Raw genomic sequence first — 57,671 nt, forward strand, 5'->3', positions numbered from 1 at the left:
TTATCTGCGCATTACGGTTTTTTGTTTAATGACTAACCTTCGATCGCGATCGCTTTTTTATTTCTTTATTTAGCGCGTTTTTTTGGGAGCCAGCGCACGTTTGGGTATTCTCTTAATGGCGGTGTGAAATAACGTAATTGAGCAATAAATCAGGAAATTCCAGTATAGCCATATCGCAGTTTACTTGCCGTATTACCTGATTATGGAGCTTATTATGCCGGCTTATTTTGACCAACTCGATCGTGTTCGTTTCGAAGGCACTCAATCCACCAACCCGCTCGCATTTCGCCATTACAACCCTGACGAAATCGTATTGGGCAAGCGCATGGAAGATCATCTGCGTTTTGCGGCCTGCTACTGGCATACCTTCTGCTGGAACGGGGCGGATATGTTCGGTATGGGCGCTTTCGATCGTCCGTGGCAGCAGCCTGGTGAAGCTCTGGCACTGGCGAAACGCAAAGCGGATGTGGCATTTGAGTTTTTCCACAAGCTGAACGTGCCTTACTACTGCTTCCATGACGTGGATGTTTCGCCGGAAGGCGCGTCTTTGAAAGAGTACAAAAACAACTTTGCGCAGATGGTTGATGTGCTGGCGGCAAAACAGGAACAGAGCGGCGTGAAGCTGCTGTGGGGTACAGCAAACTGCTTCACTAACCCACGCTACGGTGCGGGTGCGGCCACAAACCCAGATCCAGAAGTGTTCAGCTGGGCCGCCACGCAGGTGGTTACGGCCATGGATGCCACGCACAAGTTAGGTGGTGAAAACTACGTTCTGTGGGGCGGCCGTGAAGGTTATGAAACACTGCTGAATACCGATCTGCGTCAGGAACGTGAGCAGATTGGTCGTTTCATGCAATTAGTCGTGGAACACAAACACAAAACCGGTTTCCAGGGCACTTTGCTTATCGAGCCGAAACCGCAGGAACCGACCAAGCACCAGTACGACTACGATGCGGCAACCGTGTACGGATTCCTCAAGCAGTTCGGTCTGGAAAAAGAGATCAAACTGAATATCGAAGCCAACCACGCTACGCTTGCAGGCCATTCGTTCCATCACGAAATCGCCACCGCTATCGCGCTGGGTCTGTTTGGCTCTGTCGATGCCAACCGCGGCGACGCACAGCTGGGCTGGGATACCGACCAGTTCCCGAACAGCGTAGAAGAGAATGCCTTGGTGATGTACGAAATCCTGAAAGCGGGCGGCTTCACTACCGGCGGCCTGAACTTTGATGCCAAAGTACGTCGCCAGAGTACCGATAAATACGATCTGTTCTATGGTCATATTGGCGCGATGGATACCATGGCGCTGTCGCTGAAAATTGCGGCCCGTATGATTGAAGACGGTGGCCTGGATCAGCGTGTGGCTAAACGTTATGCCGGTTGGAATGGTGAGCTGGGCCAGCAAATTCTGAAAGGCCAGATGACGCTGACAGAAATTGCGCAGTACGCTGAACAACACAATCTGGCGCCAGTGCACCAGAGCGGTCATCAGGAATTGCTGGAAAATCTGGTAAACCATTATTTGTTCGACAAATAACGGGTCTCTGAGAACGTCCGTAAGCCCGGTCAGCTAGCGCTACCGGGCCTTTCTTTAAGGAACGATGCCTTATGTATATCGGGATAGATCTTGGCACATCAGGCGTAAAGGCCATTCTGCTCAATGAGCAGGGCGATGTGGTGGCTTCAAAAACGGAGAAACTCACCGTCTCGCGCCCGCACCCGTTATGGTCAGAACAAGACCCAGAGCAGTGGTGGCTGGCAACGGATCGCGCGGTAAAAGCACTGGGTCAGCAGCATTCACTCCGCGAGGTGAAAGCGTTGGGGATTGCCGGGCAGATGCACGGCGCGACGCTACTGGATGAACAACAGAAGGTATTGCGTCCGGCTATCTTATGGAACGACGGTCGCTGTGCTGAAGAGTGCGTGATGCTGGAGAGTCAGGTTCCGCAGTCTCGAGCCATCACTGGCAACCTGATGATGCCTGGCTTTACCGCGCCAAAACTGCTGTGGGTGCAACGCCACGAGCCGGAGATTTTCAACCAGATTGATAAAGTCCTGCTGCCGAAAGATTACCTGCGTTTGCGCATGACCGGTGATTTTGCCAGCGATATGTCTGATGCGGCAGGGACAATGTGGCTGGATGTCGCGAAGCGTGACTGGAGCGATGTCATGCTGGCTGCCTGTAAACTGGCTCGCGCACATATGCCTGCGCTCTATGAAGGCAGCGAGATTACCGGAACCTTATTGCCAGACGTCGCTAAAGCCTGGGGAATGCAGGAGGTTGCGGTTGTTGCCGGAGGTGGTGATAACGCGGCGGGCGCGGTTGGCGTAGGCATGATGAATGCCGGTCAGGCGATGCTTTCGCTGGGGACATCCGGCGTCTATTTTGCGGTGAGTGATGGTTTCCTTAGCAAACCGGAAAGTGCGGTTCACAGTTTTTGCCATGCTTTGCCTGAACGATGGCATCTGATGTCTGTAATGTTAAGTGCGGCATCGTGTCTGGACTGGGCGGCAAAATTAACCGGACTGGCGAGCGTTCCTGCGTTGATTGACGCTGCGCAACAGGCGGATGAACACGCGGAGCCAGTCTGGTTTTTACCTTATTTGTCCGGCGAGCGTACGCCGCATAACAATCCGCAGGCCAAGGGCGTATTTTTCGGTCTGACGCATCAGCATGGTCCGGCAGAACTGGCACAGGCGGTGCTGGAAGGTGTGGGGTTTGCGCTGGCTGACGGTATGGACGTGGTACATGCCTGTGGCGTTCAGCCCGCCAGCATTACGCTGATCGGCGGTGGGGCGCGTAGTGAATACTGGCGTCAGATGCTATCTGACATCAGCGGATTGCAGCTGGATTACCGTACCGGCGGTGACGTTGGTCCTGCACTCGGCGCGGCGCGCCTGGCGCAAGTTGCCATGAATCTGCAAACGTCGTTATCAGAGTTACTGCCTCAGCTTACGCTGGAGCAGGCGCATTATCCTGACGCGGAGCGTCATGCTCGTTATCAACAGCGTCGAGAAACTTTCCGTCGTATCTATCAGCAATTACAACCGCTGATGTCCTGACCACTTTCCCCTCTGGCTAGCAGGGGGGAATTTGCCGAATATATATATCCACGAAAATAATAAGTTACACGTATGGATGTATTCTGAAAGTCCTGTGTAGTCGCTTTTTTCTGTGTTGTCTTTAGCGGGTTATTCATATTGTATCCATGATGGATAAGGAGATCCCAATGAAGACAACCAGGCTGTTGCCATGGATATTATTCCTCTCAGGCATACTGACTTACAGTATCGGTTTATGGCGCGCATGCCCGTTATTGAGCGGCAAGGGGTATTTTTTGGGGGCGCTGATGACGGGGATGTTCGTAACGTATGCCTATCAGCGCGCAGTAAATCTCAATCAAAACGATGAACGCTTCGCTTCCGTATGTCAGATGGTGGCGCTCATCACGGCAGGGCTGTTGCTGGTGGGGGTGTGGAATGCCCCGTTGGCACCCTTCGAAATAGGGTTATACCCGGCAGCATTCTTCGTGTGTTTGGCCGGACAAGTTTTACTCCTGCGTCCAGGGCCGAATGAACAAAAGGGTGAGTCTTAACTCACCAACCTGCGCGTATCGATACGCTGCAAGAGTATGGACAACAGCAGGCTACCCGCCAGCGTGGCGCTGAAAATCCATAGTATATCCAGCGGTGGCCAGTTTTTGAGTTCAATTCCGTTGGTACGTAGTGCGTGAATGATCAGCGCATGAAAGCCATAAATGCCCAATGAATGGCGAGAAATAAGGCCCAGTAGCGGCAGAGTACGTGCGCTGAGCGTATTTTTGACCAGCGTCAGGAGCGAGGCGGCGCAAATAAATACCGCTGGGCCGCAGTAGAGGTACCAGGTGTCGGCAAAATTGCCTCGCCAGCGCAGTTCATGCAATGTGCCACGAGAAATAATAAATACTGCGGTAATGAATAACGCCGCACAGAGCCAGCTGAGCGCACGCTTTTGCGTATCCATCATGCCAATCGCCCGGCCCAGCATGCCGTACAGGATGTAATAGAAAGTATCGCCACTGATGTACAGGTTGACTGGGAGCCACTCAAAACCGCCGATTTTTTGCGAGACGGTGTTGGGATTGGCAATCACCCCAATCACAACCATGAGCGCCAGTAGCATCTTGCCGCTGATATTTTTCACCTGTATCAGCGGAGAAACCAGGTAGATGACGGCGATCGCGAAGAAAAACCACAGGTGATAGAACACCGGCTTTTGCAGCAGGTTCTTCAGCGACAGCTCTGCGTTGATCGAGGTAAACAGCAGGATATAGACCAGCGCCACGCTGCTGTAAAACAGAATGCAGAGCGCGATGCGCAGGAAATGGCGCGGTTTGGCGCTACGCTCACCAAAGAACAGATAGCCCGAAATCATAAAGAACAGCGGAACGCTGACGCGAGAGGCTGAATTGAGCACGTTAGCCAGATCCCAATTCAACGGGCTGACGCTTTGCGCATTGGTGATGTACCAGGTTGTGGTGTGGATCATCACGACCATTAAACAGGCTATCCCGCGCAGGTTATCAATCCAGAAAATTTTGGGCTGCATCAGTTCCTCTGTGTCCATTAAAAAAAGTCTGACCGATATTTTGCGAACGTAGCTCACTGGAATAATCCGAGTTCTTACGCTAAAGCTTGAGATGGTCTGATGAGATTCTCAAAATAGGATCTGTTTCCAGACACTAATAATAAGACTGACCAGCAAACCAGGCGGTAATAAAATGATGATGAAGTATTTCTTTCCCGCGATCGCTGCCCTTTTGCTGGTAGCGTGCGCTGACACACAATCGTCTGCACCTGCGCAGAAAGCGCAAAAGGTTAAGGTCAGTGCCACACGTTCGCTGGATATGGAGTCATTGTGCAAAAATGAGGCGGCGCAACGCTACAACACTGGCGCGCAGAAAATTGATATCTCCGGCCTGGAGCAATTCCAGGGCAGCTATGAGATGCGTGGTTCTACCTTCCGTAAAGAGAGTTTTGTCTGCTCTTTTGATGCAGACGGGCAGTTTTTGCACCTTTCCATGCGCTAAGTTCCCCCTTTTTCCCGTTTCGTACTGTATATCTTGCAGCCAGCGGGTATACTGACCGCTTCCTTTAAATCCACACGTATCCAGCACGAAATAATATGCAAAAGTTTGATACCAGGACCTTCCAGGGCTTGATCCTGACCTTACAGGATTACTGGGCTCGCCAGGGCTGCACCATCGTTCAACCATTGGACATGGAAGTCGGCGCGGGAACATCTCACCCAATGACCTGCCTGCGTGCGCTGGGGCCGGAGCCGATGGCGACTGCTTATGTGCAGCCTTCTCGTCGTCCGACCGATGGCCGCTATGGCGAAAACCCGAACCGCTTACAGCACTACTATCAGTTCCAGGTAGTGATTAAGCCGTCTCCGGACAACATTCAGGAGCTGTACCTGGGTTCTCTGAAAGAACTGGGTATGGACCCGACCATTCACGATATCCGTTTCGTGGAAGATAACTGGGAAAACCCGACGCTGGGTGCCTGGGGTCTGGGTTGGGAAGTGTGGCTGAACGGCATGGAAGTGACGCAGTTCACCTACTTCCAGCAGGTTGGTGGCCTGGAATGTAAACCAGTAACCGGGGAAATTACTTACGGTCTGGAACGTCTGGCCATGTACATTCAGGGCGTAGACAGCGTTTACGACCTGGTCTGGAGCGACGGCCCGCTGGGTAAAACCACTTACGGCGACGTGTTCCATCAGAACGAAGTGGAGCAATCCACCTACAACTTTGAATACGCCGACGTGGACTTCCTGTTCACCTGCTTCGAGCAGTACGAGAAAGAGGCGCAGCAGCTGCTGGCGCTGGAAAATCCGCTGCCGCTGCCTGCGTATGAACGCATTCTGAAAGCCGCCCATAGCTTCAACCTGCTGGATGCGCGTAAAGCCATCTCCGTCACTGAGCGTCAGCGCTATATCCTGCGTATTCGCACCCTGACCAAAGCAGTGGCAGAAGCTTACTACGCTTCCCGTGAAGCCCTTGGCTTCCCGATGTGCAACAAAGACAAATAAGAGGCGGCCATGTCTGAGAAAACTTTTCTGGTGGAAATCGGCACTGAAGAGCTGCCACCAAAAGCCCTGCGCAGCCTGGCTGAGTCCTTTGCTGCAAACTTTACCGCGGAGCTGGATAACGCTGGCATCGCGCACGGCAACGTTGAGTGGTTCGCCGCGCCGCGTCGTCTGGCGCTGAAAGTTGCGAATCTGGCGGAATCTCAACCCGATCGCGAAGTTGAAAAACGCGGTCCGGCCATTGCCCAGGCGTTTGACGCTGAAGGTAAACCGAGCAAAGCGGCAGAAGGTTGGGCACGTGGCTGCGGCATCACGGTTGATCAGGCTGAGCGTCTGACTACCGACAAAGGCGAATGGCTGTTGTACCGTGCGCATGTGAAAGGCGAAAGCGCTGAAACGCTGCTGCCGAACATGATCGCCACGTCACTGGCGAAGCTGCCGATCCCGAAACTGATGCGCTGGGGCGCGTCTGACGTCCACTTCGTGCGTCCGGTTCACACCGTGACTCTGTTGCTGGGAGACAAAGTGATTCCGGCAACGATTCTGGGCATTCAGTCCGATCGCGTGATCCGCGGACACCGCTTTATGGGCGAGCCGGAATTCACCATCGATTCTGCCGATCAGTACCCGGAAATCCTGCGTGAGCGCGGCAAAGTAATTGCGGATTACGCTGAGCGTAAAGCGAAAATCAAAGCCGATGCTGAAGAAGCGGCGCGTAAGATTGGCGGTAACGCTGACCTGAGCGAAAGCCTGCTGGAAGAAGTTACCTCGCTGGTGGAATGGCCGGTAGTGCTGACCGCGAAATTCGAAGAGAAATTCCTCGCTGTTCCGTCTGAAGCGCTGGTACACACCATGAAAGGTGACCAGAAGTACTTCCCGGTATACGCGAACGACGGCAAACTGCTGCCGAACTTTATCTTCGTTGCCAACATCGAATCGAAAGATCCGATCCAGATTATCTCCGGTAACGAGAAAGTCGTTCGTCCGCGCCTGGCGGATGCCGAGTTCTTCTTCAATACCGACCGTAAAAAACGTCTGGAAGACCATCTGCCGCGTCTGCAAACCGTGCTGTTCCAACAGCAACTGGGTACGCTGCGCGACAAGACTGATCGTATCCAGGCGCTGGCGGGCTGGATTGCTGGTCAGATTGGCGCTGATGTTAACCACGCAACGCGTGCTGGCCTGCTGTCCAAGTGCGATCTGATGACCAACATGGTCTTCGAATTCACCGACACCCAGGGTGTGATGGGCATGCACTACGCGCGTCACGATGGTGAAGCGGAAGATGTAGCTGTTGCGCTGAACGAGCAGTATCAGCCGCGTTTTGCTGGTGATGACCTGCCGTCGAACCCGGTAGCTTGTGCCGTGGCGATTGCTGACAAGATGGACACCCTGGCGGGTATCTTCGGTATCGGTCAGCATCCGAAAGGCGACAAAGACCCGTTTGCGCTGCGTCGTGCTGCGCTGGGTGTGCTGCGTATTATCGTTGAGAAGAACCTGAATCTGGATCTGCAAACGCTGACCGAAGAAGCGGTTCGTCTGTATGGTGACAAGCTGGCCAACGCCAACGTGGTGGATGACGTTATCGACTTTATGCTCGGTCGCTTCCGCGCCTGGTATCAGGACGAAGGTTATACCGTCGACACCATTCAGGCCGTACTGGCACGTCGTCCGACTCGTCCGGCTGATTTTGACGCACGTATGAAGGCGGTTTCGCACTTCCGTACGCTGGAAGCCGCGTCCGCGCTGGCTGCCGCGAACAAGCGTGTATCGAACATCCTGGCGAAGTCTGAAGAGACGCTGAATGACCGCGTGAATGCGGCAACGCTGAAAGAGCCGGAAGAAATTGCGCTGGCGATGCAGGTGGTTGTGCTGCGCGATAAGCTGGAGCCTGTCTTCGCTGCCGGTCGTTACCAGGAAGCGCTGGTTGAGTTGGCGGAACTGCGTGAACCGGTTGATGCGTTCTTCGAGAAAGTGATGGTCAACGTAGAAGATAAAGATCTGCGTATTAACCGTCTGTCTATGCTCGAAAAACTGCGCGAGCTGTTCCTGCGCGTGGCTGATATTTCTCTGCTGCAGTAACGGCCCTGCGCTGACTTAGAAAATGCCGGATGGTGGCTTCGCCTTATCCGGCATTTTTTTATGTTGTTAGCGCAACTGCAATTTTGTCAGACAGGTCTGGCTGTCTTCCATCGTCTTAATAGGATACTCCGCCGTTTTACCGTTGTAGCTCACTGCGATGGTGCCTTCCATATTGCGCGGTAGCCATACCCCGACAAAGCCATTTCGGCCGCTCTTCATCGCTTTTTGTACCACCACATCACCCTTGTTATCCGTCACTTTGACATTGAATGTCTTCTCCGGCATTTCGCCCTGGCAGCCAGAAAGGCTGTGGTTGAAACAAGGATGTGTTTGCCATTCATACGGGGCAAACGACAGATAGAACTTGTCACCGAGCGGCAGGGTATAAACCTGATCGCCCGAAGAGAGCTTCAACGCGGTGCTGGTGATGGACGCTGAGTACGGCAGCGGGCGGCTCTGCGGTGATTGATCAATCGTCTCTACGATTTGTTCGACGGATTTCCCGCTAAGCCCGTGTTCGGCCAGAAAAGTAGCTTCCGGCGTTGCCGCGAACGCAGTACCAGTGGTGAGCAAACCTAAAATCAGCAGCAGTGAGGATTTCGACATAGCTTCAATTCCTTGTGAAAATTGTGGAATATAGACTGGCTCACTATAAAGCTTGCCCTTAGGGAAAGGTCAAAGGGACGACGGGTAAAGTAATGCAAAGAAGCGTTGGGGAGGGGAGACTTACAAAATACAGATAAAAAAATCCCCGCCGTTTGGCAGGGATTCAGAATTTTGAGCTTTTTAAGCTTACAGGCTGGTTACGTTGCCAGCTGCCGGGCCTTTAGCGCCGCTTTCGATGGTGAAGGAAACTTTCTGACCTTCGTCCAGAGATTTGTAGCCATCGTTCTGGATAGCAGAGAAGTGTACGAACACGTCTTTAGAGCCATCGTCAGGAGTGATGAAGCCGAAACCTTTGTCAGCGTTGAACCATTTTACGATACCAGTCATTTTACCGGACATAGTGTATTACCTTTTAAAAAATAAGTGTGCCTTTCGGCGATATGGCGTGCTTTACAGATTTTTTAACAGTAAAGGAAATGCTCACTACGAAGGGTATCAACGATAACTCTTGAAGGGACTTGCCTTACTAACTGCTGTAATGGTCTGTACGTCAAACCGTTGAGGGCATTAACTCATTTTACGCATGTGGATGCAACTACTATTTTCTTTTTTGTGGATAACCTTCGTAAGAGAACGGCCCTGTTACAGGACCGTTCTTGAGCAAAATTGAAAAATAGTTCAATCCATCAGTTGCTTACTTAACCTAGGGTCTGCCTGAATCAGGCGCATTAACTTCAATTCGGTAGTGGAAGGCTTTACGCGTTTAGACTCCCATTCATGAACCATCGCGACCGTCACGCCCATCACTCGGGCGAAATCATCTGTTTTTAAACCTGTCCCTCGTCGTAGCTGTTCAAATTCGGTGAAAGGGTTGGTTTTTTGCGGCAGAGTGACCGTCTGCGATACATCTTTAAAAACAATCTGCTCCAGACTGCTTAGCAGTTCAAACATAGGATCTTTGTATTCCATTGAGAACTCCTACAAATCACACAGCGGGATCGTGAATTTCTTCGAAGCTCATTAAGAGTAGTCGGAAAAAATGAAGCCGGATTTAAGGTTTGCGTGATGGATTCGTTTCAGCGGATCGCAGGTGACAATCTATTGCTGGCTAACGAACTGATAAAGGTCAGGATCTCCGAACGATCGATTCCGATTGTAAAGATGACTAAAATATGACGCCGAGTGGTAAATGCAGCATTGTTTAGCAAAACGAACGGTGGCGGGAACGGTTATTTTCCCCCACAAGATTACGCGGAAAGGGTATCTTGCGGGGCTGACCTGGACTATCCTTGTCAACGTCAGGCACGCGGGTGTCGTTGTGCGCATTTTTGGGTGAAAGGAGTATTAAAATGGCGACAGGTAAGTCCTGCTCTCGCTGGTTTGCGCCTGTTTTGGCGCTCTTAATGGTAGTTGGCCTGAGTGGGTGTTTTGATAAAGAAGGCGATCAACGCAAAGCGTTTATCGATTTTCTGCAGAATACTGCAATGCGTAGCGGAGAGCGTTTACCAACGCTGACCGCCGATCAGAAAAAACAGTTTGGCCCGTTTGTGTCCGATTACGCGATTCTGTATGGCTATTCGCAGCAGGTTAATCAGGCGATGGACTCCGGTCTGCGCCCGGTGGTTGATAGCGTAAATGCGATTCGTGTTCCTCAGGATTATGTGACTCAGCGTGAGCCGCTGCGTCAGGCAAATGGTGCGCTAGGTGTATTAGGGCAACAGTTGCAGAATGCGAAACTACAGGCAGATGCTGCGCATGGCGCGCTGAAGCAGGGCGAAGATCTGAAGCCGGTCTTTGATCAGGTGTACAACAAAGTTGTTACTGCACCAGCAGAGGCCTTACAGCCGCTGATCCCTGCCGCGCAAATTTTCACGCAGCAGTTGGTGCAGGTTGGTGATTTTGTGGCGCAGCAGGATACACAGGTGAGCTTTGTCGCCAACGGTATCCAGTTCCCAACGTCACAGCAGGCAAGTCAGTACAATACGCTGATTGGCCCGTTGGCTGCTCAGCATCAGGCATTTAATCAGGCCTGGACTGCTGCGGTGAATGCCGCTCAGTAATTAAGATACGGTAATACATGAAAGGCCGGGTGAGCGTAAGCGCTACCCGGCCTTTTGTTTATGATGCGACCTGCGGGTTTACGCAGTTCTTCTCAACGCGTCCTTGCAGCGCATCGATTAAGTTATCCACCGCACAGGCCGCCATGTTGTAGCGCGTTTCGTGCGTGGCTGAACCAATGTGCGGTACGGCCACCACGTTGGGCAGTGACAGTAGCGGTGAGTCTACCGATAATGGCTCTTGCTCAAATACATCCAGGCCAGCGGCATGAATTTCGCCTTTTTGCAGGGCGGCAATCAACGCTTTTTCATCGACCACCGGGCCACGTCCGGCGTTAATAAAAATGGCGGAAGACTTCATTTTTGCAAACTGCTCGGTGCTGAACAGATGATGCGTTTCGTCGGTTAACGGCAGGATCAGGCAGACAAAATCAGACTCCTGCAACAGCGTATCGAGGTCGCAGTAACGTGCATTGAAGCGTTCTTCTGCTTCCTGATGGTGACGGCGCGCATTATAGAGAATCGGCATGCTAAAGCCGAAATGCGCACGTTGTGCCAGCGCCAGCCCAATGCGGCCCATACCGACAATCCCCAGCGTTTTGTGGTGTACATCGGTACCAAACCAGTCCGGTCCGATACTTTTGGTCCATTCGCCAACCTTTACCCGTTCGGCAACTTCCACTACGCGGCGTGCGGTGCTTAACACCAGCGCCATTACCGTATCGGCGACGGTTTCCGTCAGCACGGTTGGCGTGTGCATCAACAGCACCTTACGCGCGTTGAGGGCATCGACGTCGAAGTTGTCATAGCCTACGGAAATCGTGGATGTCGCACGCAGCCTGGGCATTTTCTCCAGCAGAGCGGTATTGACGGCTTCACTGGAGCCCAGCAGACCTTCTGCATTGGCAAAAGCGTCGGCGTGCTGTGCGACCGTTTCCGGGCGCAGGTTAGGCACCTGAGTCACAGTAAAATGTTCTTCCAGGCGATGCAGTAAATCGTCAGGTAACGCTTTATAGAGAATAATGGACGGCTTCATGCGAATCTCCGTAAGTTAAAATTTAAGCGTGGCGTGCGCCAATAGGTAGCTGTTGATTATTAGCAGGCTTAACAATGAGAGTTAGCCACACTGAGACAAAAAGCGCTACCCCCATAAAAATGTACGAGGCAGACGGGCTGCCGGTAGCGCCATTGAGGTAGCCGACAAACCATGAACCAAAGAATGAGCCTAGCGCGCCCATGCTGTTGATCAACGCCATTGCCCCACCGGCGACGTTGCGCGGCAGCATTTCCGGGATGATGGCGAAGAAGGGACCATAGGGGGCATACATTGCCGCGCCTGCAATAACCAACAGCGTGTAAGAAATCCAGAAGTGGTCTGCGCCTACGGCCCAGGAGCCGATAAACGCGAACGCCGCGATCAGTAACAGTGGCCAGACAAACAGCTTACGGTTTTGCAGCTTATCGGACGCCCAGGAGACGAGGATCATCGCCGCCGTCGCCGCCAGATACGGTACGGATGACAGCCAACCAACTTCCACCATCCCCAGGTTTGCGCCGCCGTTGCGGATAATCGACGGCAGCCACAGGACAAAACCATAGACGCCAATACTCCAGGCGAAATACTGCATACACAGCAGGATGACGTTACGTGAGCGGAAAGCCTCGCTATAGTTACGTACGGCTTTGATGCCTTGCTGCTCTTTTTCCAGTTGTGCCTGAAGCGCGGCTTTTTCAGATTCTGACAGCCAACCGACCTGAGACGGTTTGTCTTTTACCAGCACCCACCAGCAGAACGCCCAGATGATGGCCGGGAAGCCCTCGATGATGAACATTTCTCGCCAGCCCAGCGCCTGAATCAGGTAACCGGAAACCACGGACATCCACAGAACGGTGACCGGATTACCGAGGATCAGGAAAGTGTTTGCGCGCGAGCGTTCAGATTTCGTAAACCAGTTGCTGATATAAATCAGCATTGCCGGCATCACGGCGGCTTCAACGACGCCAAGAATAAAGCGGATGGCGGCAAGCATTGGAATATTGCTGACCATGCCGGTTAACGACGCGCATGCGCCCCAGAGGATCAGACAGACAAAAATCAGTTTTCGTACGCTGCGGCGTTCAGCGTAAATTGCGCCCGGGATCTGAAAGAAGAAATAGCCGAGGAAAAACAGCGCGCCCAGCAGGGAAGAGATCCCCTTGGTAATGCCGAGGTCTTCGTTGATACCGGCGGCGGAGGCGAAGCTGAAGTTCGCGCGATCAAGGTACGCCAGGCTATACGTGATAAACACGATTGGCATGATGTACCACCAGCGTTTTGCTGCATTAGTTGAGCTATTCATAGACTGCCCTCTGGTTATGCTGATACGCCGCCTCTGTATGTAGGGTACAGAGTTGGCCGGGAGTTTATTCCCCTAATTGTTCACGTGTGGGTAATCCTTCGCTGTCGCCCTGAACCTGAATGGCCAGTGCGCCAATTTTATTGCCGCGTGTCACCGCCTGATGCAACGAGTGGCCTTCCAGCAGGGCGCTAATAACGCCCACGGCAAAGCCATCGCCTGCGCCGACCGTATCGACCACGTTGTCGACTTTTACCGGTGCCACGCAGCCTTGTTCGCCGCTGGCGGTTTTGTACCAGACGCCATCAGCCCCGGTTTTGACGATCACAGCCTTCACCCCATGGCGTAGATAAAAGTCGGCGATGGCTTCAGGCGTCTGCTGGCCGGTTAAAATCATGCCCTCTTTTAACCCAGGTAAAACCCAGTCAGCCTGAAATGCCAGGCGGTTCAGTTTTTCCACCATTTCGGCTTCGCTTTTCCACAATACCGGGCGCAAATTCGGGTCGAACGAGATGGTCTTCCCTTGGGCTTTCAGCGTGCGGGCGGTATGCGCCAGAAGTTCATAGGAGCTGGCAGAAAGCGCGGCTGCCACGCCGCTCAGGTGCAAGTGACGTGCGCTGGCAAAATAGTTCTCGTGGTAATCCTCAATGCTGAGGTGGCTGGCAGCGGAACCTTTACGGAAATATTCCACAATGGGATCGGTTCCATTTTCGACCTTAGATTTAAGCTGAAAGCCAGTAGCGTAACGCCCGTCCTGGGTGACTCCCTGCGCATCAATCCCTTCTTTTTCCAGCGACTTAACGATAAAACGTCCAAAACTGTCGTTGCCTACACGGCTCACCCAACCGACCTTCAGGCCCAGACGGGCAAGACCGGTCGCCACGTTGAGCTCCGCGCCTGCAACGCGCTTGATAAACTGCTCCACATCCGCCAGTTCGCCGGTTTGCGTGGCGACAAACATCGCCATCGCTTCACCAATAGTGACCACATCCAGTGAATTTTTCATGCGTTACTCCTCGCGTAACAGCTCGACGTAGCGGCGGGTAACCGCCACCAAATCCTGCCCTTCCAGGGGGAACTCAATGCCGCGTGGGACATCGTTGGGCAGCGTTTTTAGCAGCGCCAGCCAGCGCGGATCGGCGGTATCTGGCGGTACGGCGCGGTAGCTGTCGTGATATGCAACTGCGGCTTTGACATGGATATAGCCAACGGTTGACGCCAGGTTTTGTGCTGCTTCTTCCGGGGAGTCGCCCACCCACAGCCAGTTGCCCATATCGAAGGTTAAAGATATCGGCAGGTTTTGCGCCTGACAGGCTTCGTTAAAGCGCTGCATCGGCTGCAGGCGTCCGCAGTCGGTCTGATCGTTCTCGACAACCAGCTCCATTCCGCTGTTGTCCAGCCATTGGCGTAGAACGTCGAACTGTTCGGTATGGGAAAAATGGCCGAGGGAGACTTTTAACCACAGTGCCTGCAAGGCCTGCGCTTCCTCAAGTAGTTCTGGAAGACGGGGGTTGAGGCTACTGTCCTCAAGGAACAACGGTTCAGGCGCAGAGTAACAGGCCAGCAGGCCGAAGATTTCGATCGCAGAGGCCATCGTGGACAGCGTCTTCAGCTCAACGTCGGTTAATAGCTCGCGGCGGATTTCGACGCCGTCAGCACCGGCTTCAGCGATGATGGGCAGCATTGCCGTTTGCCCGCCTGCGGCCCGTACCTGGTCGTGCCCATAAGCGGCGGTGACCACCATAATTTTTCTTTTCATGGAAACTCCAGACTAGCGTTCTTGTTATAACGCTAAATGGAACCGGTTCCAAAGAAAAGCCTATGATGTCGAATTTATGATCACCATCACGAAGGTAATTTAACGGCAGGTAGAGCCGCGCACGATCAGCTCGCCGGAGAAGACCTGCTCCTGAATGGCCGCAGAGCCGCCATCGATCCGGCGCACAACCTGCTCAACGGCGGTGTAACCAATCTGCCAGGTGGGTTGTTTCAATGTGGTAATACCAACGCCCGCCAGCTCGGCCCATTCCAGCTCGTCAAAACCGAGTAGGCCAATGTCGCTCCCCCAGTTGAGGCCAATGCGTTTCAGGGCGCGGGCTACTTGTAGCGTGAGGGCACCGTTGGCAGAGATAACGGCTTTGCGCATTCCACGATGCTGCTGGTGAAACTGGCGCAGGGTGTCGTCCAGTTGCGTATTGTCCGTGAGCGGGACTTCGGCATTTTGCGCGATCACGCCGGGGTATTGCGTGAGCGTGGCACGAAAAGCGCTCAGGCGTTCGCGGCGGGTATTCACCATGCCGAGTGGTTCGCTGAGGAACAGGATGGCTTCAAAACCTTGCTCTACCAGATGCTCGGTGGCAACCGTTGCCGCCTGGGTGTTATCCAGCCCGACCATATCACAGGCGAAATCGGGAATTTTACGGTCAATCAGCACCATCGGCAGCGCAGACTGTTGCAGGCGGTTCAGCCCCTCTTCGCGCATCCCGACGGCGTTGACCACAATCCCTTCGACCTGGTAGCTGCGCAGCAGGTCGAGATAATGCAGTTCCTGATCCACTTCGTTGTTGGTGTTACACACCAGCGGGGTAAAGCCTTTATCGCGACAGGCGGCTTCAATACCACTTAGCACGTTGACGGAGTAGGGATTAGTAATATCGGCGATGATCAGGCCAATCAGGCGGGTACGACCATGTTTCAGGCCTCTTGCCATCAGGCTGGGACGGTAGTCGAGATCGGCAATGGCTTGTTCAATGCGGGCCAGCAGCGCGTCGGAAAGCAGGTGCTTTTCACCGTTGAGATAACGTGAAATGCTGGTCTTGCCGGTTTTTGCAGCTTTCGCCACATCGCTGATGGTTGCCCGTGTTGATTTGCTCATCGCTGATTTCCCTGAATTTGGTGACAACACCTTAACGCGAAAATCAACGATGGCAAGTGCTTCATGCCGGATGGATACGGTCTGCTTCCATCCGGCACAAAACGTTACTGGATCGGGCTTAAGGTAATTTCTACGCGGCGGTTTTGCGCTTTACCTTCCGCTGTGCTGTTACTGGCGATCGGATTTGCCGGGCCCATACCCTGAGTGCGGATGCGGTTAGCTGCGACCCCTTGAGTGATCAAGGCGCTGGCTACGGAGTCTGCGCGCTGCTGTGACAGACGCATATTCAGATCCTGGCTGCCGGTGCTGTCGGTGAAGCCCAGCACGTTGACGGCGGTTTTATTGTACTCTTTCAGTACCATCGCCACGCCGGTCAGGGTGTTAGCACCCGCAGGCTTCAGGTTGGCACTGCTGCTGTCGAAGGTGACGTTGTTTGGCATGTTCAGAATGATGTTATCGCCACTGCGCGTCACGCTGACGCCCGTTCCCTGCATTTTTTCGCGCAGTTTCGCTTCCTGCACGTCCATGTAATAGCCGATACCACCGCCAACGGCCGCGCCAGCCGCTGCGCCAATCAGTGCGCCTTTGCCGCGATCTTTCTTCGAAGAAGAGAGTGCGCCAATGCCCGCGCCGACCAGAGAGCCAATACCTGCGCCAATGCCGGATTTACCCGCTTCGCGTTCGCCGGTGTAAGGGTTTGTTGTGCAGCCAGAAACCGCCAGGGCGCCGCTCACGATGGCAGCAATAACAAATACACGTTTCTTCATCTTAATTCCTTAATGACTTTTTCTTCTTTGCCACAGCGACCGTGGCGGTTGATTATGACGTGTGAACATGAAGAAAATTCCAGGGAAGACTCTGAAATTTGTAAGTAACATTGAACGGCATAATAAATAATCCGTCACATCGCATTCAGGAGCGCCATCTTGGCTAATTCACCCGCACATTACTCGGTGTTAACTGCCGCCCACTGGGGACCAATCCTCGTCGACACTGATGGTGAGACGGTTTTCTCCTCGCGTGGCGCGCTGCCCACCGCTCATCCCAACTCTTTGCAAACCGTGGTGCGCGACCAGGTTCACAGTAAAACGCGGGTACGTTTTCCGATGGTGCGTAAAGGGTTTCTCGCCTCGCCGGAGAACCCACAGGGCGTACGTGGGCAGGATGAGTTTGTTCGCGTCAGTTGGGACGACGCGCTGAATCTTATCCATACGCAGCATAAACGCATCCGTGACAGCTACGGCCCGGCCTCAATTTTTGCCGGTTCGTACGGCTGGCGGTCCAACGGCGTGTTACACAAAGCGGCGACCCTGTTACAGCGTTATATGGCGCTGGCGGGCGGTTATACCGGGCATCTGGGGGATTACTCGACGGGGGCTGCGCAAGCGATCATGCCGTACGTGGTGGGCGGGAACGAAGTTTACCAGCAGCAAACCAGCTGGCCGGTGGTGCTGGAGAACAGCGAGGTGGTGGTGTTGTGGAGCGCCAATCCGCTGAATACCCTGAAGATTGCCTGGAACGCGTCCGATGAGCAGGGCCTCGCGTACTTTGAGGCATTGCGCGACAGCGGTAAACGGTTGATCTGTATCGATCCGATGCGATCGGAAAGCGTCGATTTCTTTGGCGATAAGATGGAATGGATTGCCCCGCATATGGGGACCGACGTAGCGCTGATGCTGGGCATCGCGCATACGCTGGTGGAAAACGGCTGGCATGACGAGGACTTTCTCTCCCGGTGTACTACCGGATATGACCGTTTTGCCGACTATCTGCTGGGTAAATCTGACGATGTTGCAAAAACGGCAAAATGGGCGGCAGAGATTTGTGGCATTCCGGCAGCGAAGATACGCGAACTTGCAGCGATATTTCACCAAAATACCACCATGCTGATGGCCGGATGGGGCATGCAGCGCCAACAGTATGGCGAGCAGAAACACTGGATGATTGTCACCCTGGCCGCCATGCTCGGACAAATCGGGACGCCAGGCGGCGGTTTTGGGCTGTCGTACCATTTTGCCAACGGCGGCAACCCAACGCGCCGGGCTGCGGTGCTGGCTTCAATGCAGGGCAGCGTTAAAGGCGGCACCGACGCGGTAGATAAAATCCCGGTGGCGCGAATTGTCGAAGCGCTGGAAAATCCCGGCGGTTTTTACCAGCACAACGGCATGGACCGCCATTTCCCGGACATCCGTATGCTGTGGTGGGCGGGTGGCGCTAACTTCACCCATCATCAAGACACTAACCGTTTAATTCGCGCCTGGCAAAAACCGGAGCTGGTGGTCATCTCGGAGTGTTTCTGGACCGCAGCAGCAAAGCATGCTGATATCGTGCTGCCAGCAACCACCTCCTTTGAGCGTAATGATTTGACCATGACTGGCGATTACAGCAACCAGCACCTGGTGCCGATGAAGCAGGTCGTACCGCCGCAGGACGAAGCGCGAAATGATTTTGATGTCTTTGCCGAGCTGAGTGAGCGCTGGGAAAAGGGCGGATATGAACGGTTCACCGAAGGTAAAAGCGAACTGGCGTGGCTGGAGACTTTTTACAATATTGCCGGGCAACGTGGGGCCAGTCAGCAGGTGACATTGCCGCCTTTCGCCGAGTTTTGGCAGCGCAACGCCCTGATCGAAATGCCGGAAAACGCCGCCAGCGCACAGTTTATCCGTTTTGCGGATTTTCGCCGCGACCCGCAGGCGCATCCGCTGAAAACGGACAGCGGCAAAATTGAAATCTACTCCGCGAGGATTGCAGGTTACGGCTACGCGGACTGCGCGGGACACCCGATGTGGCTGGAGCCGGATGAGTGGTTCGGTAACGCTGAACCGGACCAGCTACAGCTGCTTTCCGCCCACCCGGCGCACCGTTTGCATAGTCAGCTTAACTACAGTGCGCTACGGGAGCAGTACGCGGTAGCGGATCGTGAGCCGATAACGATTCATCCGCAGGACGCCCACGCGCGCGGCATTGCGGATGGCGATACGGTCAGGGTGTGGAACCAGCGCGGGCAAGTTCTGGCGGGCGCGGTGGTGACGGCGGGTATTAAACCCGGCGTCATCTGTATTCATGAAGGCGCCTGGCCTGATTTGGATCTCGCAGCGAACGGTATTTGTAAAAATGGCGCCGTCAACGTGCTGACCAAAGATCTCCCCAGCTCGAAGCTGGGGAATGGCTGCGCGGGCAACACCGCGCTGGCGTGGCTTGAAAAATATAGCGGACCAACGTTGGCGCTTACGGCGTTTGATCCGCCTGCCAGCCCATAATCCACGTGGGGTGGTGAGTCTCTTCCTGCCATGCGCCGTCTTCAATACGAAAACCCAGCGCATGGTAGAAGTTCACCGCTGATTGATTCTTCTGGTATACCTCAAGGCTGAGTATTGAAAAGCGCTGCTGGACATGCTGCACCAGCGCTTTGCCGATCCCGCTTCTGATGGCGGCAGGTGCGACAAACAGCGCGCCGAGAAAGCGGTCGTCAATCACGCTGGCAAAGCCTTTGAGCTCGCCTTCTTCTTCCCAAACCCAGGTTTGCGCGGCTGGCAGATAAACATCCCGCACCACGGATTCACTTTCGCGCCAGTAGCGCTCTTCGATAAATGGATGGGCATGGATTGTGCTTTCCATCCACAGCGCCAAAATTGACGGCAGATCTTCAGCCTTGGATTCACGAATCATGTTGTTCTCCCGGATAACAGATGCAGCTGGTGACATGGTCGTTGACCAGGCCGCACGCCTGCATAAAGGAGTAACAAATGGTGGTGCCGACAAACTTAAATCCGCGTTTTTTTAATGCTTTAGACAGCGCGTCTGACGCAGGCGTGGAGGTGGGAATATCGCTCAGATTGGCGGCGTGAGTCACTTGCGGTTGGTTATCAACAAATGACCAGACGAATTCGCTAAACGACTCTCCGTTTTGCGCCATCGTCAGAAAAGCGCGAGCGTTGCCGATAATGGCCTGAATTTTTCCGCGATGACGAATAATGCCGGCATCCAGTACCAGCCTTTCCACATCCTCTTCGGTCATGGCCGCCACTTTTTCCGGGTCAAAATGGTGGAAGGCGTGGCGATAGTTTTCCCGTTTCTTGAGCACGGTAATCCACGATAACCCGGCCTGCTGGCCCTCAAGGCAGATCATTTCGAACAGCTTTTTACCATCGGTTTCGGGGACGCCCCATTCCTTGTCGTGGTAGGCAATGTAAAGTGGGTCCTGGCTGACCCATCCGCAACGCTGCATATTCTTCCTCGCTGTTTTTACTGGCGTAAAAATTTCATTCGGCCCGCCTTGACGCGCCAGCTAAAAAGACAATATTTAATACAGGGCCTGATGGGCCCAATATCCTTCACACAATGACAATAATATCGCCGAATTCGGCTCTTTTCTGGAGTCGCGTTGATGATTATAAGAAACGGTAGTGGTCGCCAAAGGTTAACTCTGGCGAGCGTTGTAGTTTGTGCGCTGTCCATCAATACAGCATATGGCTGGCAACAAGAATATATCGTTGATGCGATGTCAGGGCATACGGCTGAACGTTATACATGGGACAGCGATCACCAACCACGTTATAACGACATTCTGGAAGAACGTATTCGTTCCACTCAGAACGTGGCGGGTCCCGTGGTAAATCTGGCGGATGAGACGCCTATGGATGCGACCAGCGGCATGAGTATGGGCTGGAACTTCCCGCTTTCAAGGCAGGTGACAACTGGTCCGGTTGCCGCGCTGCATTATGACGGTTCAACCACATCTACTTACAACGAATTTGGCGATAGCGCGACGTCGGTAACGCAGAACGATCCGCTGTGGCATGCCAGCGTGAGTTCGTTGGGTTGGCGAGTCAATTCGCAGTTCGGTGATGTGCGTCCGTGGGCGCAAATCAGCTATAACCAGCAGTTTGGCGAGAATATCTGGAAGGCGCAGTCGGGTCTCAGCCGCATGTCAGCAGCGGGTCAGGATGGTAACTGGGTGGATGTCACCGTCGGTGCAGATATGCTGTTGAACCCGCACATGGCGGCTTACGCGGCGCTTTCGCAGGCGGAAAACAGTACCAACAACAGCGACTATATGTACACCATGGGAGTGAGCGCCAAATTTTAACGTAAGTAATCAGCATATAAACATCTTGATTACATGTTGAGATCAACAATCACACGCACTCCAGCGATAGCGTGTACTAACTCATGCGATAAAATTCAGTAACCCGACTTTTTGTCTCGTCATTCATTCCGCATTCCAGGCATTTCATTCCGTCCTGGCGGCATTTCATGCCGTTTTCTCCTGCTCATAAAAGCGCTTCGGTATGGTTGTTGGCAGAGAATTTCCCATTTTGTTTATGCAGGAAGACTGCCATGAAAACTTCTGATTATCAGCGTACCCGCTGGCTGACACTGATCGGCACCATCATTACCCAATTTGCTTTAGGTTCTGTTTATACCTGGAGCCTGTTTAACGGTGCGCTCTCTTCTAAGCTTGATGCGCCGGTGAGTCAGGTTGCCTTTTCCTTTGGCCTGCTGAGCCTCGGGCTGGCAATTTCTTCTTCCGTCGCCGGGAAACTGCAGGAACGTTTTGGCGTGAAACGCGTCACCATGGCCTCCGGTATTTTACTGGGTGTCGGCTTCTTCTTAACCGCCCACTCTGACAGCCTGATTATGCTGTGGCTGAGCGCCGGTGTATTGGTCGGTCTGGCGGATGGCGCAGGCTACCTGTTAACACTTTCCAACTGTGTAAAATGGTTCCCTGAGCGTAAAGGGCTGATTTCCGCCTTTGCCATCGGTTCTTACGGTCTTGGCAGCCTCGGTTTTAAATTCATCGACAGCCAACTGTTGAGCACTGTGGGTCTGGAAAAAACCTTCATGATTTGGGGCGCGATTGTGCTGGTGATGATCGTCTTTGGCTCCACGCTGATGAAAGACGCGCCGAATCAGGAAGTGAAAACGAAAAATGGCGTGGTTGAGAATGACTACACCCTGGCGCAGTCCATGCGTAAACCGCAGTACTGGATGCTGGCAGTGATGTTCCTGACGGCGTGTATGAGTGGGCTATATGTGATTGGCGTGGCGAAAGATATTGCACAAAGCCTGGCGCATATGGATGTGGCAACGGCGGCAAATGCGGTTACCGTCATTTCTATCGCTAACCTGTCAGGTCGTCTGGTTCTGGGGATTCTGTCCGACAAAATCTCTCGTATTCGCGTTATCACCATTGGGCAGGTCGTTTCGCTGGTCGGTATGGCGGCACTGCTGTTCGCCCCGCTGAATGATGCGACCTTCTTCGCGGCGATTGCCTGTGTAGCATTTAACTTTGGCGGTACCATCACCGTGTTCCCGTCACTGGTGAGCGAGTTCTTCGGTTTGAATAACCTGGCTAAAAACTACGGCGTCATTTACTTAGGTTTCGGTATCGGCAGCATTTGTGGTTCCATTATCGCCTCGCTGTTCGGCGGTTTCTATGTGACCTTCTGCGTTATCTTTGCGCTGTTAATTATCTCGCTGGCACTCTCCACCACCATCCGCCAGCCACAGCGTAGCGTATATACCGAGGCGCACGCCTAAACCTATTAGTAGTCTGATTAATACCTGGCGCATATATTTACAAAAATATATGCGTCATTTGCATTCTCTATAAGCACTTTTTCCCCCTCCTGTGGTCTACTTACCCGCGCCCGTAGACATTTCACTTCTGCTGTTGTCGCATTTTCCCCTGCCTGGTCTGTTTGACTACTGCTCAGGGTGTTTTAATCCCGATTCCCAGGGTTTGTTTGCATGAGATATATTAAGTCGATGACGCAGCAGAAACTCAGTTTCCTGCTGGCAATCTATATCGGTTTGTTTATGAACTGTGCTGTATTTTTCCGGCGCTTTAGCGGATATGCACACGAGTTTACCGTCTGGAAAGGACTCTCTGCGGTTGTTGAATTAGCCGGCACTGTGCTGGTGACCTTCTTTTTACTACGACTTCTCTCTTTATTTGGTCGGCGCGCCTGGCGTGTCCTGACAACGTTAGTGGTGCTGTGTTCTGCCGGTGCCAGCTATTACATGACCTTCCTGAACGTGGTAATTGGTTACGGTATTATTGCCTCCGTAATGACCACGGATATTGATTTATCGAAAGAAGTGGTTGGCTGGCATTTTGTCGTGTGGCTGGTTTCGGTCAGCATTTTACCGTTGGTTCTGATTTGGAGTAATCGCTGCCGCTATACCCTGATGAAACAGATACGTACGCCTGGCATGAGATGGCGCAGCGTGGCGGTAGTTTTACTGGCTGGTCTGATGGTATGGGTCCCGATTCGCCTGCTGAGCATGCAACAGAGAAGCGTTGAGCGAGCAACGGGAATCGATTTACCCAGCTATGGCGGGGTAGTGGCGAATTCCTATCTGCCGTCAAACTGGCTCTCCGCGCTGGGTCTGTACGCCTGGGCACAGGTGGATGAATCCTCAGACAACAAATCGTTGATGAACCCGGCGAAGAAGTTTACCTATGTTGCCCCCAAAAACCTCGACGACACCTATGTGGTCTTTATTATCGGCGAAACGACCCGCTGGGATCATATGGGAATTTTTGGCTATGAGCGCAATACCACGCCAAGGCTCGCCCAGGAGAAAAATCTGGCCGCCTTCCGTGGATATTCCTGTGATACGGCAACCAAACTTTCGCTGCGTTGCATGTTTGTGCGTGAGGGTGGGGCAGAAGAAAACCCGCAGCGTACTCTGAAAGAACAAAACGTCTTCTCCGTGCTCGGCCAGTTAGGGTTCAAGACCGATCTTTACGCGATGCAAAGCGAGATGTGGTTCTACAGTAACACCATGGCGGAGAACATCGCCTATCGTGAGCAGATTGGCGCAGAGCCGCGCAACCGTGGCAAGAACGTTGACGATATGCTGTTGATTACCGAGATGCAGCAGTCTCTGCAAAATAATGAAGATGGTGGCAAGCATCTAATTATTCTGCATACCAAGGGCTCGCATTTTAACTACACCCAGCGCTATACCCGTGATTATGCGCAGTGGAAGCCGGAATGTGTCAATGTTGATAGCGGTTGCTCGAAAGCTGAGATGATCAACTCATTCGATAACTCGGTAACCTATGTTGATCACTTTATTACCAAAGTATTTGATCAACTACGTGATAAGAAAGCGATCGTGTTTTACGCCGCCGATCACGGTGAGTCGATTAACGAGCGCGAGCACCTGCACGGTACGCCGCGTAAAATGGCGCCACCTGAGCAGTTCCGCGTTCCTATGATGGTGTGGATGTCTGACAAATATCTGGAAGACCCCGACCATGCGAAGGCGTTTGCACACCTTAAGCAAGAAGCTGATATGAAGGTGCCGCGTCGTCATGTGGAACTGTACGACACCATTTTGGGTTGCCTCGGTTATACCTCGCCAAATGGCGGTATTAACGAGAATAATAACTGGTGCCGTATCCCGGACGCGAATAAGGCGACAGCCCAGTAACTGAGCTGCTGACTTTCTCGCCGATCAAATGGCATTTTGATACTAAGGGATTGACGGGCGCGCAGCTGAGCAGTAAGATGCGCCCCGCATTCGGTGATTGGCGCAGCCTGGTAGCGCACTTCGTTCGGGACGAAGGGGTCGGAGGTTCGAATCCTCTATCACCGACCAAATTAGAAAAGCCCGCTCTCTGAGCGGGTTTTTTGCTTTCCGGAATCCACGAGGATGAGAACCTCCGGGGGCAAGAGGTTCGACTCGAGCGTAGCGAGAGAACGTTGCGTCAGCAACGGCCCGTAGGGCGAGCCACGCAGTGGCGAGTAATCCTCTATCACCGACCAAATTAGAAAAGCCCGCTCTCTGAGCGGGTTTTTTGCATTTGTGGCTTTTGTAGGCCTGATAAGCGAAGCGCCATCAGGCAAAACATCACGCTATAACAGACATTGCCGGATGCGGCGCAAGCGCCTTATCCGGCCTACAGGCGAAGCGCTGGCAGGGCGTATTTTTTGTTTTTCCGACCCCACGTTTGACCTTCATTTTATCTGCAAAAATTGTGCACCACTTCCCACTGACTGTTAACGATTCTGTGACATATTCCATTGCCTTTTTTTATATTTGCTTGAAACTTTTTTTGCGCTACTTATGGCTGAAGCTGGCATTTTCCGCTGTGCGTTTTAACGTTCATGGTATTAATCGCTCAGATATGCAGCATTAATTTAGAAAGTTTGAATAAATTGCATAAATGTTAATCACCAAATGTTGCGAAATATGAAGATGTTTATTCTGGCATAGTACGCGTAGCACAAATTTCCCTGCTGAAAATGTCCTTCCGCACTTTTTTTAATCTTTGTTTGTGAATTCTCACCGTTGGCGTAAATCACGGTGACCTGTATTGACGTTTTCACATTCTGTTGACAGATTGTAGGGTATGAGGGGCATTTCATGGAGAATCCGCACTGCAACTCAGTCGCTTATGTGAACGGAATCCCCATCCTCTTAACGCCGACCCGGCCGGGTAAAAAACAAAAAAGGCCAGGCGGTGCAAACCCACTGCAAAGGGTAAAACAACAAACATCACATTGGAGCAGAAGAATGAGTATTTCCTTGAAGAAGTCAGGGATGCTGAAGCTTGGTCTGAGCCTGGTGGCTATGACCGTCGCAGCAAGCGTACAGGCTAAAACTCTGGTTTATTGTTCAGAAGGATCTCCTGAAGGCTTTAACCCGCAGCTTTTCACCTCTGGCACCACCTATGATGCCAGCTCCGTACCGATCTATAACCGCCTGGTCGAGTTCAAAACCGGTACGACTGAAGTGATTCCGGGCCTTGCTGAGAAGTGGGAAATCAGCGAAGACGGCAAAACCTACACCTTCCACCTGCGTCAGGGCGTGAAGTGGCAGGACAACAAAGAATTTAAACCGACGCGCGATTTTAACGCCGATGACGTGGTGTTCTCTTTCGATCGTCAGAAAAATGCCCAGAACCCGTACCATAAAGTCTCTGGCGGCAGCTATGAATACTTCGAAGGGATGGGTCTGCCGGATCTGATCTCCGAAGTGAAAAAAGTGGACGATAAAACCGTTCAGTTCGTGCTGACTCGCCCGGAAGCGCCGTTCCTGGCTGACCTGGCGATGGACTTCGCTTCTATTCTTTCCAAAGAATATGCTGACAACATGCTGAAAGCCGGTTCTCCGGAGAAAGTGGATCTGAATCCAATTGGTACCGGTCCGTTCCAGCTGCAGCAGTACCAGAAAGACTCCCGTATTCTGTATAAAGCATTCGAAGGTTACTGGGGCACCAAGCCGCAGATCGACCGTCTGGTCTTCTCCATTACGCCTGACGCTTCCGTGCGTTACGCCAAACTGCAGAAGAACGAGTGCCAGGTGATGCCGTACCCGAACCCGGCAGACATCGCGCGCATGAAGCAGGATAAAAACATCAACCTGATGGAGCAGGCGGGTCTGAACGTGGGCTACCTCTCTTTCAACACCGAGAAGAAACCGTTTGATGACGTGAAAGTCCGTCAGGCGCTGACCTACGCGGTAAACAAAGAAGCGATCATCAAAGCGGTTTATCAGGGCGCTGGCGTTGCCGCGAAAAACCTGATCCCGCCGACCATGTGGGGCTATAACGACGACGTTAAAGACTACACCTACGATCCTGAGAAGGCCAAAGCGCTGCTGAAGGAAGCTGGTCAGGACAAAGGCTTTACCGTTGAGCTGTGGGCTATGCCGGTACAGCGTCCATATAACCCGAACGCACGTCGTATGGCAGAAATGGTTCAGGCTGACTGGGCGAAAATTGGCGTTCAGGCCAAGATTGTGACCTACGAGTGGGGCGAGTATCTGAAACGCGCCAAAGCGGGTGAGCATCAGGCGGTGATGATGGGCTGGACCGGTGATAACGGGGATCCGGACAACTTCTTCGCGACCTTGTTCAGCTGTGCGGCAGCGAAAGACGGTTCCAACTACTCTCGCTGGTGCTACAAGCCGTTTGAAGACCTGATCCAGCCGGCGCGTGCGACCGACGATCACAACAAACGTATTGAACTGTACAAGCAAGCTCAGGTTGTTATGCACGACCAGGCTCCGGCTCTGATTGTTGCTCACTCCACCGTGTACGAACCAGTGCGTAAAGAAGTGAAAGGCTATGTGGTTGATCCATTAGGCAAACACCACTTCGAAAACGTCTCTGTCGAATAATTAAAAGCAATTAAGGAAGCGCTGCGCCCCGGTATTGTGTAGGCCGGATAAGCGCAGCGCCCTCCGGCGTAATGCTTTACCCGCGATGCAGTTTGCGTGGGATAAGATTTGTGAGCAATACAGACTCACGGTTCCAGGCCGTGCGTCATTAGAGAGAATCCGGGTTATGTTGCAGTTCATTCTCCGACGTTTGGGACTCGTCATCCCCACGTTTATCGGTATCACTCTTCTCACCTTTGCCTTTGTCCATATGATCCCCGGCGATCCGGTTATGATCATGGCGGGTGAACGTGGGATCTCCCCTGAGCGTCATGCTCAACTGTTGGCTGAACTCGGTCTGGATAAGCCGATGTGGCAGCAGTACCTCCACTATATCTGGGGGGTTATGCATGGTGATCTAGGTATCTCACTGAAAAGCCGCTTACCGGTGTGGGAAGAGTTCGTACCTCGCTTCAAAGCAACGCTGGAACTCGGCGTCTGCGCGATGATTTTCGCCGTCGCAGTGGGTATCCCAGTGGGTGTACTTGCTGCCGTTAAGCGCGGCTCCATTTTCGATCACACGGCAGTTGGCCTGGCGCTGACCGGTTACTCTATGCCGATTTTCTGGTGGGGCATGATGCTGATCATGCTGGTTTCCGTGCAGTTGAACCTGACGCCAGTTTCTGGGCGGGTGAGCGACATGGTGTTCCTTGATGATTCCAATCCGCTAACCGGCTTTATGCTGATCGACACCGCCATCTGGGGTGAAGAGGGCAACTTTATTGATGCGTTGGCGCATATGATCCTGCCTGCGATGGTGCTGGGTACCATTCCTCTGGCGGTCATTGTGCGTATGACCCGTTCATCGATGCTGGAAGTGCTGGGTGAAGATTACATCCGTACCGCGCGCGCCAAAGGCCTGACCCGTATGCGCGTCATCATTATTCACGCTCTGCGTAACGCGATGCTGCCCGTGGTGACCGTTATCGGCCTGCAGGTTGGTACGCTGCTGGCCGGGGCGATTCTGACCGAGACCATCTTCTCGTGGCCGGGGCTGGGGCGCTGGTTGATCGATGCGCTGCAACGCCGCGATTATCCGGTGGTGCAGGGCGGGGTGCTGCTGGTCGCGACGATGATTATCCTCGTCAACCTGCTGGTAGACCTGCTGTACGGCGTGGTGAACCCGCGTATTCGGCATAAGAAGTAAGGGGCCATCATGTCACAGGTTACTGAAAATAAAGTTATTGCTGCACCGGTGCCGATGACTCCGTTGCAGGAGTTCTGGCACTATTTTAAACGCAACAAAGGTGCGGTTGTTGGGCTGGTGTACGTTGTGGTGATGATCCTGATTGCGGTCTTTGCCAACGTCCTCGCACCCTACAACCCGGCAGACCAGTTCCGCGATACGCTGCTGGCTCCTCCCGCGTGGCAGGACGGCGGTACCATGGCGCATCTGTTTGGTACTGATGATGTAGGCCGCGACGTGTTGTCCCGCCTGATGTACGGTGCGCGTCTGTCGCTGTTGGTCGGCTGTCTGGTGGTAGTACTCTCCCTGCTGATGGGCGTGGTTCTTGGGCTGATCGCCGGTTACTTTGGCGGGATTGTTGATAACGTCATCATGCGTGTGGTCGATATCATGCTGGCATTGCCGAGCCTGTTGCTGGCGCTGGTGCTGGTGGCGGTATTTGGCCCCTCGATTGGCAACGCCGCGCTGGCGCTGACGTTCGTGGCATTGCCGCACTATGTCCGTTTGACGCGCGCCGCCGTGCTGGTGGAGGTTAACCGCGACTACGTCACAGCATCTCGCGTGGCGGGAGCCGGCGCGATGCGCCAGATGTTCGTCAACATTCTTCCTAACTGTCTTGCGCCGCTGATTGTTCAGGCGTCGCTTGGCTTCTCTAACGCCATTCTCGATATGGCTGCCCTCGGCTTCTTGGGGATGGGCGCACAGCCGCCTACGCCGGAATGGGGCACCATGCTCTCTGACGTTCTACAGTTTGCCCAAAGCGCCTGGTGGGTTGTGACCTTCCCGGGGCTGGCGATCCTGTTGACGGTGCTGGCATTTAACCTGATGGGTGACGGTCTGCGTGACGCGCTCGATCCCAAACTGAAGCAGTAAGAGGTTCGAGATGGCGTTATTAAATGTAGATAAATTATCGGTGCATTTCGGCGACGTAGGTTCCGAATTCCGCGCCGTAGACCGCATTAGCTACAGTGTGAATCAGGGTGAAGTGGTTGGCATTGTAGGAGAGTCCGGCTCTGGTAAGTCCGTCAGTTCGCTGGCGATTATGGGACTGATTGACTACCCAGGCCGCGTTATGGCCGAAAATCTGGAGTTTAATGGTCGCGACCTGAAGCGCATCTCTGAGAAAGAGCGTCGCCAGTTAGTGGGCGCGGAAGTGGCGATGATCTTCCAGGACCCGATGACCAGCCTTAACCCCTGCTACACCGTCGGCTACCAGATTATGGAAGCTATTAAAGTGCACCAGGGCGGCAACAAAAAAACGCGTATTCAGCGGGCAATAGACCTGCTGACGCTGGTGGGTATCCCCGATCCGGCCTCACGTCTGGATGTATATCCTCACCAGTTGTCCGGTGGGATGAGCCAGCGCGTGATGATCGCGATGGCGATAGCCTGTCGTCCGAAACTGCTGATTGCCGACGAACCGACAACGGCGCTGGATGTGACTATTCAGGCGCAGATCATCGAGCTACTGCTGGAATTGCAGCAAAAAGAGAACATGGCGCTGGTCTTAATCACGCACGATCTGGCGCTGGTGGCTGAAGCGGCACACAAAATCATCGTGATGTACGCCGGCCAGGTGGTAGAAACCGGAGCCGCGCAGGATATTTTCCGCGCGCCGCGTCATCCTTACACCCAGGCGCTGCTGCGTGCGCTGCCTGAGTTTGCTCAGGATAAAGCACGTCTGGCCTCGCTGCCGGGCGTGGTTCCCGGGAAATATGACCGCCCGAGCGGCTGTTTGCTGAACCCACGCTGCCCCTATGCGACCGACAAATGCCGCGCTGAAGAACCTGAACTGAACCTGCTGGAAGGCGGTCGTCAGTCGAAATGCCACTACCCACTTGATGATGCCGGGAGGCCTGGGCTATGAGTACGCAAAAGGCCGCTTTGTCACAGCCGCTGTTGCAGGCTATTGATCTGAAAAAACACTACCCGGTGAAAAAGGGCATGTTCGCCCCGGAGCGCCTGGTGAAAGCGCTGGACGGCGTCTCCTTTACCTTAGAACGCGGTAAAACGCTGGCGGTGGTAGGCGAGTCGGGCTGTGGGAAATCCACCCTTGGCCGCCTGCTGACGATGATTGAAGTCCCGACCGGCGGTGAGCTGTATTACCAGGGACAGGATCTGCTTAAGCACGACCCGCAGGCGCAAAAGCTGCGTCGGCAGAAAATCCAGATTGTATTCCAGAACCCGTACGGTTCCCTGAACCCGCGTAAAAAAGTGGGACAGATTCTGGAAGAGCCGCTGCTGATCAACTCCACGCTCAGCAAAGAGGAGCGTCGTGAAAAAGCGCTGGCGATGATGGCGAAAGTGGGGCTGAAAACCGAACACTACGACCGCTATCCGCATATGTTCTCCGGCGGTCAGCGTCAGCGTATTGCCATCGCTCGCGGTCTGATGCTTGACCCGGACGTGGTGATTGCCGATGAACCGGTCTCAGCGCTGGACGTTTCGGTGCGTGCGCAGGTGCTGAATCTGATGATGGATTTGCAGCAGGAACTGGGGCTGTCATACGTCTTTATCTCGCACGACCTGTCGGTGGTCGAGCACATTGCCGATGAAGTGATGGTGATGTATTTAGGCCGCTGCGTGGAGAAAGGGACGAAGGACCAAATCTTCAATAATCCGCGTCATCCGTACACGCAAGCGCTGCTCTCCGCAACGCCGCGTCTGAACCCGGACGATCGCCGTGAGCGTATCAAGCTGACCGGTGAACTGCCAAGCCCGCTGAATCCGCCGCCGGGCTGCGCGTTTAATGCCCGCTGCCGTCGTCGCTTTGGTCCGTGTACCCAGCTTCAGCCGCAGTTGAAAGATTACGGCGGTCAACTGGTGGCGTGTTTTGCCGTTGACCAGGATGAGAACCCACAGCAATAAACCTGGGTTATGACCCGATAACCGGAGCCTTGTGCTCCGGTTTTTTTATATTTTCTCTTTACGTCCACAATGTGAGTCCTTTGGCAGAACATTATTCCACAGCGTCTAGAATGTAGTCAGATTTCCTCTAGTCACAGAAATATCTATTTCGCAGTTGCTAACTACCAGGAGCAAATGTGGTCACGATACGCTGGGATATTAAAACAATTGATCGTCTGTCGATGGTTGAGGATGTCCTGAAGGAGTTTTCCTGCTGTGATATCAATATCATCTCCATGAAAGTCACGCCTGGGCGGATCCTGATTAAATCCTGGTGCCGCCAGCTACAGGATATTTCCTGTGTGCAATCCTGTTTAAGCCAGCGCGCCGATATTATTCATGTCGCTTACCTCTGTGAGGAGATAAGTGAGCTGTCAACGCCGGAGCCGGAACGACCGCGCTATTTCTCTGACATTATTTGCAGCAGCCAGAGCATGCACGCGCTTATCGAAAAGGCGATAAAAATTGCCGACAGCAAATATACCGTTCTGATCCGTGGCGATACGGGGACCGGTAAAGAGCTGCTGGCCCGGGCTATCCATAATTCCGGGCAGCGACGTTTTTATCCGTTTATTCCGGTCAACTGCTCTGCGCTACCTGAGTCGCTAATGGAGAGTGAATTCTTTGGCTATGAGAAAGGGGCTTTCAGCGGCGCGGATTGTAAAGGCAAAAAAGGGCTGTTTGAAATGGCCGATAAAGGCACCCTTTTTCTCGATGAGTTTGGCGAAATGTCGCTGAGCTTACAGGCTAAACTCCTGCGCGTGCTTCAGGATGGCGGGATTCGGCGCGTTGGCGGAGCGCATATTATTCCGGTCAATGTGCGCATTATTGTGGCAACCAATGCCAATCTGGAAGAGATGGTGGAACAACGTCTGCTGCGCGCCGATCTCTATTACCGCATCAACGTGCTTTCACTGACCATTCCACCTTTGCGCGAGCGCCCACAGGATATCAGCCTGCTGATTCGCCACTTTGTGCAGAAATACGCGAAGGAATTCCAGCGGCGGATCATTCTGGATAAAGCCTGTTTTGATGCCCTGCACCATCACACCTGGCCGGGAAACGTGCGCGAACTGGAAAATACCATTATTCGCCTGATGCTGATGGCGGAATCCGATGTTATTACGCGGGAAGAATTAGGGATGGTGAATTTGCCTGCCGTTGAGCGGGGCGCGACAGAACGTCCTTTTAAAGAGCAGGTTCTCTGCGCTGAACGCCAGCTCATTGAACAGATGGTGGAAGATAATGTGTCGTCACGGCATATCGCCAAAGCGCTGGGTGTGTCGCACACCACGGTGCTGAATAAAATTCGCGGCTATCAGTTGGAGAGTGTGGGTTAAGCGCCGCCAGCGTCTGACGGCGCGATATACATGGGTTATTCAATCAGCTTCAATAAGGGCGACAGGCACAGCAGAATTCCGTACAGCAGGATCAACCAGGTTTTCAGTCCGCGCAGTTTTTCCAGTTGCGTTACTTTATAGATCAGGAAGAACGGAATAATACACGACACAATCCCGTAAAGCGGGCTACCTAACTGGAAGAACACCAGTACCGATACGCGAAATGACACCCAAATGACCAGGGTGATAACAATAAAGGTGCAAATACCCAGCGTAAGCACCAACGGATTAATTTTCTCAACGTCAATGACGCGGCTCAGAACGTTGAGAATAATACCTTTGATCGCTTCGTGGAATCCCAGATAAATACCAAAGAACGCGGTTAATACGGCGAAGATATTTAATACCGTTGAGGTGATATGAATAATCTGCCCAGGAATGACCTGAGCCGCCAGCGCCAGTGCTGAAATATTTTGTTCGAAAGCCGAAACGGCCTCTTCATGGCTAATGGAAAAGGTAAAAGAGAAGGAGAAAAACAGAATGACAGCAATCAGAGTAATGTAACTGATGCGATGCGTACGGATTGCCATACGCGTAGCCAGCACCCGGTCTGCCACCCGTTTGCGGTAGGCGATGTTCATTGGGTTCAACACCTGAATAAACACCGCTGAGAAGAAGCAGAACGGGATGGTTAGCAGTACATCACGAAAGAAGACCGATGCTTCAGGGAAGGCGCTGATATTAGCGAAGTTCCAGTGCGGAACCATCGCAAAACCAAATACGATGATGATACCTACTTTGACCACCACCATCGGGCCGGAGATTTTGAACAGCAGCTTTTCTCCCCCGGAAGCAATGGCGACCAGCACGGCAAAAATGGCCACTTTATAGATTATCGACTGCGAAAGATCGGCCTCGGTCAAGCCGAAGGTTTTAATATATGAGGCGCTGTCAAAAACCACGGATAAAGAATAAATAAATATGCCGTGAATAATCATCAGGAAATAGATGACGCCAAGAAATACGCCCCAGTTTTTTCCCAGGTAATGACTTATAATATCCGTGTAGTCATTACAGGTTTCGCTTTCTGATAATGTTTTTAAATAAATATCCTGCACAATATAAGTTGCCGGATAAGCAATAATAAAGGCAACGATAAATACCCAAATGCCTGTTAAGCCAATTTGTACCGGCATCAGTACCGTTCCGGCACCAATGGCCATGCCGATACACAGTAATACCCAGCCAAAATCGTATTTCGTAAACGGTATTTTTTTTGAGAATGGTACGGCGGTTGCTGTATTGTTGCTTAATTGTAATGTGTTGTCCTGCATAGAACCCCCTGCCCAAAATACACGTTCTCCCCGAAAGAGGATCGCGTGTATTGCCAGACTGTTGTGCCTTGATTCTCAACAACCTGAACCGAACGACGTCGGTTCAGGCCATATTGGTCAGAATGTTGCCTTTCTGATGGCGTGTTCAAGGTCGTTAATAATATCTTCTGGATCTTCAAGACCCACAGAAAGACGGATAAGCCCGTCGGTAATACCTGCTTTGAGCCGTTCCTCAGGTGCAACGGGCGAATGTGTCATAGACGCTGGGTGCTGAATGAGGGTTTCGGTATCACCGAGACTGACCGCGAGGAGGCACAATTCTACAGAATTGATCATCCGCCTACCAGCCTCGAGGCCGCCGGCGATTTCGAAGCTGATAATTCCACCTGGCAGGCTCATTTGCCGCTGGCCCAACTCATACTGTGGATGCGAAGTCAGGCCAGGATAATACACCCGAGTAATAGATGGATGCCCTTCGAGGAAGCGGGCGATTTTCAGCGCATTTTCACAGTGGCGTTCCATACGAATGCCCAGCGTTTTAACGCCGCGCAGTGTTAACCACGCATTGAAAGGACTCATGCAGCCGCCGGTGATATCTTTCAGGCCTACAAACCGCGCCTGGTCGATAAACTCCTGCTTACCAACAATGATGCCGCCAATCACATCCCCGTGACCGTTGATATATTTGGTGACGCTGTGAACCACAATATCCGCGCCCAGTTGCAAAGGCTGCTGACAGTACGGCGACATAAAGGTGTTATCCACCACCAGCAATGCGCCCTGTTGATGGGCGATACCGGCAACCGTTTCAATGTCGACCAGCGACAGCGTTGGGTTGGCGGGCGTTTCGATATACACAACTTTGGTTTCTGGTCGCATGGCGGCGCGGATTTCTTCAGGCTTTGCCGCGTCGACAAAGCTGACGTTAATCCCAAACTTAGGCATGCTGTGCGACAAAAACGCGTGGGTGCAGCCGTAAATCGCGCTGGCGGAAACGATATGGTCACCCTGCTGGCAAAGCGTCAACAGCGTTGTGGTGATAGCAGAAATACCGGACGCGGTTGCCAACCCGGCTTCACCTCTTTCCAGTACCGCCAGCTTTTTCTCCAGCGCATCGGTGGTGGGGTTACCCAAGCGGGTGTAAATGTACCCGGACTCTTCGAGCGCAAAGCGAGCGGCACCTTGTTCGGCGCTGTCAAAAACAAACGTTGAGGTCTGGAAAATAGGCGTACTAAGCGCGCCAGTTGAAGGGTCGGGTTGTTGCCCCGCGTGAACGATCTGGGTGTTGAATCCGTAAGTACGACAGTCAGACATGATATCTCCTTTAATTCGGAACAGAACAGCTCACAGTCAAATAGCAATCGCTGTGCCAGAAAATGAACTGATAGATATCAATGTGTTATGTTTTTGTCTGAACTAATGGTCGGCAGAAATGTTGCCAACTGGAAAGAATCTTTCCAGCGTGCTGGTGAGAAAATGGGTGAATTGCGAGGCGCTACGCAGAGCGCAATATTGCGCAGTGATATGGCAAGTGGGCTGCCGTAGAATCAGCGGCAAGCCGGGAATTCCCGGTGAGGCGCAATGTTGCGGGGGCTTGATCCCCGGCGGCATCGGTTGCTGGAAAGAGAAAACCCCCGCACGTTGTTCGGTATAAACCTGGGCAACAAAACGGGGGCTGACTTGAACCTGAACAACTCAAGGATAGCCGTGAACAGTTGCCATTGCAACACAGGCGGCTATATGACGCTCGCACAGTTAGGCGTGACCTTCTGGCACGATTTAGCGGCTCCAATCATCGCTGGCACCATTGCCAGCCTGATTGTGAGCTGGCTGCGTAACAGGAAGTAATGCGCTTTGTGGGCGTCTGCCTGCCGTGATGGCAACATGCGCCCGAACCAGGCCGCAGGGGGCGACCTTGCGGCCTTTTTCGGCTTAAATGCAGATAAATCTCGTCGCCAGGTGCCTATCCTGTCGCGATAATGCACGCTGGGAAGTTTTCAGATACCGCCTCTCTTAATACCGCTACGATCGGGTATACTCTGACGGCAGTTTCGTCTATCCGTGGAGAGTCAGTTTGCGTGTCAGTCGCTCGTTAACAATTAAGCAGATGGCAATGGTTGCGGCCGTTGTTATGGTGTTCGTTTTTATTTTTTGCACCGTTTTGTTGTTCCATCTGGTCCAGCAAAACCGCTATAACACGGCTACGCAACTGGAAAGTATCGCTCGCTCCGTCCGTGAGCCTCTGTCGGACACTATCCTGAAAGGGGATATTCCCGAAGCGGAAGCCATTTTAAAAAGTATTCGGCCAGCGGGCGTGGTAAGTCGCGCCGATGTGGTGCTGCCCAATCAGTTTCAGGCGTTGCGGATGAGCTTTATCCCTGAACGCCCCGTTCCTGTTACGGTGACTCGCCTGTTTGAGCTTCCGGTACAAATTTCGCTGCCGATCTATTCTCTTGAGCGTTCAGCTAACCCGCAACCGCTGGCGTATCTGGTACTGCAGGCGGATTCGTACCGCATGTACAAATTCGTGATGAGTACGCTCTCGACGTTAGTGACCATTTACTTACTTTTGTCGTTAATACTGACCGTCGCCATCTCCTGGTGCATTAACCGCTTGATTGTGCACCCCTTACGTAAAATTGCCCGTGAGCTGAACGACATCCAACAGCAGGATCTGATTGGCTATCAACTGGCATTGCCGCGTCTACATCAGGATGATGAGATTGGTATGCTGGTGCGTAGCTACAATCTTAATCAGCAGTTGATTCAGCGACATAGCGAAGAGCAAAGCGACTTTGCAATGCGTTTCCCGGTTTCCGAACTGCCCAATAAGTCGTTTTTAATGGGGCTGCTGGAGCAGGTTGTTACCCGCCAGCAGACGACGGCGCTGATGATTGTCACCTGCGAAACCCTACGTGACACCGCGGGTGTGTTAACCGAAACTCAGCGGGAAATCCTGCTGCTTACGCTGGTCGAAAAACTCAAGTCGGTATTAGCCCCCAGGATGGTGCTTTCCCAGGTGAGTGGCTATGACTTCGCCATCATCGCCCATGGCGTAAAAGAACCCTGGCACGCTATTACTTTAGGTCAGCAAGTACTCACTATCGTTAACGAGCGATTACCTATTCAGGGTATTCAACTGCGTCCTACCTGCAACATTGGGGTAGCAATGTTCTATGGTGATTTGACCGCAGAACAGCTTTACCGCCGCGCTCTCTCGGCCGTATTAACCTCGCGCCATAAGGGTAAAAATCAAATTCAGTTCTTTGATCCGTTACAGATGGAAGAGGCGCAGCAGCGTTTGACGGAAGAGAACGATATTCTCAGCGCGCTGGATAACCAGCAGTTCGCGCTTTGGATGCAGCCGCAGGTGGAAATGTCCAGCGGTAAGGTATTGAGCGCAGAAGCATTATTGCGGATGCAGCAGCCGGACGGAAGCTGGGAGTTGCCCGAAGGGTTAATCGACAGGATTGAGTCCTGCGGCCTGATGGTGACGGTTGGTTACTGGGTGCTGGAAGAGACGTGCCGCCAGCTGTCAGCGTGGCAGGAACGGGGTCTGATGCTGCCGCTGTCGGTGAATTTGTCCGCACTACAGCTGATGCATCCGAGTATGGTCTCGGACCTGCTGGAGTTGTTAAACCGCTATCGCATCAAGCCTGGTACGTTGATCCTGGAAGTGACTGAAAGCCGACATATCGATGATCCCCACGCCGCGGTGGCCATTTTGCGCCCATTGCGTAATGCGGGAGTACGTATCGCACTGGATGACTTTGGCATGGGGTATGCGGGCCTGCGACAGCTGCAGCACATGAAGTCGCTACCGGTGGATGTCCTCAAAATCGATAAGATGTTTGTTGATGGGGTACCAGAGGATTGCAGCATGATCTCCGCCATCATTCAGTTGGCCCACAGCCTTAATTTGCAGATGATCGCCGAAGGTGTCGAAACCGAAGCGCAGCGTGAATGGCTATCACATGCCGGGGTGGAAGTGGCACAAGGGTTCCTGTTTGCCCGACCGGTTCCGGCAAATATCTTCGAAGAACGTTATCTGGCGCCGGAAAGCGCTGATTACAAAAGTTAAAAAAGGTCTCGCTTGTGCGAGCCAGCTCAAAATTTTTAACATTTTTGTATCAATTATGATCCAGGTACATTTCTGTCAAGTTGTGTGGGTGTTACTTTAAGGCCGCAGGTTAAACAAAACCTTACAAGACCTGTGGTTTTTACTTTAAGGACACCCTATGAAAACCTCTATATTCAAAAGCCTTTACTTTCAGGTCCTGACAGCGATTGCCATTGGTATTCTCCTTGGCCATTACTACCCTGAATTAGGCGCCCAAATGAAACCGCTTGGTGATGCCTTCGTTAAGCTCATCAAGATGGTCATCGCACCTGTCATCTTCTGTACTGTCGTTACCGGCATTGCAGGCATGGAAAGTATGAAAGCTGTAGGCCGCACCGGTGCGGTTGCACTGCTTTATTTTGAAGTGGTCAGTACGATTGCGCTGATCATCGGTCTTATCATTGTTAACGTGGTGCAACCCGGTGCCGGGATGAACGTCGATCCGGCGACGCTGGATGCCAAAGCGGTTGCGATTTACGCCGAACAGGCAAAAGACCAGGGGATCGTAGGTTTCCTGATGGATATTATCCCGGCGAGCGTCATTGGCGCGTTTGCCAGCGGTAACATCCTGCAGGTATTGCTGTTTGCAGTAATGTTTGGTTTTGCGCTGCATCGTCTGGGCAGCAAGGGCCAGATGATTTTCAACGTGATTGAAAGTTTCTCGCAGGTTATTTTCGGCATCATCAATATGATCATGCGCCTGGCGCCTATCGGTGCTTTCGGTGCTATGGCCTTTACCATCGGTAAATATGGCGTCGGAACGCTGGTGCAACTGGGTCAGCTAATCATCTGCTTCTACATCACCTGTATTCTGTTTGTGGTGCTGGTGCTGGGTTCAATTGCGCGCGCAACCGGCTTCAGTATCTTTAAATTCATCCGCTATATCCGTGAAGAGCTGCTGATCGTTCTGGGTACTTCTTCTTCCGAGTCTGCGCTGCCGCGTATGCTCGATAAGATGGAAAAACTGGGCTGTCGGAAGTCGGTTGTCGGATTGGTTATACCCACGGGCTACTCGTTTAACCTTGATGGGACATCAATCTATCTGACGATGGCGGCGGTGTTTATCGCTCAGGCGACCAACAGCCACATGGATATCTTCCATCAGATAACCCTGTTGGTGGTGCTCCTGCTCTCCTCAAAAGGTGCAGCGGGTGTGACCGGGAGTGGCTTCATTGTTCTGGCCGCGACTATCTCTGCGGTGGGGCATTTACCGGTTGCAGGCCTGGCACTGATTCTTGGTATTGACCGCTTCATGTCTGAAGCCCGTGCGCTGACCAACCTGATTGGTAACGGTGTTGCAACTGTCGTTGTGGCTAAATGGGTGAAAGAATTGGATACCAAAAAGCTGGATGACACGCTGAATAATCGTGCGCCGGATGGCAAAACGCACGATTTATCCTCTTAATCTCGTCACTTATGCCCGTAGTCCCTTCCAGGACTGCGGGCGTTTGCGCATAATTACCCCCTGTGCCTGAAACCGTCGATTCGGCGGCTCGGGATTTTTTCACTTCTTCCGTGACATTTTTATGTTCTCGCGGTCTAACACGAAGTGTTTTTAACGTCATATTCAGAGAGTCCTTTCGAGGGCTGTCTTTTTATTTCCAGGATAGTTGATCAGGGGTTCACATGCAGGGCACAAAAATTCGACTTTTAGCGGGCGGCTTGCTGATGATGGCCACTGCCGGCTATGTGCAGGCAGATGCGCTCCAGCCTGATCCAGCGTGGCAACAGGGCACGCTGGCAAATGGTTTACAGTGGCAAGTGTTAGCCACTCCCCAGCGTCCGAGCGACCGTATTGAGGTTCGCCTGCTGGTCAATACCGGTTCACTCACCGAAAGTGCGCAACAGAGTGGTTTCAGCCATGCGATCCCGCGTATCGCGCTGACGCAAAGCGGTGGCCTCGATGCCACGCAAGCCCGTTCACTGTGGCAGCAGGGGTTCGATCCCAAACGTCCCATGCCGCCGGTTATCGTTTCCTACGATTCCACGCTGTATAACCTCAGTCTGCCTAACAGCCGTAACGACCTACTGAAAGAGTCACTTTCTTATCTGGCAAATATCTCCGGTAAACTGAGCATCACCTCTGAAACGGTCAATCATGCGCTGAGTAGCGAAGACATGGTTGCAACCTGGCCGTCAGATACCAAAGAAGGGTGGTGGCGTTACCGTCTGAAGGGATCGACCCTACTGGGGCACGATCCTGCCGATCCGCTGAAAACGCCGGTAGACGCGTCGAAAATTCAGTCTTTCTACCAGAAATGGTATACCCCGGACGCGATGACGCTGATCATCGTCGGTAACGTTGATGCACGCAGCGTAGCTGAGCAAATCAATAAAACCTTTGGCGAGTTAAAAGGAAAACGCGAAACGCCTGCACCGGTTCCTACGCTCTCTCCGCTGCGAGCAGAAGCCGTAAGTATTATGACCGATGCGGTACGCCAGGATCGCCTGTCTATTATGTGGGATACGCCGTGGCAGCCGATCCGTGAATCTGCCGCGCTGTTACGTTACTGGCGCGCTGATTTAGCCCGTGAGGCGCTGTTCTGGCACATTCAGCAAGAGCTAACCAAAAACAATGCCAAAGACATTGGCCTCGGATTTGACTGCCGGGTGCTGTTCCTGCGCGCGCAGTGCGCGATTAACGTTGAGTCGCCGAACGATAAGCTGAACGCCAATCTGGGTACGGTTGCGCGTGAGCTGGCGAAAGTGCGTGATAAGGGACTGCCGGAAGAAGAGTTCAATGCGCTGGTAGCGCAAAAGAATCTGGAACTGCAGAAGCTGTTTGCCACCTATGGTCGTACCGATACCGATATTTTGATCAGCCAGCGTTTGCGCTCGCTGCAAAATCAGGTGGTGGATATTGCGCCTGAACAGTACCAGCGTTTACGCCAGAGCTTCCTCAACAGCCTGAGCGTTGAGATGCTGAATCAGGACCTGCGTCAGCAGCTGTCGCAAGATATGGCGTTAATTCTGCTGCAGCCGAAGGGCGAACCTGAATTCAATATGAAGGATCTGCAGGCGACGTGGGATAGCATTATGGCGCCCGTTACCGCAGCGGCAACGTCTGTTGAAACGGATGAATCACACCCTGAAGTGACGGATATCCCGCCTGTACAGTAAAGGGTATCGTAACCTGTAAGCCGGGCAAGCGAAGCGCTCCCGGCTTACCCAGTGCCGGATGCGGCGTTAACGCCTCATCCGGCCTACAGGAACAATAAATTATTGCGGCATGGCGTCGCGGGGGATAATCGCCCCACGATGCTGAATGACGGTGCTTGCCGTCAGGTGGCCTCGTTTTGCGGCTTCGGCAGCATCGCCACCGGTCAGACGGACCGCCAGATACCCGGCGCTGAAGGAGTCTCCGGCCGCAGTGGTATCGATCACTTTCTCTTTCGGTAGTTTAACTGCAGGAACGTCGATCAGTTCTTCGCCTGCAATTGAAACCAGGCAAGAGTCTGCGCCACGCTTCACAACCACTTCCTGAACGCCAGCAGCGTGAGTACGGGCAATCACCTCGGCAACGGGTTTTTCACCCCACAGTGCGTCTTCATCGTCCAGCGTCAGGAATGCGATATTGGTGCATTCCAGCATCTGCTGATACACCTGCTGGGTTTCTTCTTTGCTGCTCCACAGACGTGGGCGGTAGTTATTGTCAAAAATGACCTTTCCGCCGTTGGCACGGCATTCACGTAGCAATGACAGCAGCTTGTCACGGCTTGCCGGGCTTAAAATTGCCAGGCTGATTCCGCTCAGATATAAGTAGTCAAATGTCGCCAGCTCTTCGCAAATCGCGGCAGACTGATCGCTCTCCAGCCAGAATTTTGCGGCGGCTTCATTACGCCAGTAATAGAAGGTGCGCTCGCCAGTGCTGTCGGTCTCAATGTAGTAGAGACCCGGCAGGCGGTTTTCCATGCGTTGGATTAATGAGGTATCTACGTTTTCACCCTGCCAGGACTCCAGCATTTGTTGGCTAAAACTGTCGGTACCCAGTGCAGTCACATAGTGTACGGAAAGTGCCGCCGCATCGACCTGACGGGCGATATAAACGGATGTATTCAACGTGTCGCCACCGAATCCGCGCTGAACGTCAGCGCCTTTCTGTGACAGCTCAATCATGCATTCGCCAATCACGGCAATCTTTCTGGACATAGTCGTAACCTGCTCTGAAAAAAATTAGCGTTAGTGTGCGCTGTGGGTGTTAAGTGGTCAACTATATTAAAACATCGTTCCATTATTTTTTTGAGCCAGCACGTGTTCTGCGTTGTTTTTGCCGCTTAGTTTTTATTTTTGCGCACAGCTGAACGTAAAGTTCTTCGTCTGAGCGCCGATAACCTTTGACGAGTCCGGTCAGTCACACTCTTATTTACAGGACATCTCAGATGATAAAGCAGGTTACCCAGCAGCTCATTACGCCCGATGCGAGTATTGAAAGCTTGCTGGAAAGACGCTATTGGCTGCAGTGCGAGCGTGCTTACACCTACCAGCCAATTTACCAGACCAACGGACGGCTGATGGCCGTTGAACTGCTGACCGTCGTGAGCCATCCTGATAACCCTTCCCAACGTATTGCACCAGACCGCTATTTTGCTGAAGTGGCTGTACGGCATCGTGTTGATGTAGTGAAAGAGCAACTTCTGCAGCTTGAGCTGAAAGGGGGCTTTTTCAGAGCCAACAACCTGCTGGCTTCAGTGAATGTCGATGGACCAACACTCATTGCGATGCGTCAGGATCCCGAAATCCTGAAAATCATTGAAGGCCTGCCGTGGCTGCGTTTTGAGCTGGTGGAACATATCCGCTTGCCGAAGGGGTCGTCGTTCGCCTCAATGTGCGAGTTCGGCCCGCTCTGGCTGGATGACTTTGGTACCGGAATGGCGAACTTCTCGGCGCTTAGTGAAGTGAGTTATGACTATATCAAAGTGGCGCGGGATCTGTTCGTCATGCTGCGCAAGACGCCGGAGGGACGTAATCTCTTCACACTACTATTGCAGCTCATGAACCGCTATTGCCGCGGTGTCATTGTCGAAGGCGTTGAAACGCTGGAAGAGTGGCGCGATGTGCAAAACTCACCGGCTTTCGCTGCGCAAGGCTATTTTCTCTCTCGTCCAGTGCCTCTGGATACGCTTGAAGAGGTGATCCTGTCGCTTTGATGAGGGCGTAGTGCACCTCCTTTTCATCCTGCTGGACTATCTTTAGGACAGGCAAGGAAGGAAGTAAGGAGGTTAGACATGACGAGAACAGGTAAAATAACCACTTCAGTAATAGGGGTTTTCTTGTTGTTGATCGTCGTACTCATCATTGTGATTGCGACATTTGACTGGAACCGGCTCAAACCGACCATCAACCAGAAAGTCTCTACAGAACTCAACCGGCCCTTTGCTATACGGGGTGACCTGGGCGTGGTTTGGGAACGCCAGAAGCAGGAAACTGGCTGGCGTAGCTGGGTTCCGTGGCCGCATGTTCATGCTGAAGATATCATCCTCGGCAACCCGCCGGACATTCCCGACGTCACCATGGTGCATCTCCCGCGCGTTGAAGCTACACTCGCCCCGCTGGCGCTGCTGACAAAAACCGTCTGGCTCCCGTGGGTCAAGCTGGTCAAACCCGATGCGCGGCTGATCCGCCTGTCGGAGAAAAACAATAACTGGACCTTTAACTTAGCTGGGGACGAAAACCGCGATCCTGATGCGCCGCCATCCGCATGGTCTTTCCGGCTGGATAACATTCTGTTCGACCAGGGACGTATCGCCATTAACGATAAGGTGACGAAGTCGGAGATTGAGATCCTGGTCGATCCGCTGGGTAAACCGTTACCCTTTAGCGAAGTGACCGGCGCAAAAGGTAAAGAGAGCAACGCCCGCGTCGAGGACTACGTGTTTGGGCTGAAAGCGCAAGGGCGATATAACGGCGAACCGCTAAGCGGTAGCGGAAAAATAGGCGGAATGCTGGCGCTGCGTGGCGAAGATACGCCTTTCCCGATTCAGGCTGATTTCCGTTCGGGCAATACGCGCGTAGCGTTTATCGGCACGATAAACGATCCGATGAATATGGGCGGGGCGGATCTGCGGCTTAAATTCTCGGGAGATTCGCTAGGGGATTTGTACGATTTGACCGGCGTACTGCTCCCGGATACGCCGCCGTTTGAAACCGACGGACGTCTGGTGGCGAAAATTGACCCGGAAAAATCCTCTGTTTTTGATTATCGCGATTTCAATGGTCGTATTGGCGACAGCGATATTCACGGAACGCTGGCCTACACCACCGGTAAGCCGCGACCCATGCTGAAGGGTGATGTGGAATCACGCCAGTTGAGGTTGGCCGATTTGGGGCCGCTGATCGGGGTGGATTCAGGCAAAGGGGCGGAACGGGCAAAACAATCTGAACAACGCAAAGGTGAGAAGAGCGTTCAGCCTGCGGACAAGGTCTTGCCGTATGACCGTTTTGAAACCGATAAATGGAACGTGATGGACGCTGACGTGCGTTTCAAAGGACGGCGTATTGAGCATGGCAGTAGTCTGCCGATCAGCGATCTCTCCACTCATATCATCCTGAAAAATGCCGACCTGCGCCTGCAACCGCTGAAATTTGGTCTTGCGGGAGGCAGCATTGTCTCCAGCATCCATCTGGAAGGGGATAAAAAGCCGATGCGGGGACAGGCGGATATTCAGGCGCGGCGGCTGAAGCTAAAAGCGCTGATGCCCGATGTGGAACTGATGCAGAAAACGCTCGGTGAAATGAACGGGGACGCTCGGTTTAGCGGAAGTGGAAACTCGGTAGCGGCGCTGCTGGGTAACAGCAATGGCAACCTGAAACTGCTGATGAATGACGGCTTGATCAGCCGGAATCTGATGGAAATTGTGGGCTTGAATCTGGGGAACTATCTTGTCGGGCAGATATTTGGTGATGACGAAGTGCGGGTGAACTGCGCGGCGGCGAATCTGGATATTGTTAACGGCGTGGCGCGTCCGCAGATTTTTGCTTTCGACACGGAAAACGCAGTCATTAATGTCACTGGTACGGCGAGCTTTGCGTCGGAGCAACTGGATTTAACCATCGATCCGGAGAGCAAAGGGATTCGTATTATTACTCTGCGTTCGCCGCTGTATGTTCGCGGCACATTTAAGAATCCGCAGGCTGGCGTGAAGGCCGGACCGCTGATTGCGCGCGGTGCGGTTGCTGCCGCATTAGCCACGTTAGTTACTCCCGCGGCAGCCTTGTTGGCGCTGATTTCGCCGTCAGAGGGTGACGCGAATCAGTGCCGGACGATCCTGTCGCAGATGAAGAAGTGATGTCTGGCCGGATGTTTATCCGGCCTGGATTTCATGCTCAACCCAGGCCGGATAAGGTGGTTATGCCGCATCCGGCAAAAGAATTACAACGACTGATGGCGGGTTTCGTGGGTCAACAGCAGTGCAATCAGCGTCAATGCCGCCATCGATGCCAGATACGTACCAACAGCCGCCAGACCATAATTCGCCTGCAACCATGCAGCGATGTATGGGGCAACCGATGCGCCGAGAATCGACGAAACGTTGTACGAGAACGACGCCCCCGTGTAGCGCACTTCGGTCGGGAACAGCTCCGGCAGCAGTGCGCCCATCGGGCCAAATGTCAGACCCATCAGGCTTAAGCCCAGCAACAGGAAGGCGAACACCAGCACCGGATTGCCAGAGCCGAGCAGCGGTTTAAAGGCAAACAGCGCAAACAGAATGATCAGCGTGGTGATGATAAGCATGCTCTTGCGGCGACCAAACGCATCGGCCAGCAGGCCCGCCACCGGTACCATGACGCCAAAACCAATAACCGCCATCATCAGCATCCACAACACTTCATTACGCGGCAGGCCAAGCCCTACGGGCGCTGCGGCGGTACTGAACGTCATCGAATAGACGGTCATGATATAGAACAACGTATAGGTCGCCAGCATGATGAACGTGCCGAGGATCGTCACGCGAACATGTTTTGTCAGTAGAGTACCCAGCGGGATTTTCACCTGTTTTTTCGCCGCGGCTACTTTGGCGAAGACCGGGGATTCATGCAACGAAACGCGGACGTACAGACCGATAATCACCAGCACCGCGGAGAAGATGAACGGTACGCGCCAGCCCCAGCTCATGAACTGTTCGTCGGTCAGCAGCCAGGAGAGCAGCAGAAAGGTACCGTTGGCGAAGAAGAAACCGATAGGCGCGCCCAGCTGCGGAAATGATCCGTACAGCGCGCGTTTGCGCGGTGGCGCATTTTCCGTCGCCAGCAACGCTGCGCCGCCCCATTCACCGCCCAGACCTAAACCCTGGCCAAAACGCGCCAGCGCCAGCAGCAGTGGGGCGAAAATGCCGATAGTTTCATAGCCCGGCAGCAGGCCAATGACGACTGTCGAGATCCCCATGGTAAGCAGTGAAGCAACCAGCGTGACTTTACGGCCGACGCGATCGCCGAAATGTCCGAACACCGCGGAACCGATTGGTCGGGCCACAAAGGCGATAGCAAAAGTGGCGAGGGACTGTAGCGTAGCCGCGGTCGGATCCCCCTGCGGGAAGAAGATATGCGGGAAAACGATCACCGCGGCGGTGGCGTAAATATAGAAGTCGAAGAACTCAATGGCGGTGCCAATGAGCGAGGCGACGACAACTTTATTGCGCGAGTTGACCGGGGTGTGTTCCTGTTCGTTGTCGAGTGTTGTGGCTGTTGCTTGCATAATATTTTCTTATTTTTGGCCGAACGAAAGGTCATATTACGCACAGCAAAAGAGACATTTCAATCTGTAACAAACTTTGAGATTGGTCAAAAACAGAGCAAAAAGGGGATAATTTTTAGGCTTGAGATTTCACTTCCATGAAATGCTTCACACAATTTAAAACTTGGATGATAAAACTGGTTTTTGGTTAAATAAAAGTTACGGGTTGGATTTATTCACTAAATCAGTGAGAGCGGGCGGCATTATAATTGCCGGATGGGGCTGCGCTTATCCGGCCAACAATACTCTCCCGTAGGCCAGATAAGCGCAGCCCCATCCGGCCAGTTAACAAAGATTAGCGGTGTGTTTTCCCCGGCATACGCGGGTCGTCTTTGTATTCCGCCGTGGCAATCCAGGCTGCGCAAAACAGGGTCAGACGAGCGAAGAAGTAGAAGAATGCCATCAGTCCAAGCACGGAACCAAATGCCGCGCCTGACGGCGACTGCACCAGTGATGGCAGCGTATACGTCATGATCATTTTGATGACTTCAAACCCCAGCGCCGCGATAAAGGTACCGCGTATGAGCGCTTTCTTACGCGGTCGGTGACGCGGTAGCCGCCAAAAAATCCAGAAGAACAGCAGGTAGTTGGCGAAAATAGAGATGGTCAGGCCGATCAGTCGCCAGGCGGGCTTCAGCCATTCGATACCGTCGAGATACAGCGCAGAGATAATCATCTGCTGGGCGGAACCGGCGATAGAGGTAATGGACAGAGTAACAATCAGCGCAACCAGTAAGCCAATCAAGGAAACAAAATCACGCAGATATTTGACCCAAATTTTTTCCTGATCCTGCGGCGTACGTTCCCAAACATCCCGCGACTGGGCACGAATCGCTTCGCGCAGGTTCCCCATCCAGTTAATGCCGGAATAGAGCGCGATACCCAGCCCAACCAAACCTACGGTCGTACGCTGCTGAACGGCGGTATTGATGGTGTTTTTAAGCGTAGAGGCGAGCGTCGGATCGCTGACGTTCAGCAGAATCTTGCTGAAGATATCCTGCAACAGCGTAGGGTGCGAAGCGAGAATAAAACCCGCAGCGGCAAACGACACCATCAGGATTGGGATCATCGACAGAAACGAGAAGTAGGTAATGGCGGCGCCAAACTGATTTCCCATACGATCGTTAAACCGCTCTGCGGCACGAATAAGATGGGCGATGATGGGCTGGCGTTGAATTTTATCAGCGAAGGTCAGCGCGGTTTTCAGCGCCTGGTTCGCTTTAGCGTTTTTCTCCGGCGCGGCGGAGGCTGATTTATGTTCTGGCGTAGGGTGTTTTGCGTCTTGTTCCTGCGTCATCCGATCGGTTGTCCTTATTTTGTTCACTCATGACATTATAGCCTGCTCAGGGGCGCATCCTGAAAAATGGACTAATCCACATAGTCTTTCATCACGCCAGTCAGCCATTCCATAAACAGATGTACCCGGCGGGAGAGGTTGCGCCGATGCGGATAAAGCAAAGAGACTGGCATTGGCTCGGCGCGATATTGCGGCAACACTTCGACCAGCGTACCGGCGCGCAGGGCATCACGCACGCCAACGCGCGGCACCTGAATAATGCCCAGACCGGCAAGGCATGCTGCGTGATAGGTTTCGGTACTGTTTACCGTTAGCATGCCGCCGGTTTTAACCCATTGCGTGCCGTTTTCTGTCGCCACTTCGAAACCTTGCGCACGCGTTCCCAAATTGACCGAGTAATGCACCACTGCATGCGAGGCAAGATCCTCCAGGCTTTCCGGGTAACCAAAGCGGGCGAGGTATTGCGGGCTGGCGCAGTTAATCTGCGTGAGTTTCCCCAGCGGGCGCGCAATCAGCCCTGAATCTTTCAGCGTACCTACGCGTACCACACAGTCGAAACCTTCGCGGATCAAATCCACCAGGCGGTCGCTGCTGCTGAGTTCGAGTTCCAGGCCCGGATACTGATGCAAAAAGCTCGGTAAGCGGGGCATCACCAGGTTTCTTGCTACACCGACCGGCATATCAACGCGCAGCTTGCCGCTGATGCTGGACGGATCGTGATGGAACAGCCCATCCAGCTCATCCAGATTACTCAACAGATCTTTCGCGCGTTCGTAATAGATCATGCCGTCTTGCGTGAGCTGAACGCGGCGTGTTGTGCGGTGCAACAATTGCGTGCCCAGATGATTTTCCAGAGCCTGGATCTGGCGCGATACGCTACCTTTAGGAAGTCCGAGGGTGTCTGCCGCGCGCGAAAAGCTCTCCAGTTCTGCGACGCGGATGAACAACTGCATTGCGTGAATTTTATCCATTCTCATGCCCTATTGTTGTTCTAAATGAAACAGTAATGCGCAGTTAGCAGTATTTATTGTTCTTCTATCACCTAATAAGCTTTGTCTCAATCTTCACAACACCTGAAATGAGGTTTCTTATGACGCAACGTATCGCATTGGTGACTGGCGGCGGCCGTGGACTCGGTAAGAACGCGGCGCTGAAGCTGGCGAGTAAAGGAATCGGTATTATCCTGACGTGGAACAGCAATGAAAAAGAAGCGCAGCAGGTTGTGGATGAAATACGCCAATCTGGCGGTAAAGCGGCGGCATTACCGTTGAATGTCGGTGATATTTCTACATTCCCTCAGTTTGTTCAACAGGTGCAGGGAACGTTACAAACGCAGTGGCAAAGTAACGCATTTGATTATTTATTAAACAATGCCGGGATCGGCATTAACGCACCGTATCCGGCATTTACTGAAGCGCAATTTGACCAACTTTTGAACATCCATTTTAAGGGCCCCTTTTTCCTGACGCAGAGCTTGCTACCGCTGATGAATAAAGGTGGTCGCATCCTCAATGTCTCGACCGGGCTTGCCCGCTTTGCGCTACCGGGTTACAGCGCATACGCAGCCATGAAAGGTGCGATGGAAGTGTTAACCCGTTATCAGGCAAAAGAGCTGGGAGAGCGCGGCATAACGGCGAATATTATTGCGCCAGGCGCAATAGAAACGGATTTTAGCGGCGGAAATGTGCGGGATAATGCGCAATTGAATGCGTACATTGCATCGCAAACGGCGCTGGGACGCGTTGGTTTGCCGGATGATATCGGCGATGCAATTGCTGCGCTGCTTAGCGATGAACTGGCCTGGATGACGGCACAGCGTATCGAGGTATCTGGCGGAATGTTCTTGTAAACCCATAAGGTGCTTATTCAACATGTCACGGCATGCGTTGAATAAGCACTTAATGCTAGATTGTATTTTGTAACAGATTTATCCATTGTCGTAGATATCTTATTTTTAGCTAAAAATATAAAATCATATTAATTAATATTCATTGTCTTATCATGAGCGTCGAATATTAAGACTTTCCCTAGTTTTCGAACCTGTTTTTGTTCCTTTGTATGATCCTTCGGGTCGAGCTGTAACTATTCATAACTTCTGCTTCTTTCTTCCCCATCTATCGGTAAAATGGCCCCCGCCAAATGGTGACTTCTTATTTTACCCTATGGGTAATACCCTTCCGCATGTTAAGGCTAATATCCTATTCGGATGGAGATAAATAATGCAGGTAGTAATGTTTGACAGGCAGTCAATATTTATTCATGGAATGAATGTAAGTTTGCAGCAACGTATTCCAGGAGTGGATGTTCAGGGTGTCAGTCAGGCAGATGAACTTTGGCTGACGCTGGAAGATAAACCCGAGGCATTAGTTATATTGGATGGCGACCTTGATGCTGAGTTCTGCTGTAGCTTGCTGCAACAGATAGCAGAGCGCTTTGCGATGGTGAAGGTGCTGGTGACCGCAACGGACTGCCGTAAAAAATGGCTGCAAGAGGTCACTAAACTGAACGTGCTGGCCATTGTTCCGCGCGATTCTGACGCGGAAACCTTTACGCTGGCCCTCAATAGCGTCGCGATGGGTATGATGTTTATCCCCAGAGACTGCATAACCGCTACCGAAAGCGGTGGGCAAAATATCAGATTGCTCAGCGCGCGTCAGCGGGAGATTTTGACCATGCTGGCCGCCGGAGAATCTAATAAACAAATTGGTCGACTGTTAAATATCAGTACCGGAACGGTAAAAGCCCATCTTGAATCGTTGTACCAGCGCCTGGAGGTAAAAAACCGTACGCAGGCGGCAATGATGTTAAACAACACCATTTACTAGGAACATATTTCACAGTCAGAATATTTCTGGCTGTGAAATAAACACCGGCCAGATATTTTTAGCGCAAAATTGGGTAATTCCCACACTGAATATCCACGTAATTAATGCTTCCAGCTGAAACCTGTCTTTTATTTGCGTCATTTCCTTATGGATGAATGCCTCGCAGATCCTCATATCTGCGAGCAGCAATGTTTCTGCCTGCATCACCGTAATTGGGGTATCAAAGGATTCATTGGCGGTGATTTCGTGTCCGTAGCCAATGACCCAGATGCCTTTTTTGTCCTGATACTTTTCCAGCGACAGGCCCTGCCATTGCTTAATAAATGCAATACAAGCGGGCGTGAAATGCGTCGAACGCAGCGGCATAATAGTCTCTGTGCAAAGAGACCTATTCTAAAAAAAACACGCCGTTACGCTAGTTGCCTGACAGCCAGTATTTACCGCAAAACGACCTATGCCGTGGGCGGCTGATATTCCTGTTTTAACAGACCAAAAATCCAGTCATCGTGCCAGGTATGATGTAGCCAGTAGCTTGCGCGTAGCGTGCCTTCATGAATGAACCCGACCTTTTCCAACAGACGCCGTGAGGCTTCGTTTCCTGCGGTGACACAGGCGGTCAGTCGCCGCAGACCGCCGCTGGCAAATGCGTATTCACACACGGCATGCAGAGATTCAGCGCCATACCCTTTACCCTGCGCCTCTGGGGCGAGCAGAAAGCCAACCTCGGCACATTCATTGCTCTCCTGAATGTATCCGGTCACGCCAAGCGGTGCTCCCGATGTCTTATCGCACAGGAGCAGACATAGCCAGTGCGGGCTGCCGGGAAACCATTCAGGCAGGCGGGAGTCGAAGGCTGTCCGTATTTCCTCTTCAGTACGTGCGTCAGCGACAAAACGCATCACATCTGGGTTCTGCTGTAGCGTTAAGAAGAACGTCCAGTCATTTTCTGTCAGTGGGCGGCAGAGCAGACGTGATGTTTGCAGTACAGGCACAGGCTTATCTCCAGAATAATTTTCAATGATTGTGCGGAAGTCACTGTAAAACTTATTTATTTGCTATATGAATGTGTTCTAGTCTACATCGGCACAACGTTGCGTTTAAAAAAGATAATTACATACCATTGTGAGGCCGCATGTTTTGGGTCCTTTTAGGGAAGATGATGACCAATAGCGCGTTACAAGCGACATGTACACCCTTTGAACATTGTCTGGGGATTATCCGCCAGGCGTCGGTAGAAATATTACTGCTGCTAGGCGTACATGCCGCAGAAGGCAAAGACCCACGGTGGTTTCTCGAGCAACTGGATCAGGCACGACTGAATCTGGGCGGCTGGGGGGCTGTCGCCAGACGGTTGCAGATGAATGATGCGCAATTGAGCCAGTTCACTCTGCGGCTACGTCATCTTCAACAGAGTGTACCCCAATATGAAAATGGCCAGGACGTCAGTGAAAACCAGCTGATTTCAGCGCTGCGCTTTGTGGCTTCTCTGGAACAATTACGCCAGCAACAGCCCATCCTGAAGTATCAAACCGAAATTGCACCTGTGGAGCCGGATGCTCAGATGCGGGCGCAGCGTCAACTTCGCGCAATAGAATTAACCCTCAAATCTCTGATTGCACGGGTATGGCCGGATCAACATCCTCTCAACAGCTTTCTGAAACAGCACTTTGGTGGTGAACGTCTGCGTCGCTGGCTAAAGTTGGGCGAAGGACGAGATGCGCTGGACGGTATGATGTTTAGCGAGCTGGCGCTGATGGTCGTCGATAAGAAATTATTCGTTCGCCACTTTACGCAGATTTTTAACGATACCTCAGTGCTCATGTCATTTGTTGAGCCGCGTATCACGCTACGCATGTTTTTGGATGATTGCCGCCTGGCTCGTAACTGCGTTATCGCGCAGCAGCCGCTGACGTCGGTACAACTGATGTTGCTGGACTACCAGTACCGACAGATAACTCATCCTGTGCAACGGGCATTTGAAGAACGGCGTACGCGCATTAATCCTGCGTCGTATCTGGAATCTGATGAGGCCATGGTCCGCCAGTTTTGGGAAACAGCAAAGCAAAAAGACGAGCAAGCGGGAGGCGATAAGCATGAAATCGCAGACAGTATTGATCCGCCGGAAAAGCGGGCCAAGCGCACTGCGGAAGAACGTGAACAGCTGATTTCCGGTATGTTGTGGGTAGCGGTCGGCGTGATGGTGCTGGCGATTTCGCTGGGTGCGTTCTGGTTATTCACTTCGCCAGCGCCACAGGCGTCTTCCGGACAATCCGTTGAAATTGTGCAGGAGGAACCGCGACGTGATGCCCCTAGCGCACGGGAGGCGGTGACCCGAATGGGCATCACCTGGGATGCCTTTAACATGCGGGCGGCTATCGATCGCAATGACACCCGCGTGACGTCACTGTTCCTACAGGGCGGGATGGACTGGAAGCTGGCGTGGACGGAGCAGGCGTTTTCGGCGGGCAATACAGAGGTGTTGAGACTGCTGCTGCGTTACCCTTCGCAGATGGATGAAAGCAAACCATGCCGACAGTTTATGACTACGCTCAGCCATGCGATGTCGAATGGGGCATCGCTCACTTCGCTGCATAAAAGTTATCTGCAAAGTTTTTGTTCCGTGCCTGCGGTCGTTGCGCGTCAGCAATATGATCTTGAGCAGGCCGAGCTGCGTGTTCGCGCCCAGCCAAGCCCTGAGAACAAGAAATGGCAGAAAATTCACGCCGAGCTGTACGATGCGATTAACTAAAAGCCTGATGACTCAGACCGTCAGCTGCTAGGGTTCGCCATACAAACCGATGAGTCGGCGCACCACGCCATTGGTCCAGCCAAAGCCGTCCTGCAACGGATATTCCCCACCGCCGCCTTCGCGCGGCGCGGCGTCGGCTATGTGGTATTTTTCGATAAGTTTGTGGTGTTCCTGATAAAAGAGATTCACCGTTTTCAACCAGTTACGGGCAATTTCATCCCCGAGATGGTCGTCACCGTACAGTTTGAAGCCTTGGATCGCCATCCACTGCAGCGGCGCCCAGCCGTTGGGTTTATCCCATTGTTCCCCGGTTTCATGCTCCGTGGCTAAAATGCCACCGGGCGTGAGCAGGCGACTGCGAACTGCGTTAGCAAGCCGATCGGCTTGTTCATGCGTTGCCATACCGACATACAGCGGTACAATACTGGCGGCAGAAAACAGGGCCATTTGTTCGCGCCGCCAGTCGTAATCGCGATAGCAGCCGTTTTCATCGTCCCAGAGATAGCGGTTTACCGCATCACGACGATCGCTGGCTTTCTGGCGAAACAGTGCTTCCGTTTCTTTGTCACCTTTTAGCGCGGAAATATTGGCGATAGTGCTTTCCAGCTTGTAGAGGAATGCGTTCAGGTCAATTGGGATGAACTGCGTGGTGCGTATGCTGGCAAGGCGGCCTGCGTCGCGCAGCCAGCGCGATGAATAATCCCAGCCAGAAGCCGCGCCCGCGCGTAAATCCCGATACACTTCATTGGGCGGGCGACCCGAATGCTTGGCGGTCTCGACGTCTTCAAGCCATGACTCATCGCGCGGCGTATCACGATCGTCCCAATAGCGGTTAAGTAGAGAGCCGTCCGACATTCTGATCACGTGTCGGTAGGCCTGGTTGAGTACCAGGGAATCGGCGCCATCCATCCAGAACGCGTACTCCATTTTTAGATGATCAAGGTAACGACGCGCGCCGCGTACGCCATCTTCTTCAAACAGCTCCACCATCAGGGCAAAAACGGGCGGCTGTGAGCGGCTCAGATAGTAAGTACGGTTGCCGTTCGGGATGTGACCATAGTTTTCAATCATCCAGGCAAAGTTATCTGCCATACATTTCAGCAGATCTTCGCGGCCGCTCTCTGCCAGACCCAGCATGGTAAAGTAGGAATCCCAGTAGTAGGTTTCGCTAAAACGCCCGCCTGGCACAATGTATGACTGCGGTAACGCCAGCAGAGAGGACCAGGGAATGTGATCCTGCGGCTCGCGCGTCAGCACCGGCCACAGTTGATCAATATGTTCTTTCAGCGAACTTTCCGGGTCAGAAACGTATTCGCTGGAGGGCGTTTCCGGGAGCCAGAAATGGTTCTCGACGAAGCGTCGCAGATCGAAGTCCCGATGGCGTTTAACCTTGCGATAACGGATTAAAATGTCCAGCGGGTCCATTTTGGGCGCACAATCAGGGAAGGTTTTACTATCCGCAAACAGTTTGGATGACTGGACGTGTTCGAACAGTTCGAGATAACGATCGGCAGGAGTTAACGCATCTGAAGCGGGAAGCCCTTCAATCATCTCCGGCTCAGGCTCCGCCTCAATCATTTCATCCAGCTTTAACTCGCACGGATCCATTTCATAAAGCAGATCGATGTCGATCGTCATTTCTTCAGAAGGGGCGTGGGGTAGTTTCTGGTTGAGCATAATGAGAAAGACCTCCGATGGACGTTGAAAGATTAAGGCTATTGCCCGGTCGTCAGTTAAGCGTAGACACTCGCTTCGGTGTCGGGTGAGTAAAGCGTGCGGTTGATCACGTTTTAATGCTGAGCAAAATTTAAAGAATCAGACTATCCCAATGAAAATAATGGATAATTCAAAGTTCTGCATAATCTGAATATATTCCATTTTCAGAGCATTCGATTGCAACGAGGTGTGAACAGAGAAAGGTAACGTCTTATCTCTATAATAGGCGCAGGCTATTCTATTGATAGTTCTCCTCCATGTAATTGCTTGATACTTATCAAAATAGTAATCCCCTTATTTCCTATGATGGTCAGGTCTGACAAAGACTGTGCATTAATTATTCTAATTTTTCTGGGTCACAATAACTCACAACGGTGAGGGTAAAATAATGAAAATCATTACCCGTCTTACCGCGATTGCCATAGCTGGCGTCGTGATTTGTTATTTTGGATTATCCGGTTATGTGTGGTATCACGATAATCAACGTAGCAAACAGGCTGATGTTCAGGCCTCTACGCTGGAAGAAAATAATAAGGTATTAGGATTTTTACGCGAAAAAGGATGCGATTATTGTCACACGCCTTCAGCTGAATTACCTTTCTATTCTTCTTTTCCTGTCGCTAAGCAGTTGATGAATTACGACATTCAACTGGGATACAAATCATTCAATCTTGAAGCCGTTCGTGCGGCGCTGGTCGCAGATAAACCCGTTTCGCAAAACGACCTGAATAAAATTGAATGGGTGATGCAGTACGACACCATGCCGCCAACGCGATATACCGCGCTGCACTGGGCCGGGAAGGTCAGCGATACGGAGCGAGCCGAGATCCTGGGCTGGATTGCGAAACAGCGTGAGCAGTATTACGCCAGTAACGATACCGCCGCGCAGCATCGTAATGAACCAGTACAACCGATACCAGAAAGTATCCCGACCGATGCCCGCAAAGTAGCGCTTGGCTTTACGCTTTACCACGACCCGCGTATTTCAGGCGACAGCACGATTTCTTGCGCGCATTGCCACGCCCTGAATGCAGGCGGCATGGATGGCCGGAAAACGTCGATCGGCGTAGGCGGCGCCGTTGGCCCGATTAATGCGCCGACGGTGTTTAACTCGGTCTTCAACGTTGAACAATTCTGGGATGGTCGTGCGCCAACATTGCAGGCGCAGGCAGGCGGCCCGCCGTTGAACCCTATCGAAATGGCGTCTAAATCCTGGGATGAAATTATCCAGAAACTGGATAAAGATCCGCAATTGAAGCAAGAGTTTATCGCGGTTTATCCGCAGGGATTCAGCGGGGATAATATTACCGATGCGATTGCTGAGTTTGAGAAAACGCTAATTACGCCAAATTCGCCGTTTGATAAATGGCTACGCGGCGATGAAGCGGCGTTAACTGCTCAGCAGAAACATGGCTATCAATTGTTTAAAGATAATAAGTGTGCGACCTGTCATGGCGGTATTATTTTAGGCGGGCGCTCATTTGAGCCATTGGGTTTGAAAAAGGACTTTAATTTCGGTGAGGTCACTGCCGCAGATATTGGCCGCATGAACGTCACTAATGAATTACGTGACAAGCTGCGTCAAAAAGTCCCGGGCTTGCGTAATGTTGCGCTGACCGCACCTTATTTCCATCGCGGTGATGTGCCTACGCTCGATGGCGCGGTAAAACTGATGCTGCGTTATCAGGTGGGTAAAGAACTGCCGCAGGAAGATATCGACGATATCGTGGCGTTCCTCGAAAGCTTAAACGGCGTGTATACGCCATATATGCAGGGTAAATAAGAGAAAACCGGATGGCAAAGCACCATCCGGTTTATTTATTGCTTAACGCATGGTAACGAATTCTTCTGCCGCTGTTGGGTGAATCGCAACGGTGTTATCAAAGTCTTTCTTGGTTGCGCCCATTTTCAGCGCCACCGCGAAGCCTTGCAGCATTTCGTCCATGCCAAAACCGATGCCATGAATACCAACAATCTTCTCTTCCGGACCCACGCAAACCAGCTTCATACGGCACGGCTGACGATGTGAGGTGACAGCGGTATACATCGCGGTAAACGAGGATTTATACACTTTCACCTGGTCATCGCCGTGCTGTTCGCGAGCCTGCTGCTCGGTCAAGCCCACGGTGCCAATCGGCGGGTGGCTGAAGACCACGGTCGGGATGTTGTTGTAGTCCAGATGCTCGTCCGGCTTGTTGTTAAACAGACGCTCGGACAGACGACGGCCCGCGGCAACGGCAACCGGCGTCAGCTCAA

49 protein-coding genes, 1 tRNA gene and 1 other RNA gene (1 of these 51 running past the window's edge) are annotated in these 57,671 nt (G+C 52.7%); 29 read left to right on the plus strand and 22 right to left on the minus strand.

Going from position 1 to position 57,671, the window contains the following annotated elements; translation table 11 throughout:
- Positions 1–214 precede the first annotated feature (214 nt).
- The 3 genes from xylA (at position 215) to yiaB (ending at position 3,596) form a co-directional block, all read left to right on the plus strand.
- Positions 215–1,537, plus strand: coding sequence for a xylose isomerase (gene xylA / locus JQN59_RS00805; RefSeq protein ID WP_003024252.1), 1,323 nt, complete (start codon positions 215–217; stop codon positions 1,535–1,537).
- A gap of 71 nt (positions 1,538–1,608) precedes the next feature.
- The gene (xylB, locus tag JQN59_RS00810) at positions 1,609–3,063 is read left to right on the plus strand and encodes a xylulokinase (protein WP_149607359.1); all 1,455 of its coding nucleotides are present in this window, start codon (positions 1,609–1,611) and stop codon (positions 3,061–3,063) included.
- 167 nt (positions 3,064–3,230) lie between these two features.
- Positions 3,231–3,596: an inner membrane protein YiaB gene (yiaB, locus tag JQN59_RS00815; RefSeq protein ID WP_048215326.1), complete on the plus strand. Its 366-nt coding sequence runs from the start codon at positions 3,231–3,233 to the stop codon at positions 3,594–3,596.
- Here yiaB and JQN59_RS00820 read toward each other — a convergent pair.
- The gene (locus JQN59_RS00820) at positions 3,593–4,588 is read right to left on the minus strand and encodes an acyltransferase (protein WP_128316450.1); all 996 of its coding nucleotides are present in this window, start codon (positions 4,586–4,588) and stop codon (positions 3,593–3,595) included. The two genes, yiaB and JQN59_RS00820, sit on opposite strands and share 4 nt — an antisense overlap.
- A 172-nt stretch (positions 4,589–4,760) precedes the next feature.
- On the opposite strand from JQN59_RS00820, the gene JQN59_RS00825 reads away from it, so the two are divergent.
- From JQN59_RS00825 to glyS, 3 genes are all read left to right on the plus strand, one after another.
- Positions 4,761–5,069, plus strand: a complete 309-nt coding sequence (locus JQN59_RS00825; protein WP_020996059.1) for a YsaB family lipoprotein — start codon at positions 4,761–4,763, stop codon at positions 5,067–5,069.
- Positions 5,070–5,164: 95 nt separating this feature from the next.
- Positions 5,165–6,076, plus strand: a complete 912-nt coding sequence (glyQ, locus tag JQN59_RS00830) for a glycine--tRNA ligase subunit alpha (protein ID WP_001168551.1) — start codon at positions 5,165–5,167, stop codon at positions 6,074–6,076.
- Positions 6,077–6,085: 9 nt separating this feature from the next.
- On the plus strand, positions 6,086–8,155 hold the full coding sequence (glyS, locus tag JQN59_RS00835; protein WP_149607358.1) for a glycine--tRNA ligase subunit beta: 2,070 nt from the start codon (positions 6,086–6,088) through the stop codon (positions 8,153–8,155).
- A 66-nt stretch (positions 8,156–8,221) separates the two neighbouring features.
- On the opposite strand, the gene cueP is transcribed toward glyS, so the two are convergent.
- The 3 genes from cueP to JQN59_RS00850 all read right to left on the minus strand — a co-directional run bounded on the left by cueP (position 8,222) and on the right by JQN59_RS00850 (position 9,730).
- Complete coding sequence (cueP, locus tag JQN59_RS00840; RefSeq protein WP_032945331.1) at positions 8,222–8,761, minus strand: copper-binding periplasmic metallochaperone CueP; 540 nt, start codon at positions 8,759–8,761, stop codon at positions 8,222–8,224.
- 186 nt (positions 8,762–8,947) lie between these two features.
- A complete protein-coding gene (gene cspE, locus JQN59_RS00845; RefSeq protein ID WP_000014594.1) occupies positions 8,948–9,160 on the minus strand; it encodes a transcription antiterminator/RNA stability regulator CspE in 213 nt (70 codons plus the stop codon).
- Between the two features lie 279 nt (positions 9,161–9,439).
- Positions 9,440–9,730 carry an HTH-type transcriptional regulator gene (locus JQN59_RS00850; protein WP_003827383.1) on the minus strand — a complete coding sequence of 97 codons (291 nt, stop codon included), beginning with the start codon at positions 9,728–9,730 and terminating at the stop codon, positions 9,440–9,442.
- A 380-nt stretch (positions 9,731–10,110) separates the two neighbouring features.
- On the opposite strand from JQN59_RS00850, the gene JQN59_RS00855 reads away from it, so the two are divergent.
- A complete protein-coding gene (locus JQN59_RS00855; protein ID WP_003827386.1) occupies positions 10,111–10,821 on the plus strand; it encodes a DUF3053 domain-containing protein in 711 nt (236 codons plus the stop codon).
- Positions 10,822–10,879: 58 nt separating this feature from the next.
- On the opposite strand, the gene ghrB is transcribed toward JQN59_RS00855, so the two are convergent.
- From ghrB to JQN59_RS00885, 6 genes are all read right to left on the minus strand, one after another.
- Complete coding sequence (gene ghrB / locus JQN59_RS00860) at positions 10,880–11,854, minus strand: glyoxylate/hydroxypyruvate reductase GhrB (protein WP_048227295.1); 975 nt, start codon at positions 11,852–11,854, stop codon at positions 10,880–10,882.
- A gap of 22 nt (positions 11,855–11,876) precedes the next feature.
- The gene (locus JQN59_RS00865) at positions 11,877–13,157 is read right to left on the minus strand and encodes an MFS transporter (RefSeq protein ID WP_003827389.1); all 1,281 of its coding nucleotides are present in this window, start codon (positions 13,155–13,157) and stop codon (positions 11,877–11,879) included.
- A 64-nt stretch (positions 13,158–13,221) separates the two neighbouring features.
- On the minus strand, positions 13,222–14,160 hold the full coding sequence (locus JQN59_RS00870) for a sugar kinase (protein WP_204528157.1): 939 nt from the start codon (positions 14,158–14,160) through the stop codon (positions 13,222–13,224).
- 3 nt (positions 14,161–14,163) lie between these two features.
- Positions 14,164–14,913 carry a sugar phosphate isomerase/epimerase family protein gene (locus tag JQN59_RS00875; protein ID WP_149607357.1) on the minus strand — a complete coding sequence of 250 codons (750 nt, stop codon included), beginning with the start codon at positions 14,911–14,913 and terminating at the stop codon, positions 14,164–14,166.
- 99 nt (positions 14,914–15,012) lie between these two features.
- Positions 15,013–16,029 (minus strand): LacI family DNA-binding transcriptional regulator, encoded by a 1,017-nt coding sequence (locus JQN59_RS00880; RefSeq protein ID WP_103014700.1) that lies wholly within the window; start codon positions 16,027–16,029, stop codon positions 15,013–15,015.
- 104 nt (positions 16,030–16,133) lie between these two features.
- Positions 16,134–16,796, minus strand: a complete 663-nt coding sequence (locus tag JQN59_RS00885; protein ID WP_003827397.1) for an OmpA family lipoprotein — start codon at positions 16,794–16,796, stop codon at positions 16,134–16,136.
- Positions 16,797–16,955: 159 nt separating this feature from the next.
- Between JQN59_RS00885 and JQN59_RS00890 the strand changes: the two genes are divergently transcribed.
- The gene (locus tag JQN59_RS00890) at positions 16,956–19,289 is read left to right on the plus strand and encodes a molybdopterin guanine dinucleotide-containing S/N-oxide reductase (protein ID WP_048215333.1); all 2,334 of its coding nucleotides are present in this window, start codon (positions 16,956–16,958) and stop codon (positions 19,287–19,289) included.
- On the opposite strand, the gene JQN59_RS00895 is transcribed toward JQN59_RS00890, so the two are convergent.
- Positions 19,258–19,698, minus strand: a complete 441-nt coding sequence (locus JQN59_RS00895) for an N-acetyltransferase (protein ID WP_003827401.1) — start codon at positions 19,696–19,698, stop codon at positions 19,258–19,260. The two genes, JQN59_RS00890 and JQN59_RS00895, sit on opposite strands and share 32 nt — an antisense overlap.
- Positions 19,688–20,257: a DNA-3-methyladenine glycosylase I gene (gene tag, locus JQN59_RS00900; protein WP_103014702.1), complete on the minus strand. Its 570-nt coding sequence runs from the start codon at positions 20,255–20,257 to the stop codon at positions 19,688–19,690. The genes JQN59_RS00895 and tag overlap by 11 nt, the downstream gene beginning before the upstream one ends.
- Before the next feature lie 159 nt (positions 20,258–20,416).
- Between tag and JQN59_RS00905 the strand changes: the two genes are divergently transcribed.
- The 11 genes from JQN59_RS00905 (at position 20,417) to JQN59_RS00955 (ending at position 32,643) form a co-directional block, all read left to right on the plus strand.
- Positions 20,417–21,118, plus strand: coding sequence for an autotransporter outer membrane beta-barrel domain-containing protein (locus tag JQN59_RS00905; RefSeq protein WP_048227291.1), 702 nt, complete (start codon positions 20,417–20,419; stop codon positions 21,116–21,118).
- 251 nt (positions 21,119–21,369) lie between these two features.
- Positions 21,370–22,572 carry an L-lactate MFS transporter gene (locus tag JQN59_RS00910; RefSeq protein ID WP_020996062.1) on the plus strand — a complete coding sequence of 401 codons (1,203 nt, stop codon included), beginning with the start codon at positions 21,370–21,372 and terminating at the stop codon, positions 22,570–22,572.
- Positions 22,573–22,782: 210 nt separating this feature from the next.
- Entirely contained in the window at positions 22,783–24,477 is a 1,695-nt protein-coding gene (gene eptB, locus JQN59_RS00915; protein ID WP_032945323.1) for a kdo(2)-lipid A phosphoethanolamine 7''-transferase, read from the plus strand.
- A gap of 91 nt (positions 24,478–24,568) precedes the next feature.
- Positions 24,569–24,645 (plus strand) — tRNA-Pro (locus tag JQN59_RS00920).
- A gap of 34 nt (positions 24,646–24,679) precedes the next feature.
- A non-coding RNA gene (locus JQN59_RS00925) (RtT sRNA) lies at positions 24,680–24,812 on the plus strand.
- A gap of 751 nt (positions 24,813–25,563) precedes the next feature.
- The gene (dppA, locus tag JQN59_RS00930; protein WP_003827414.1) at positions 25,564–27,171 is read left to right on the plus strand and encodes a dipeptide ABC transporter periplasmic-binding protein DppA; all 1,608 of its coding nucleotides are present in this window, start codon (positions 25,564–25,566) and stop codon (positions 27,169–27,171) included.
- A gap of 166 nt (positions 27,172–27,337) precedes the next feature.
- Entirely contained in the window at positions 27,338–28,357 is a 1,020-nt protein-coding gene (gene dppB, locus JQN59_RS00935; RefSeq protein ID WP_032945322.1) for a dipeptide ABC transporter permease DppB, read from the plus strand.
- A gap of 9 nt (positions 28,358–28,366) precedes the next feature.
- Positions 28,367–29,269, plus strand: coding sequence for a dipeptide ABC transporter permease DppC (gene dppC, locus JQN59_RS00940; protein ID WP_048215338.1), 903 nt, complete (start codon positions 28,367–28,369; stop codon positions 29,267–29,269).
- 10 nt (positions 29,270–29,279) lie between these two features.
- On the plus strand, positions 29,280–30,263 hold the full coding sequence (dppD, locus tag JQN59_RS00945; protein WP_003024317.1) for a dipeptide ABC transporter ATP-binding protein: 984 nt from the start codon (positions 29,280–29,282) through the stop codon (positions 30,261–30,263).
- Positions 30,260–31,264: a dipeptide ABC transporter ATP-binding subunit DppF gene (gene dppF, locus JQN59_RS00950; RefSeq protein ID WP_071446715.1), complete on the plus strand. Its 1,005-nt coding sequence runs from the start codon at positions 30,260–30,262 to the stop codon at positions 31,262–31,264. The genes dppD and dppF overlap by 4 nt, the downstream gene beginning before the upstream one ends.
- A gap of 176 nt (positions 31,265–31,440) precedes the next feature.
- A complete protein-coding gene (locus JQN59_RS00955; RefSeq protein WP_048215339.1) occupies positions 31,441–32,643 on the plus strand; it encodes a sigma-54 interaction domain-containing protein in 1,203 nt (400 codons plus the stop codon).
- A 35-nt stretch (positions 32,644–32,678) separates the two neighbouring features.
- Here JQN59_RS00955 and JQN59_RS00960 read toward each other — a convergent pair whose 3' ends face one another.
- Positions 32,679–33,977: an aromatic amino acid transport family protein gene (locus JQN59_RS00960; protein WP_043018665.1), complete on the minus strand. Its 1,299-nt coding sequence runs from the start codon at positions 33,975–33,977 to the stop codon at positions 32,679–32,681.
- Positions 33,978–34,094: 117 nt separating this feature from the next.
- Entirely contained in the window at positions 34,095–35,291 is a 1,197-nt protein-coding gene (megL, locus tag JQN59_RS00965; RefSeq protein WP_008786414.1) for a methionine gamma-lyase, read from the minus strand.
- Positions 35,292–35,717: 426 nt separating this feature from the next.
- On the opposite strand from megL, the gene JQN59_RS00970 reads away from it, so the two are divergent.
- The 4 genes from JQN59_RS00970 (at position 35,718) to JQN59_RS00985 (ending at position 41,217) form a co-directional block, all read left to right on the plus strand.
- The gene (locus JQN59_RS00970; protein WP_048215340.1) at positions 35,718–35,825 is read left to right on the plus strand and encodes a type I toxin-antitoxin system toxin Ldr family protein; all 108 of its coding nucleotides are present in this window, start codon (positions 35,718–35,720) and stop codon (positions 35,823–35,825) included.
- Positions 35,826–36,051: 226 nt separating this feature from the next.
- Positions 36,052–38,058 carry a biofilm formation regulator HmsP gene (gene hmsP, locus JQN59_RS00975; protein ID WP_128316455.1) on the plus strand — a complete coding sequence of 669 codons (2,007 nt, stop codon included), beginning with the start codon at positions 36,052–36,054 and terminating at the stop codon, positions 38,056–38,058.
- A gap of 157 nt (positions 38,059–38,215) precedes the next feature.
- On the plus strand, positions 38,216–39,502 hold the full coding sequence (gene dctA / locus JQN59_RS00980) for a C4-dicarboxylate transporter DctC (protein WP_008786411.1): 1,287 nt from the start codon (positions 38,216–38,218) through the stop codon (positions 39,500–39,502).
- A gap of 221 nt (positions 39,503–39,723) precedes the next feature.
- Positions 39,724–41,217 carry a M16 family metallopeptidase gene (locus JQN59_RS00985; RefSeq protein WP_048227288.1) on the plus strand — a complete coding sequence of 498 codons (1,494 nt, stop codon included), beginning with the start codon at positions 39,724–39,726 and terminating at the stop codon, positions 41,215–41,217.
- 99 nt (positions 41,218–41,316) lie between these two features.
- Here the strand turns inward: JQN59_RS00985 and JQN59_RS00990 are convergent, their stop codons facing one another.
- Positions 41,317–42,246, minus strand: coding sequence for a sugar kinase (locus JQN59_RS00990; protein WP_103014703.1), 930 nt, complete (start codon positions 42,244–42,246; stop codon positions 41,317–41,319).
- Positions 42,247–42,476: 230 nt separating this feature from the next.
- Between JQN59_RS00990 and pdeH the strand changes: the two genes are divergently transcribed.
- Complete coding sequence (gene pdeH, locus JQN59_RS00995) at positions 42,477–43,244, plus strand: cyclic-guanylate-specific phosphodiesterase (protein ID WP_008786408.1); 768 nt, start codon at positions 42,477–42,479, stop codon at positions 43,242–43,244.
- 78 nt (positions 43,245–43,322) lie between these two features.
- Positions 43,323–45,383, plus strand: coding sequence for an AsmA family protein (locus JQN59_RS01000; RefSeq protein WP_032945315.1), 2,061 nt, complete (start codon positions 43,323–43,325; stop codon positions 45,381–45,383).
- An 83-nt stretch (positions 45,384–45,466) separates the two neighbouring features.
- Here the strand turns inward: JQN59_RS01000 and JQN59_RS01005 are convergent, their stop codons facing one another.
- From JQN59_RS01005 to JQN59_RS01015, 3 genes are all read right to left on the minus strand, one after another.
- On the minus strand, positions 45,467–46,789 hold the full coding sequence (locus JQN59_RS01005) for an MFS transporter (RefSeq protein ID WP_003023312.1): 1,323 nt from the start codon (positions 46,787–46,789) through the stop codon (positions 45,467–45,469).
- Between the two features lie 334 nt (positions 46,790–47,123).
- A complete protein-coding gene (yhjD, locus tag JQN59_RS01010; protein ID WP_048215344.1) occupies positions 47,124–48,125 on the minus strand; it encodes an inner membrane protein YhjD in 1,002 nt (333 codons plus the stop codon).
- Positions 48,126–48,196: 71 nt separating this feature from the next.
- Entirely contained in the window at positions 48,197–49,096 is a 900-nt protein-coding gene (locus tag JQN59_RS01015) for a LysR family transcriptional regulator (protein ID WP_103014704.1), read from the minus strand.
- Between the two features lie 119 nt (positions 49,097–49,215).
- Here JQN59_RS01015 and JQN59_RS01020 point away from each other — a divergent pair, with 119 nt between their 5' ends.
- Positions 49,216–49,974 carry an SDR family NAD(P)-dependent oxidoreductase gene (locus JQN59_RS01020; RefSeq protein WP_048215346.1) on the plus strand — a complete coding sequence of 253 codons (759 nt, stop codon included), beginning with the start codon at positions 49,216–49,218 and terminating at the stop codon, positions 49,972–49,974.
- Positions 49,975–50,344: 370 nt separating this feature from the next.
- Positions 50,345–50,950 carry a helix-turn-helix transcriptional regulator gene (locus JQN59_RS01025; RefSeq protein WP_003827446.1) on the plus strand — a complete coding sequence of 202 codons (606 nt, stop codon included), beginning with the start codon at positions 50,345–50,347 and terminating at the stop codon, positions 50,948–50,950.
- Positions 50,951–50,965: 15 nt separating this feature from the next.
- On the opposite strand, the gene JQN59_RS01030 is transcribed toward JQN59_RS01025, so the two are convergent.
- Positions 50,966–51,316, minus strand: coding sequence for a glycoside hydrolase family protein (locus JQN59_RS01030; protein ID WP_048215347.1), 351 nt, complete (start codon positions 51,314–51,316; stop codon positions 50,966–50,968).
- 86 nt (positions 51,317–51,402) lie between these two features.
- On the minus strand, positions 51,403–51,942 hold the full coding sequence (locus tag JQN59_RS01035; protein ID WP_048215348.1) for a GNAT family N-acetyltransferase: 540 nt from the start codon (positions 51,940–51,942) through the stop codon (positions 51,403–51,405).
- A gap of 167 nt (positions 51,943–52,109) precedes the next feature.
- Between JQN59_RS01035 and JQN59_RS01040 the strand changes: the two genes are divergently transcribed.
- Entirely contained in the window at positions 52,110–53,699 is a 1,590-nt protein-coding gene (locus tag JQN59_RS01040; RefSeq protein ID WP_032945303.1) for an STY4199 family HEPN domain-containing protein, read from the plus strand.
- A gap of 27 nt (positions 53,700–53,726) precedes the next feature.
- On the opposite strand, the gene JQN59_RS01045 is transcribed toward JQN59_RS01040, so the two are convergent.
- The gene (locus JQN59_RS01045; protein ID WP_003827453.1) at positions 53,727–55,376 is read right to left on the minus strand and encodes an alpha,alpha-trehalase; all 1,650 of its coding nucleotides are present in this window, start codon (positions 55,374–55,376) and stop codon (positions 53,727–53,729) included.
- Between the two features lie 427 nt (positions 55,377–55,803).
- Between JQN59_RS01045 and JQN59_RS01050 the strand changes: the two genes are divergently transcribed.
- Complete coding sequence (locus JQN59_RS01050) at positions 55,804–57,198, plus strand: cytochrome-c peroxidase (RefSeq protein ID WP_149607356.1); 1,395 nt, start codon at positions 55,804–55,806, stop codon at positions 57,196–57,198.
- 42 nt (positions 57,199–57,240) lie between these two features.
- On the opposite strand, the gene gorA is transcribed toward JQN59_RS01050, so the two are convergent.
- Positions 57,241–57,671 carry the end of a glutathione-disulfide reductase gene (gorA, locus tag JQN59_RS01055; RefSeq protein ID WP_149607355.1) on the minus strand. The gene runs 922 nt beyond the window's last position, so the window shows 431 of its 1,353 coding nt (coding positions 923–1,353); the start codon falls outside the window, past its right edge; it ends in the stop codon at positions 57,241–57,243.

The organism is Citrobacter sp. B72 (assembly GCF_016894305.1).
Lineage (GTDB): Bacteria > Pseudomonadota > Gammaproteobacteria > Enterobacterales > Enterobacteriaceae > Citrobacter > Citrobacter portucalensis.

Coding starts and splice junctions, on each gene's coding strand:
- JQN59_RS01005 (WP_003023312.1), bottom strand. CDS start 46,789: ATGCAAGCAACAGCCACAACACTCGACAACGAACAGGAACACACCCCG.
- JQN59_RS00875 (WP_149607357.1), bottom strand. CDS start 14,913: ATGAAAAGAAAAATTATGGTGGTCACCGCCGCTTATGGGCACGACCAG.
- JQN59_RS01000 (WP_032945315.1), top strand. CDS start 43,323: ATGACGAGAACAGGTAAAATAACCACTTCAGTAATAGGGGTTTTCTTG.
- dppF (WP_071446715.1), top strand. CDS start 30,260: ATGAGTACGCAAAAGGCCGCTTTGTCACAGCCGCTGTTGCAGGCTATT.
- JQN59_RS01025 (WP_003827446.1), top strand. CDS start 50,345: ATGCAGGTAGTAATGTTTGACAGGCAGTCAATATTTATTCATGGAATG.
- cueP (WP_032945331.1), bottom strand. CDS start 8,761: ATGTCGAAATCCTCACTGCTGCTGATTTTAGGTTTGCTCACCACTGGT.
- JQN59_RS00970 (WP_048215340.1), top strand. CDS start 35,718: ATGACGCTCGCACAGTTAGGCGTGACCTTCTGGCACGATTTAGCGGCT.
- JQN59_RS00850 (WP_003827383.1), bottom strand. CDS start 9,730: ATGGAATACAAAGATCCTATGTTTGAACTGCTAAGCAGTCTGGAGCAG.
- JQN59_RS00885 (WP_003827397.1), bottom strand. CDS start 16,796: ATGAAGAAACGTGTATTTGTTATTGCTGCCATCGTGAGCGGCGCCCTG.
- JQN59_RS00905 (WP_048227291.1), top strand. CDS start 20,417: ATGATTATAAGAAACGGTAGTGGTCGCCAAAGGTTAACTCTGGCGAGC.
- JQN59_RS01050 (WP_149607356.1), top strand. CDS start 55,804: ATGAAAATCATTACCCGTCTTACCGCGATTGCCATAGCTGGCGTCGTG.
- glyQ (WP_001168551.1), top strand. CDS start 5,165: ATGCAAAAGTTTGATACCAGGACCTTCCAGGGCTTGATCCTGACCTTA.
- dctA (WP_008786411.1), top strand. CDS start 38,216: ATGAAAACCTCTATATTCAAAAGCCTTTACTTTCAGGTCCTGACAGCG.
- JQN59_RS00910 (WP_020996062.1), top strand. CDS start 21,370: ATGAAAACTTCTGATTATCAGCGTACCCGCTGGCTGACACTGATCGGC.
- JQN59_RS01030 (WP_048215347.1), bottom strand. CDS start 51,316: ATGCCGCTGCGTTCGACGCATTTCACGCCCGCTTGTATTGCATTTATT.
- JQN59_RS00825 (WP_020996059.1), top strand. CDS start 4,761: ATGATGATGAAGTATTTCTTTCCCGCGATCGCTGCCCTTTTGCTGGTA.
- yhjD (WP_048215344.1), bottom strand. CDS start 48,125: ATGACGCAGGAACAAGACGCAAAACACCCTACGCCAGAACATAAATCA.
- dppA (WP_003827414.1), top strand. CDS start 25,564: ATGAGTATTTCCTTGAAGAAGTCAGGGATGCTGAAGCTTGGTCTGAGC.
- dppC (WP_048215338.1), top strand. CDS start 28,367: ATGTCACAGGTTACTGAAAATAAAGTTATTGCTGCACCGGTGCCGATG.
- JQN59_RS00855 (WP_003827386.1), top strand. CDS start 10,111: ATGGCGACAGGTAAGTCCTGCTCTCGCTGGTTTGCGCCTGTTTTGGCG.
- JQN59_RS00865 (WP_003827389.1), bottom strand. CDS start 13,157: ATGAATAGCTCAACTAATGCAGCAAAACGCTGGTGGTACATCATGCCA.
- JQN59_RS00985 (WP_048227288.1), top strand. CDS start 39,724: ATGCAGGGCACAAAAATTCGACTTTTAGCGGGCGGCTTGCTGATGATG.
- glyS (WP_149607358.1), top strand. CDS start 6,086: ATGTCTGAGAAAACTTTTCTGGTGGAAATCGGCACTGAAGAGCTGCCA.
- pdeH (WP_008786408.1), top strand. CDS start 42,477: ATGATAAAGCAGGTTACCCAGCAGCTCATTACGCCCGATGCGAGTATT.
- JQN59_RS00960 (WP_043018665.1), bottom strand. CDS start 33,977: ATGCAGGACAACACATTACAATTAAGCAACAATACAGCAACCGCCGTA.
- xylA (WP_003024252.1), top strand. CDS start 215: ATGCCGGCTTATTTTGACCAACTCGATCGTGTTCGTTTCGAAGGCACT.
- JQN59_RS00880 (WP_103014700.1), bottom strand. CDS start 16,029: ATGAGCAAATCAACACGGGCAACCATCAGCGATGTGGCGAAAGCTGCA.
- megL (WP_008786414.1), bottom strand. CDS start 35,291: ATGTCTGACTGTCGTACTTACGGATTCAACACCCAGATCGTTCACGCG.
- eptB (WP_032945323.1), top strand. CDS start 22,783: ATGAGATATATTAAGTCGATGACGCAGCAGAAACTCAGTTTCCTGCTG.
- JQN59_RS00870 (WP_204528157.1), bottom strand. CDS start 14,160: ATGAAAAATTCACTGGATGTGGTCACTATTGGTGAAGCGATGGCGATG.
- JQN59_RS01015 (WP_103014704.1), bottom strand. CDS start 49,096: ATGGATAAAATTCACGCAATGCAGTTGTTCATCCGCGTCGCAGAACTG.
- dppD (WP_003024317.1), top strand. CDS start 29,280: ATGGCGTTATTAAATGTAGATAAATTATCGGTGCATTTCGGCGACGTA.
- xylB (WP_149607359.1), top strand. CDS start 1,609: ATGTATATCGGGATAGATCTTGGCACATCAGGCGTAAAGGCCATTCTG.
- JQN59_RS01045 (WP_003827453.1), bottom strand. CDS start 55,376: ATGCTCAACCAGAAACTACCCCACGCCCCTTCTGAAGAAATGACGATC.
- JQN59_RS00820 (WP_128316450.1), bottom strand. CDS start 4,588: ATGCAGCCCAAAATTTTCTGGATTGATAACCTGCGCGGGATAGCCTGT.
- JQN59_RS01040 (WP_032945303.1), top strand. CDS start 52,110: ATGACCAATAGCGCGTTACAAGCGACATGTACACCCTTTGAACATTGT.
- ghrB (WP_048227295.1), bottom strand. CDS start 11,854: ATGAAGCCGTCCATTATTCTCTATAAAGCGTTACCTGACGATTTACTG.
- tag (WP_103014702.1), bottom strand. CDS start 20,257: ATGCAGCGTTGCGGATGGGTCAGCCAGGACCCACTTTACATTGCCTAC.
- JQN59_RS01020 (WP_048215346.1), top strand. CDS start 49,216: ATGACGCAACGTATCGCATTGGTGACTGGCGGCGGCCGTGGACTCGGT.
- yiaB (WP_048215326.1), top strand. CDS start 3,231: ATGAAGACAACCAGGCTGTTGCCATGGATATTATTCCTCTCAGGCATA.
- JQN59_RS00990 (WP_103014703.1), bottom strand. CDS start 42,246: ATGTCCAGAAAGATTGCCGTGATTGGCGAATGCATGATTGAGCTGTCA.
- JQN59_RS00895 (WP_003827401.1), bottom strand. CDS start 19,698: ATGATTCGTGAATCCAAGGCTGAAGATCTGCCGTCAATTTTGGCGCTG.
- dppB (WP_032945322.1), top strand. CDS start 27,338: ATGTTGCAGTTCATTCTCCGACGTTTGGGACTCGTCATCCCCACGTTT.
- cspE (WP_000014594.1), bottom strand. CDS start 9,160: ATGTCCGGTAAAATGACTGGTATCGTAAAATGGTTCAACGCTGACAAA.